The sequence below is a fragment of the Mesorhizobium sp. M0159 genome, from assembly GCF_040322295.1.
Taxonomy (GTDB): domain Bacteria; phylum Pseudomonadota; class Alphaproteobacteria; order Rhizobiales; family Rhizobiaceae; genus Mesorhizobium.
In genome coordinates this window covers 1-55,041 of sequence record NZ_JAMYTF010000018.1, presented here as the reverse complement: position 1 = coordinate 55,041, position 55,041 = coordinate 1, and the positions used below count along the sequence as shown (strand labels likewise).

Below are 55,041 nucleotides of genomic sequence, written 5' to 3'. Positions count from 1 at the left end.
TCATCGGCGGCGTGCTGCTCACAGGCGGTTACGGCACCGTCTATGGCGTGCTGTTCGGCGCGCTGATCTTCGGGCTGGTGCAGATGGGTATCTTCTACACCGGCATCGACACCGACTGGTTCAAGGTCTTCCTCGGCATCGTCATCCTGATGGCCGTGCTGGTCAACAACTACATCAGGCTGAAGGCGCTCGGCCGCGGAGGTGGCAAATGACCGAACCGGCCCAAATGACCGAACCGGCAATGGAACTGCGCGGCGTCAGCGTCAATTTCGGCTCGGTGCGCGCCCTCCAGGACATCGACATCAAGGTCTATCCGGGCGAGGTCCACTGCCTGCTCGGCGATAACGGCGCCGGCAAGTCGACGCTGATCAAGGTTTTGTCCGGCGTCTATCGGCCGAGCAAGGGCGAAATCCTGGTCGACGGCAAGCCGGTCACCTTCCGCAGCCCGCGCGACGCGCAGGAGCTCGGCGTGGCAACGGTGTTCCAGGACCTCGGCATGATCTCGCTGATGTCGATCACCCGTAACTTCTTCCTCGGCCGCGAGCCGACCAAAAGCAGCCTGCCCTTCTCGCGCATCGACAAAGAGCGCGCCAACACCATCGCCAGGCAGGCGATGGCCGATATCGGCATCGACGTGCGCGATCCGACGCAGGCCGTCGGCACGCTGTCGGGCGGCGAGCGCCAGTCGGTGGCGATCGCCCGCGCCGTGCATTTTGGCGCGCGCGTGCTGATCCTCGACGAGCCGACCTCGGCACTCGGCGTCCACCAGGCGGCGATGGTGCTGAAATTCATCATCGAAGCGCGCATGCGGGGCCTGGCCGTCATCTTCATCAGCCACAACATCCACCATGCCTATCCGGTCGGCGACACCTTCACGCTGCTCAACCGCGGCCGCAATCGCGGCACCTACGCCAAGTCCGAGATCTCACGCGACGAGGTCATCTCGATCATGTCGGGCGGCGAGGATCTGAAGGCGGTCGAGGCGGAGATTGCCGGCCTGCTCGCCCAGATCGGCAACCGGCCGCCTGCGGCGCCTTGAGCTGACAATCGGACATTGCGGGGAATGATCCAATGAGCAGGATACGCGTCGGGGTCGTCGGCGCCGGCATGATCTCGCAGGTCGAGCATATCCCCAATCTGCTGCGCCTCGGTGAATTGTTCGAGCTGGTCGGCGTCGCCGATCCCTCCAGGATTTCGCGGCAGTTCGTCACCGACACCCATGGCATTGCCAATTTCGAAACGATCGACCAGCTCTTCGACCAACGCCTCGACGCGGTGGTGATCGGCTCGCCGGACCCGCTACATCACGAACAGGTGCTGGCGACGCTGGCGCGGGGCCTGCATGTCTTTTGCGAAAAGCCGCTCTGCTATTCGCTGGCGGAAATCGCCGAGATCGTCGCCGCGCGCGATGCCGCCAGGAAAATCATGCAAGTCGGCTATATGAAGCGCTTCGATCCGAGCTACCGGCTGGCGCTCGCTTCGCTGCCTGGAACATCAAGCACGCTGCGCGCGGTCTCGGTGGAAGTGAAGGATCCCGACGCCTGGCCGTTCATCGCCCATCAGCCCTACAGGCGCGGTACCGATATCCCAAAAGACATGATCGCCGCTGTCGCGGCCAAGCAGAAGCGCCAGGTCGAAGACGCCATCGGTGTTCCCGGGACCGACCTCGCTTTCCGTGGATTTACCGGTGCTTACAGCTCGGCCTTGATTCACGACGTCAATGCCGTCCACGGCCTGCTCGACGCGCTCGGCGTGCCGGACGGCGAGGTCGTCGGCGCGCAGATCTTTGCCAATGGCGACGGCGGCCAGGGCGCCGTCAAGCTGCTGGATGGGCAGGCGCTGTGGACCATGACCCACCTCACCGTGCCCAAGCTCGCCGACTACAAGGAGCGGATCACGCTGTTCTTCGACGATGCCAGCCTCGAGCTCGAATTCCCCTCGCCCTGGCTCAACCATCATCCGACCCGGCTGACGGTGACGACCTCGGACGGTCACACGCTGTCGAAGAAAGATTTGCGTGCCGGTTACGCCGAAGCCTTCGTCGAAGAGATGCGTGGCTTCTGGGCAGCGATCGTCAATGGCGATGCGGTCGTCAACCCAGCCGAACACGCCGCCCGCGACCAGGCGCTGCTGATCGGGCTGACCCGGCGGCATCTCGCGACCGCACCCTTCGACTGAGCACTCCACCTGTAGCCGAACGGCGCTATCTGGACTTGATGACGCTGTCGGTATTGGCCAGCAGCTTGCGCACCGCATTGCGCGCCGCGTCCGGCCGCTGCAGACGGATGCTCTTCTCGATTGCCTCATGCAGCCTCTGCGCATGCTGCAAATCGTCGAGTTCCCGCGTGGTATAAGCAAATAGATGATCGAATGCTGATTCGATCAGCACGCCGAGCGGCACCAGCAGGTCGTTGCCCGAGGCCCGCAGGATGGCGAGATGAAAACGCGTGTCGGCGCGCGTGCGCTCCTGCAGGTTGGTCGCCTCGCCCATCTCGCGGCAGGCCTGGCTGATCTCGGCCATCTGCTCGTCGGTGCGCCGCATGGCGGCAAAAGCGCTGGCCTCCGGCTCGATGATGTGGCGGAACTCCTGCACCGTCCGGAGGAACACCTCGCGGTCCGGCGAGGTCGCATACCAGGCCAGCACGTCGCGATCGAGCAGGTTCCAGCGTTCCTTCGGCTCGACCCAGCTGCCGATTTTGGGACGTGACGACAGCAAGCTCTTCGCCATCAGCATTTTTATGGCTTCGCGCACCGCCGAGCGGCTGACGTCGAAGGTCTCGGACCATTTGGCTTCGTTGGGCAGGATGGTTCCCGGCGGATAATCGCCGCGCACGATCCTCAGCCCGATTTCGTTGGCGAGCGACGCATGCACGCTCGAGCCCGGCATGCGCGCCGCATCGGCCCGGCGGATACCGCTCGTGCGTTCGGCGAACGCCTCGGCCGCTGTCTTTCCCTTATTCGGCTTCGCGTCCTGCATGGCTCCACAAAGTCCGGATTTGGAGGCGTGTCAAGGAGATGAAATCGCCGGCAATATCTCAGCTTGATTTTCCGCATCCGTCGCCTCGCCGACACCGCGCTTTGCCGAGCCTTCACGCCGGGGAGGCACGAACGGCTTCTCCTTGTCCCGACTGAATTCCTCGATCAGGAAATCAAGGAAGACGCGGATTTTCGGGGCGAGATGCTGGCGTGCCGGATAGACCGCGTAGAGCGTGGTTTCGACCTTGTCCCAGTCATCCAGAGCCGATTGCAGCCGGCCTGCTTTCAGGTCGCTTTCGACATAGAGATAAGGGATCAGGCTGACGCCGAAGCCGGCGCGCAGCGCATCGCGCACGGCAAGGCTTGACGAGACCGAATATCGTCCGTCGATGGCGATCCGCTCGGCTCGGCCGTCCTTGCGGAACTCCCATATGTCCGCATGCCCCGAGAGGCTGAACCGGATGCAATTGGCCGCCTTCAAATCGGCGGGCGTTTTGGGCCGGCCATGCTTCTCGAAATAGGACGGAGCTGCGCAAATCACATGCGGCATGATCGCAAGCTTTCGGGCGACCAGGCTGGAATCCTCGAGATTGTCGCTGCCGCGAATGGCAAGGTCAAATCCCTCCCGCACGATATCGACGCGCCTGTCGTCAAGGTGCAGATCGAGCTTCAAATCGGGATAGCGCGATAGAAACGCGGGCATGGCAGCCGAAAGCCGCGTCAACGTGACAGTCATCGGCGCGCTGACCCGCAACGTGCCGCTCGGCGCCGTCTTGATCGGGCCGAGCACCTGGTCGGCCCTGGCCAGCGCATCGAGCCCCTGCGTGACATGCTCCAGGTAGATCCTGCCCTCTTCAGTCAGCGCCATGCGCCGCGTTGTCCGGTTGATGAGCCGCACCCCCAGATCCGCCTCCAGCTCGGCGATATTCTTGCTGATCGCGGGAGGCGAGAGACCGAGCCGCCGTCCGGCTTCGGCAAAACTGTTCAGTTCCGCCACCTGGCGGAAAACCTGCAGCGCAGTCAGGCGATCCATCTCACCATTCTCTTCTAGTAAATAATGTCTTTCAATTATCGCATATTATCGCTCATTGGTAAATTCTCTATCTGCTATCCGAACGGCTTGCTCAATTTCGGAATGACATGATGACCAACCCCGCAATCTCCCTTATCGAGCGACGCATGTCGGCCAATCGGTTCGATGCCTCGCATGCATTGACGGATGCCGAGGTCGAGGAACTGGCACGCCTCGCAACGCGCGCGCCAAGCGCCTACAACCTTCAGAATTGGCGTTTCATCGCCGTGCGGACGCCGGAAGCAAAGGCGCGGTTGCGCAGCCTGGCCCACGGCCAGGTCAAGGTGCAGGAAGCAGCGGTCACCTTCATCATCTGCGGCGTACTCCCCGACCACGCTGCCCTCAATGCAAGGCTGCGTCCTTTCGTGGAAGCCGGCTTCATGCCGGTGGATATGGCTTCGGGCTGGCAGGAAGGCGCCCGCGCACAATATGCCGATCCTCTAGCGGCCCGCGACGAAGCGGTGCGCTCGGCAACGCTTGGCGCCGCAACGCTGATTTTCGCGGCCGAAGCGCTGGGCCTCGGCTCCGGTCCGATGGCCGGCTTCGACGCCGAAGGCGTGGCCCGCGAGTTTGGCCTTGGGCGCAATGAAGTGCCGGTGATGCTCATCGCGGTCGGCCGCGCCGCGCCCGGAAACTGGCCGCAAAAGCCGCGCCGCCCTCTTGCCGAAGTTCTGGAAATCTTATGAAAACGCACCGTTCCGATCTGCTGCTTACAGCCATCGCACCCGCGATATGGGGCAGCACCTATATCGTCACCACGCAGTTCCTGCCGAACTTCTCGCCGATGACGGTAGCAATGCTGCGAGCCCTGCCCGCCGGATTGCTGCTGCTGGCGATCGTTCGGCAACTGCCAACGGGCATATGGTGGCTGCGCAGTTTCATCCTCGGAGCCCTCAACATCTCGATCTTCCTGAGCATGTTGTTTGTCGCCGCCTACCGGCTTCCGGGCGGGGTCGCGGCGACCGTGCTGTCGGTCCAGCCGTTGATTGTGATTTTCCTCGCTGCTGCCCTGCTTGCCAGCCCTGTCCGCCGGTTGGCGATCGTCGCCGCCCTTGTCGGGATCGCCGGTGTCGCGTTGCTGGTGCTGACCCCGAACGCGACGCTCGATGCGCCCGGCGTTGCCGCCGGCCTCGCCGGGGCGGCCTCAATGGCCTTCGGAAGCGTGTTGAGCCGCAAGTGGCAGCCGCCAGCATCGCTGCTCGCCTTTACGGCATGGCAACTGACTGCCGGTGGTCTCCTTCTCGTTCCGGTGGTCCTGCTTTTCGAACCACCCATCCCGCTCCCGACCGCGGCCAATCTGCTTGGACTGGTGTGGCTCGGCCTGATCGGTGCGGCGCTGACTTATGTCCTCTGGTTCCGGGGCATTGCGCGACTCGAATCCGCAGTGGTGTCATCGCTGCTTTTCCTCAGCCCGGTGACCGCCGTGCTGCTTGGATGGGTATTCCTGGATCAGACACTGACCTTGCCTCAAATCGCCGGCGTCGTTTTCGTCATCGGCAGCATCTGGCTGGCTCAACGGCCCAATGGCAAGGAGTCCTAATGCATGTCGCGCACAAGTGTGCAGCGGTTTTGCGATAACGACATGCATCAAAACAAGAACCGAAAGCGCGTCGCATGAGGCCGGTCGAACGCGCGCGTTTTAGGCCGCCGACTTGTGTCGGCGGATTGTCCGGCACTATGGTCAAGCGGCATAGCCGGAGGATCTGCCGATGCCACAACGCCCCTATGATGAGCGGCTGCTCCGTCAGGCGTTCGAAGTCGCGCGCAGGGCCCGCGATGCCGGCGAACATCCCTTTGGTTCGCTTCTCGCCGACAAGGACGGCAATGTGTTGCGCGAGCAGCCCAACGCTTACAAAGCCGGCGGGGGCGACCGCACCGCTCATGCCGAAAGGCTGCTGGCGTCGTGGGCGGGGATGAATGTCAGTCTCGAAAAGCTGGCTTCCTGCACCCTCTACACTTCGGCCGAACCTTGCGCGATGTGCTCCGGGACAATCTATTGGGCGGGCATCGGACGGGTCGTCTTTGGGCAGAGCGAACATGACCTCAAGGGGTTGACGGGCGCACATGTCGAGAACCCCACACTCGACCTGCCCTGCAGGATCGTCTTCGAAGCTGGGCAGCGTCCGACTGAAGTCGTCGGCCCGCTGCTTGCCGATGAAGCGGCACAACTCCAGGCCGAATTCTGGAACGACAAGTAGCTCAATTGCCGCGCGGCGGGAAACGAGTGAGTGCTAGGCTCAGGACTTATTGATTAAAAGTATTGTCCCCTTCAAACAAGTGAAGCGGGGATCATCGGGGAGCCTTAACCCCTTTGGGCCTAAAGAGCAGCGGGGATGGGGTTGCCGGTTCCATCCCTGCTCAACTGCGAGATGCGCAATCGGCCAGCTGAGATTTCCTCCCCGTCGCGAACGACTACGACCACGAGTTTTGCAGGCTCCTGGAAGACCAAGGTTGACAGTTGAATGTTCATGCTAAGAGCCAATAATTTGACTGCATCCTTCTCAAATTCGAGGGGTCCTCTCTGGGGGATGATGTCGGTCTTCGGCACTGGAGCTTCTATCAAATCAACTACCCCACCGGCCTTGGATTCAAGACGAACTTTTATCGCGAGGGTAGGCAAAGTTTCTGGATACGGCTCAAGGTATTTAATCAGACACCATAGCCCAGTGGGCAACGCCCACGGCAAAGGTCCGTCGAATAAAACGACATCATTATAGACCCCTATGTGCAGTTGCTTTCCGTTGGCCTCCTGTCGAAGGTCATCGCAAAACACGACGCTAGCATGGGGGTTCAAAATCATGCTGCCTCAAGGCGTATTGAGACCGCACTGACGGTATCGGTTCCCGGCAGGATGGGATGCTGCCCGGAACTTGGTGTGGTCCCCGCTCCGAGCGTGAGCGGCTGTATCTCGCCCGCGGGCCCAAACCGACGGTTCATTTTTCTGTCTACGACCACAACCTCTACGTCTACCTCAAGGGCAATCGCGAGGTCCGAGATAGTGTCTATTTCCCAGTTCGGCTTTGTTCCTGAAAACCAGCGAGAGACCGCAGACTTGTTAATTCCGAGGCGATCAGCAAGCTGACTGAGGGTGAGCCCCGTTTCCGCTTTCCTGGCTTGGATGACCGCCCAAAAGGCACTCACAAAAGCCGAACGAAGCATCCCACGTTCGAACTCTTGAACGAACGCTTGGTCGGAAACCTTATTAGATTTTTTCATCCACATCTCGACACATTCCCTTCACGTACTCTAACGCTGTTGCTGCACGAAAAGGTTGCGCATTACCCATGGTGTTGCCCCAAAGATCGGGGATTCCAGCGGCGGTTTCGCTATAGTTCTTTTTGATTCCTAGCCAGTGTCGGCAATGCAGTCCTAAACCTATGAATACACCGGCGTCGAGGAACCTACCGAATAGACGCACTTGGACATGCCTGGGCTTTCGCGCACAAATTACCCAGACCTCGTCAACAGAATGCAGCCGTTCGATGTCTGGCCCCCGCTCGTCTGGGTCTCCTTTGAGGCTTGCCGTCACGAACCAACCGAAACAAAAAATCGCGATCAGTTCTTCCATTTTCGCCATCGGCAAATGGCTTAAGTCGGGATCCTTCCCAGCTAATCCTCTATAAACATTTGGCGTCACATACAGAAACCGCTTGGCCTCCACCTTCTGGTTAAGCGCAGGCCGCGCGACGAGCCGACCGGTTTCGACCGCCCGATACAAAATAGAGTTAGTTGCGTTTAAAGTCAACAATTTCCCCCGCTGGCCGCACCGTTCCTCTCGAATGGGGAAATGTGTTATTACCAGCCAGGAGATAGCCTATGTCAGATTCGAGCTTGAGTCAGGCCCTGCGAGCAAATCGATTGGAAGATTTCATCAAGCAACGGAAGCCAAAGGCGTTGGCCCTGTGGATAAAGCCGTTCTTATTCACGCCCCCCAAGTCATCAAACACAAGACAGGATCAGATCAACATCGCGTTCTGCATCAGGCGATAGTTCGACCGGAAAGTGAATTCGGCAAGGTAGCGATCCATGTATTTGGCCGGCGCGTGAATGTGGTCGAGCGAACCGAGTTCTTGAACAGGCTCCAAAAAATCTCAACATAATTGGTCGAAAGGAATTCGCCGGTGGCGTTGTAGAACGTCGACCAAATGTTTTTGCAGTGCCTCACGGTGCCGAGCTTGTACCCGTCACCCTCTATAACCCATAGGACATGAGTTCGTCGGTCGAGACGACAGAGCCCTTCTCAACTCGCGTCGGGGCTGGCCCAGTGCCGCCATCGCGTCAGCTGCGCCCGTCAGCTCGTCTTGACGTATTTCCGCCAGCTGTGCTCCGGCCGAAAGCCGAGCATATCCCGTGCCTTGCGGTTGGAGAGCAGCGTCTCGTATTCGCCAAGGTCGCCCTTGACCGGCACATCGGGGTAAAACCGCTTCAGCAGTTCGGCCGTCGGCAGGTCGGACGAGGTGTCGTCGTTGGCGGCGTTGAACACTTGGTAGCCGAGCCCGTCCTTCTCGATGGCGCGCAGCGTGATCTGGCCGAGGTCGCGCGCGTCGATATAGCTCCAGGCGATGCGCTTGCGGAAACCCGGATCGGCGAACCATTTCGGAAACAGCGAATATTCGTGCGGCTCGATGACGTTGCCGATGCGCAAGGCATAAATGTCGAAGCCGCTGCGCAGCGCAAAGGCGCGCGCCGTCTTCTCGTTGACGACCTTGGACAGAGCATAGCTGTCCATCGGATCGACGTCGTACGCCTCGTCAAGCGGGAAATGGGTGGGATCGCGCGGTTCGTTGGCGAAGACCAGGCCGTAGGTCGTTTCGCTGGAGGCGATCACCACCTTGCGGATGCCGAGCTTCACCGCAGCCTCGATGACGTTGTAGGTGCCGAGCGCGTTGATGCGGAACACCTCATTGTCGGGCGTGATCATGATGCGCGGGATCGCCGCGAAATGCACCACGGCATCCACCGGCTGCGTGCGCAGCGACGGGTCGAATTCATGCAGGCCCATATAGCTCGACAGCGCATTGAACACCTGCCCGCTGTCGGTGATGTCGGTGATCAGCGTGCGCACCTTGGGATTGTCGAGCGGCTTGGTGTCGATGTTGAGCACCTGGCAGCCCTGCTCGACCAGATACTGCACGACGTGGCGCCCGGCCTTGCCGCTGCCGCCGGTGAACATGATCCGCTTCGTCATTTTGCTCTCCCTAAGATTCATGTGTATTGTCAGACAATACCGAACTCTGCAATCGCCTGCCATGGCATGCGGCAAAAACCCGCTTCAACAATTCACCGGCAATGTGCAGCGCCGTCATCCATCACTGCAAATAGGACGAAACGACATGAACACGACTGCCGCGAGCGAAAAGATCGGCTTCATCGGGCTTGGCCTGATGGGGCACGGGATCGCGAAGAACATCGTCGACAAGGGTTATCCGCTGACGTTTCTCGGCCGCAAGAACCGCAAGCCGGCGGAAGACCTGCTCGGCCGCGGCGCCAGGGAAGCGGCAACCTCGCGCGACGTCGCGGCGGCATCCGATATCGTCTTCATCTGCGTCACCGGCTCGCGCGAGGTCGAAGCCATCATCCGCGGCCCAGGTGGCCTCAAGGAAGGCCTGAAGCAGGGATCGGTCGTCGTCGACTGCTCGACCTCTGATCCCGTTTCGACGGTGGCGCTGGCCGCCGAACTCAAGGCGCTCGGCGTCGATTATGTCGATGCCCCGCTCAGCCGCACGCCGAAGGAGGCTTGGGAAGGCACGCTAGACGCCATGGTCGGCGCGCCCGATGCGGTCTTTGCCCGGCTGAAGCCGGTGCTCGAAACCTGGGCCGGGCGCATCGTCCATATCGGCGATACCGGCGACGGCCATCGCATGAAGCTGCTCAACAATTTCATCTCGCTCGGCTACGCCGCGATCTATTCCGAGGCGCTGGCGCTGGCGCAGAAGGTCGGCATCTCCCCGCCGCGCTTCGACAGCGTCATCCGCAACGGCCGCATGGATTGCGGCTTCTACCAGACCTTCATGCGCTGGACGCTGGAAGGCGACCGCGACGCGCACAAATTCACCATCGCCAATGCCTTCAAGGACCTCACCTATCTCGAGTCGATGGCGGGTGCTGCCGGCATCGCCAACCCGCTCGGCAACGCCACCAAGAACGCCTTCGCCGGCGCCTTTGCCACCGGCCCCGCCGATCAGTACGTGCCGATGCTGGCGACGCATATCGGCAAGGTCAACGGCGTCGACCTCATGCCGACCAGGGATGGCAAGAAGCAGACGATCTGAGGCTTGTGCGATACGCCCGGTACACTGCCTTCAATCGAGGCCGGCGCTGCCCCTCATCACCCTGCCGGGTACTTCTCCCCGTATAGTGACGGGGAGAAGGACGCCTTCGCCAATGATTTCGCCAACTGCCTGCGTTGCAAGCCAACTGCCTGCGTTGCAAGAACAGCCCCTTCTCCCCGTCACTATACGGGGAGAAGGTGGCGGCAGCCGGATGAGGGGCAGCACCAACCTATATGACAAATCAATAGCGCAACCGGGCAGATGACGTCGTCGGTGTTGTCGAAAAGTCGGTGCATTGCAACACGCAACGTCCGATCGAAGAGAAAGCCAGAAACAAAAAACCCGCCTCGGTGGGCGGGTCGTTGGAGCCAATTAGCACCATACCGAAATTAGTAGCATAGCTGCCGGCACAAAGCAAGAACAAAATATGCCCCCCGGTCGCACAAAGCTCAACGGTGTCGACGTCATGCCGGCCAAGGATGCGAAAAATGCAGACGATCTAAGCGCATGGGCAATGCGCACGGCGCGCTATTTTTCAATCAACGCCAGCGCCGCCCCTCATCGCCCTGCCGGGCACTTCTCCCCATATAGTGACGGGGAGAAGGACGCTTTCGCTGATGATTTCGCCAACTATTTCCATTGCAAAAGAGTGTGCCAAGATCGCGGCCAGCCCCTTCTCCCCGTCACTATACGGGGAGAAGGTGGCGGCAGCCGGATGAGGGGCGGCGCCGGACTTTGCGGTATAAATCACCGCCGCGACCGGCCGATAACGTCGTCGGTGTTGGCAAGAAGCCTGTGCACCGCGGCACGGGCTGCAGCCGGTCGCTGCAGGCGGATGTTCTTCTCGATCGCCTCGTGCAGTGCCTGCGCCCGCCGCTGATCGCTGGTCTCGCGGGTGACGAACTGGAACAAATGGTCGAGCGCCGATTCGATCAGCACGCCGAGCGGCACCAGCAGATCGTTGCCCGAGGCCCGCAGGATGGCGAGATGAAACCGCGTGTCGGCGCGCGTGCGCTCCTGCAGGTTGGTCGCCTCGCCCATCTCGCGGCAGGCCTGGCTGATCTCGGCCATCTGCTCGTCGGTGCGTCGCATCGCGGCAAAGGCGCTGGCCTCCGGCTCGATGATGTGGCGGAATTCCTGCACGGTCCTGAGGAACACCTCGCGGTCCGGCGAGGTCGCATACCAGGCCAGCACGTCGCGATCGAGCAGGTTCCAGCGCTCCTTCGGCTCGACCCAGCTGCCGATTTTCGGGCGTGACGCCAATAGGCTCTTCGCCATCAGCATTTTTATGGCTTCGCGCACCGCCGAGCGGCTGACGTCGAAGGTCTCGGACCATTTGGCTTCGTTGGGCAGGATGGTTCCCGGCGGATAGTCGCCGCGCACGATCCTCAGCCCGATTTCGTTGGCGAGCGAGGCGTGCACGCTCGAGCCGGGAAAGTGTGCGGCATCGGCACGCCGAACGACGGCCGGCCGCCCAGGCTCTGCCTTGAATTTGGCGGGTCGCTTTTTTGATGTCGCGTCCGGCATTGGTATTCCCCGGCAACTGCTTGTCGAAAGCCTGAACTCAGGGCACGGCAAAGCAGCGGCCTACGCTCCAAAGCAGCGTCGCCTCGTGCGTTTTGTATGGACAGTGCGAACGGGGCCCCCGTCGACGGGCGCCCCGCAATTGCCGACCTACTTCTGGATGCAGGTGTCGACGGTGTCCTTGGTGCATTCGTCGAGGCCGGTGAACACCGGATCGGCGACCGGCTTGCCGTCGACCAGGTCGATCATCACCGAGGGCGCCTTGTAGCCCATCTCGAACGGCCGCTGGCCAACCAGCGCGGTCACCAGCCCGTCACGGGCAATCGCCACCTCGTCGCCAATCGTGTCGGCGGCGCCGATGACGAAGGCGTTGCTGGCGATCTTGTCGGCCATCGGCTTGAACAGGTCGCGGTAGGGCTGCGGAGCGCCGAACAGCGGCCAGCCGCCCATGATGCCGAAGGCGTCGAGATCGGGATTGGCGGCGAGGATGTCGGTCATCGCCTGCACGCCCTTGGCGCCGTCGTCATTGGTGAACACCGGGCAGCCGGCAACTTCCGTCCAGCCGCCTTCCCCTGCCAGCGCCGCGAGGCCGTCCTTGCCCGACAGCGCGTCACGCATGCCCTGCGCGCGGCGCAGGATGTTGTCGGCGGCCGGATTGCCTTCGATGGTGCAGATCTTGCCGCCATTCGGCTTGGCCTTCTTGATGTATTCGCCGATCTTGTGACCCATCAGGTAGTTGTCGGTGCCGAGATAGGTCTTGCGCAGCGCCGCATCTTCCTTGCTGAGGTCGGCGTCGAGGGTCATGATCGGGATCGACGGATTGGCGCTTTTAATCGTCTGCGCGATCAGCGGCGCGTTCGATGGCGAAATCGCCATTGCCACCGTGTCGGGCTTGCTCAGCATGTCCTGGACGATCTGGGCTTCACCGGCCTCATCCGAGGTCGATGCCGGTCCGGTGTAGAAGCACTCATATTCCGAGCTGGCGTTTTCCTTGTTCCACTTCTCGCAACCCTGGTGGATGGCCTCGAAGAATGGATTGTCCAGACCCTTCACCACGATGACGAGCTGTTTCTTGGCCATAGCCGGCCCGGCACCCAACGCCATGACGGCGGCGGCAGCGAGCAATAGTGATTTCCTCATGTCAGTCCTCCCTTTGAAACAAACGGACACGGCGTGCCCGCCACACACAGATCGACCCGGAGCAAGATGACAGAGGACGTCGCACTCGTGTCGCCAAGCCAGGTCGATAAGCATTTTCATATTCAGTCTCAGACCGGCACCGACAGATATCGCCGGTTGCCAAATCCCTGACCGACAAACCCTCACCGATTCCTTCCGGCAACCCGGTGGCTCGGCGCAAGCTCCTCCGACACTTAGCTAATATCGCCTTGTCACCGACGTCAATGCTATTTGTCCTACAAAACTGATTTTTCGAAAGAAGCCGTGGTTGACGCCAAGGAGGCTTATGCGTAAATGGGCAAAATCGCTGCTTCCGGGAGGAACTGGGGAGAGCGAATGGCCGCGGCAGAACCGCAGGCCGCAAAGCACGGGGAGGCAAGAAGGCTGGTGGCGGTTCTCGAACTCACCAACATCTCGAAGCATTTTGGCGCCATCCAGGCGGTCAACGACGTTTCGTTGTCGATCGAGGCCGGACAGGTTGTCGGCCTGATGGGCGACAACGGCGCCGGCAAGTCGACGCTGGTCAAGATGATCGCCGGCAATTTCCCGCCGAGCCATGGCACGATGCAGATGGACGGCAAGGAGCTGATCCTGCACAAGCCGGTCGAGGCGCGCCAGCACGGCATCGAAATCGTCCATCAGGACCTGGCACTGTGCAACAATCTGACGGCCGCCGCCAACGTCTATCTCGGCCGTGAATTGCGCCGCGGCCTCGGGCCGCTTCGCATCCTCGACTATGCCGCGATGTACAAGCGTGCCGGCCAGATCTTCGCCGAGCTGAAATCCGAAACCCGCCCGCGCGACCTGGTCAAGCAAATGTCGGGCGGCCAGCGGCAGGCGGTGGCGATCGCCCGCACCATGCTTTCGCAGGCCAAGATCGTGCTGATGGACGAGCCGACGGCGGCGATCTCGGTGCGCCAGGTCGCCGAGGTGCTGAACCTGATCCGCCATTTGCGCGACCAGGGCATCGCCGTCGTGCTGATCAGCCACCGCATGCCCGACGTCTTTGACGTCGCCGACCGCGTCATCGTCATGCGGCGCGGCCGCAAGGTCGCCGACAAGACGATCGCATCGAGTTCGCCGGAAGAAGTCACCGGGCTCATCACCGGCGCCATCGAACAGGTATGATTGACGCCTCAACCATGAGTAAAAAAGGTCGATAATGGCAGTCACCCTTGATCAGACGATCGCGCACAAGCAGCACACCTTGCTGAGCAAGGTGTTTGCCAGCCAGACCTTCTGGGTGGTGATCGCGGTCATCCTCGCCTGCCTGTTCCTGTCGGTGGCCACGGATTCCTTTGCCACGACCAAGAACCTCTACAACATCACCCGCAACGTCACCTTCGTCGCCATCGTCGCGCTCGGCATGACCTTCGTCATCATCACCGGCGGTATCGACCTGTCGGTCGGCTCGGTGCTTTGCCTGTGCTCGATGGTGCTGGCCGTGACCATGCATGCCGGCTACGGCATCGAGATCGGCATTGGCGCTGCGATCGCGACAGCGCTGATCATCGGCGCCTTCAACGGGGTTCTGATCGCCTATCTCGGCTTTCCGCCCTTCGTGGTGACGCTCGGCATGCTGTCGATTGCACGCAGCCTTGCCATGGTCGCCTCCAACAACACCGTCGTCTTCCAGTTCGGACCGGACCACGACAAGCTGCTGGCGCTGGGCGGCGGCGCATGGGTGTTCGGCATCGCCAATCCGGTGCTCTACATGATCGTGCTGGCGTTGATCACCGGCTTTGTGCTGCGCTGGACCAAATTCGGCCGGCACATCTTCGCCATCGGCGGCAACGAGCATGCGGCAACGCTGACCGGCGTTCCGGTGCGCCAGATCAAGGTCGTCGTCTACATGATCTCGGCATTGGCGGCTGGCCTTGCCGGCATCATCCAGACCGGCTGGCTGGGCGCGGTCACCACCAATCTCGGCAACGGCATGGAGCTTCAGGTGATCGCCGCCACCGTCATCGGTGGCGCCAACCTGGCCGGCGGCATGGGCACGGCTTTCGGCGCGGTCGTTGGCGCGGCGCTGATCGAAGTCATCCGCAACAGCCTCGGTCTGCTCGGCATCAATGCCTTCTGGCAAGGCGTGTTCATCGGCGGCGCCATCCTACTGGCGGTCCTGTTCGACCGCATCCGCAATTTCAGGCGCAACGACTGACGTTCAAGCGCAGCCCCCCTTCTCCCCTTGTGGGAGAAGGTGTCGCCGAAGGCGACGGATGAGGGGTGCTCCAGCTTGGCATCGCCTCATTTCTTCCAACACCCCTCAACCGTCTCGGCGCTAGCGCGCCGATCCACCTTCTCCCACAGGGGGAGAAGGGGACGCGCTCCTATCGCCGAGTCTGAAAATCCGCGGTGCGGCGCATGGCCGGCGCCCGGACGTGCACATCCGTCTTGACGCAAGCCCAAACTGCGCCGCACAATCGCTCGCAGCAGGCGAAGGGAGGCCAGTCACCTGCGGGAGGATATACCCATGACGGAAGCGATCAGGCTCTACTGGGGCCGGTTCGGACATGTTTCTGTCCTGAACGTCGCCAGCGACTTCGTCACCCATGCCCATGTCGAGGCGCATATCATCATCTGGCTGGAAGGCACCGCCGGCGAGATGACCATCGGCCGCGAGACGGTACGGCTTGGACCGGGCACCGCCGCCGGCATCAATTCCTTCCAGCCGCACAGCCACGCTCTGTCCCGCGACGGCACGCCCGGCCTGTTCCTCGCCTTTTACATCGATCCGGACTGGGCTCGAAGGCGCCGCGAGCTGCCTTCCTCCGCGCCGCTGTTCTCCACCCCGGCAATCACGCTCGAGCCTTGGCTGCACAAGGCAGCGGCCAACCTTCTCGATCATCTCAGCGACAATGAGAGCATCGACGACATCGCCAACTACGAGATCGAGCGCTTCATCGACAGCGTACTCGACGCCGCCGATGCCTCCGCACCGCAGACGGTGCGCGCCCGCGTCAACACCATGCAGGACTTCCGCGTCCGCAAGGCGATCCAGCTGATGAAAGCCAATGTCTGCGAGCGTATCTGCTTCGACGACGTGGCGCGCAGCGTCGGCCTGTCGCGGCCGCATTTTTTCGCGCTGTTCAAGGAACAGACCAATCTGACGCCCAACGTCTATTGGAACACGCTGCGCATGGAGGAAGCGGTGCGGCAGTTACAGTGGTCGCAGGAGCCGCTGATCTCGGTCGCCTGCAATCTCGGCTTCACCACGCAAGGCAATTTCTCGCGCTTCTTCCGCGACCATGTCGGCGTCCCGCCGACGCTTTACCGCGAGGCGGCGCGGGCGATCAGCTGAGCGCCCGTTTTTTCAGACTATTTGATAGGCGTTCAAGACGCATTGATAAGCGCTGCCGAGCCTGCCGCCCTACCCTCCCAAGCAGCTGATTTGCAAGGGAACGATCATATGGCGAAAGTCACCATCTCCAGTGTCATCGACGCACCGGTCGAAAAGGTCTGGGCGCGCATACGCGACTTCAACGGTCTGCCGACTTGGCACCCGCGCATGGTCGAAAGCCATATCGAGGACGGCAAGGATGCCGGCACGATCGGCTGCGTGCGCAATTTCCAGCTCGCCAGCGGCGCCCGCCTCCGCGAAAAGCTGCTCGATTTCTCCGACGAGAACTTCCTCGTCAGCTACGCCATCCTGGAGACGCCGCAGCCGCTCACCAACCACAAGTCGACGCTGCAGTTGCGGCGGGTGACGGACGGCGACCGCACCTATGCCGAATGGACCGCCAGCTTCGACGCCGCTCCCGAGGAAGCCGATAAATTGGCCGAAGGCATGGGCGCCAATGTTTTCCAGGGCGGGTTCAACGCCCTGAAGAACCACTTTGCCGGCCAGAGTTGAATGACGGACTAAGCCCGAAAAAGGGAGCGTTCCATGGCGCTTGCACTGCAGACTTTCGCGACGGTGAAGGACGCCGGCGCGGCGCTGAAAGCCGCCGGCGCCCGCTATCTCGGTGGCGGCACACTGGTCGTGCGCGCCGCCAATGAAGGCGACGTGTCGATCTCCGGTTTCATCCGGTCGACCGAACCGGCGCTGTCAATTATCCGCATTTCCGGCGGCGAGGTCCGCATCGGCGCTTCGGTGACCATGGCGGCGGTCGCCCGTCACTCGGATCTCACCCCGCTTGCCCACGCCGCGCGCGCTGTCGGCGGCCCGGCGATCCGCAACATGGCGAGCGTCGGCGGCAATCTCTTCGCGCCAACGCCTTACGGCGATTTCACCGTTGCGCTGCTGGCTTTGGATGCAACTGTCAGCACCGATGACGGCGAGCTGCCGATTGAGACATTCCTGGCGAAACGCGAGAGCAACCACGCCATCGTCACTGCGGTCGGCTTCACGCTTCCGAAGGAAGGCGGCTTTCGCTTCCTGAAAGTGTCGAGGGTCAAGCCAAAGGGCATTTCGGTGCTGAGCATCGCGACCGTGCTGGAGCACGCACCGGACGGCACTGTGTCGTCCGCGCGGATCGCGCTCGGCTGCATGGCCGACCGGCCGATCCGTGCCAGGGCGGCGGAGAAGGCCCTGATTGGCCGGGAACTCACGAGCGAGGGCATCGCACCGGCACTGGCTGTTGCCCGCGACGGCACTTCGCCGCGAACCGATCCGATCGCCAGTGCCTGGTATCGCAACGAAGTCCTGCCGGTCCATCTCGGCCGGCTGCTGCTCGCCTGAAAGACCGTGGCGCGTATGTCCGCCTGGCTGCGGCGCAAGGAGTAAAAAGATGGCAAAGGTCCCGGTTCAGTTCACGCTCAATGGTGCCGAAAAGGCCGAATTCATCGACAGCGGCACAACGCTGCTTCATGCGCTGCGCGACAAGATCGGCGACACCTCGCCAAAAGGCGGCTGCCACCAGGGCACTTGCGGCGCGTGCTCGGTCATCATCGATGGCGAGCTCAGGCTCTCCTGCCTGACGCTGGCCGAGACCTGCAACGGCGCAACCGTCACCACCACCTCGGGACTGGCGGAAGGCGGCGTGCTGCATCCGCTGCAACGCGCTTTCCTCGACGCCTTCGCGACCCAATGCGGTTTCTGCACGCCGGGCATGATCATGGCCGCCAAGGTGCTGCTCGATCACACGCCGAACCCCAGCCGCGAGGATGTGGTCGAGGCACTGTCCGGCAATATCTGCCGCTGCACCGGCTACGAACCGATCATCCAGGCGGTGCTGAGCGCTGCGCGCTCCAATTCGCAGAGCGCGGCTTGAGGGGAGTTAAGAAAATGGAACTCCGCAAGAGCTACTTCGCCGACCAGCGCAAGGACGATCTGCACGAGATCGGCCAGTCGCGGCCGCGTTCGGATTCGCCCGGCCATGTCACCGGCAAGACCGCCTATTTCGCCGACCGCAATTTTCCCGGCATGCTGCACCTGAAGATGGTGCGCAGCCCGCATCATCACGCCCGCATCCGCAGCATCGATACGTCAGAGGCGGAAAAGCACCCCGGCGTCGTCAAGGTGCTGACCGCCAAGGATGTGCCGCACAATGTCTACACCATCCTGATCCTGATCCAGATCGGGCCGGAGGACGAGACGGTGCTGGCCGACGGCAAGGTGCGCTGGAAGGGCGAGGCGGTAGTGGCGGTGCTGGCCGAGACCGAGCGCGCCGCCCAGGAAGCCGCCGCCAAGGTCAAGGTCGACTACGAAGTGCTGCCGGCTGTCTTCGACATGGACGAAGCGCTGAAGCCCGGCGCGCCGATCGTCAACGAATATCACGGCCGGAATTATTACCTCTACGATAGCGGCGAATGCCGCAAGGTGCGCTTCGGCGATGTCGAGGCAGGCTTCGCCGAGGCCGACCACGTGCTCGAACAGACCTACCAGTCTTCACCGATCGAGCATGCGCCGACCGAAACGACCGGCTGCATCGTCGCGCCGGAGGGCAACGACCGCTTCACCTGCTACACCAACACGCAGGCGATGTTCTTCACTCTCGATAACGCCTCGATCATCCTGCAGATGCCCGGCAACAAGCTGCATTTCGTCGGCGGCACTGTCGGCGGCGGCTTTGGCGGCAAGGTCGACGTCATCGTCGAGCCGATTGCCATCCTTGGCGCCAAAATAACAGGACGACCGGTCTGTTTTATCTACAGCCGCGAGGAAGAGATGCAGATTTCCTCGCCGCGCGCCGCCGAGAAAGTCGTCATCAAGGACGGCGTCATGAACGACGGCCGCATCGTCGCGCGCAAAGTGACCGGCTACACCGACGCCGGCGCCTATTCGCGCCATTCGCCCTACGGCGCGCAGAAGGGCGCCGGGCATTATCCCGGCCCGTATACGATCCCGAATGTCTGGATCGACACCTACTGCGTCTACACCAACCGCACCCCGTCCTCGGCGATGCGTGGCTTCGGCGTGACGATTGGCGATTTCGCGCTAGAGGTACAGATGGACAAGCTCGCCCGGCTGATCGGCATGGACCCGCTCGAATTCCGTTTCATCAACGCCTATCGCGATGGCGACATGAAAGCACATCGGCAGCCGACCGAGGGTGCTGCGCTGATCGAGTGCATGCAGGAAGCCTCGCGCGCCGCCAACTGGCCGGTGGCAGAAAAATTCATGGCGATGTCGTCTTACGCGAAGGGAGTTTGAGATGGCGATCAGGCGCGGACGCGGAGTCGCCGCGATCAATTATCCGACCGGCATGAATCTCGGCGGCGACCCGACGCAGGCGCTGGTGCATTCGACGCCGACCGGCAATTTCATGGTCACGCTGTCGAGCGTCGACCTCGGCCAGGGCATGAAGCAGATCATGGCGCAGATCTGCGCCGAGACGATCGGCGTGCCGACCGACCGTGTCGTCGTCGACACCGCCGACACCGACACCGGCCCGCACTGCATGGGCACCTTCGCCTCGCGCGGCACGCACCGCGCCGGCAACGCCGTCATCCAGGCGGCCAGGGAAGCCCGCCAGGTGATGCTGGAAGTGGCGGCCGAGGAGCTGGAGGTGAATGCCTCGGACCTCGAGACCGATGGCCAGGGCAACATCCTGGTCAAGGGCGCGCCGCAGAAATCGATCTCGATCTTCGATGTCGCGCTGTCGGCGCATTTCAAGCGCGGCCGTTCGATTTCCGGCCGCGGCATGTTTTTGATCCCGCGCTCCTATCCGGAGAAAGAGACCGGCGCGATGAAGCCCTCGACCTGCTATGCGCACGCCTGCACAGTGGCCGAGGTCGAAGTCGACGACGAGACCGGCGAGGTCACCGTGCTGACGGTGAAGAACGTGTTCGAGATCGGCCGCGCGCTGAACCCGAAAATGGTCGAGCAGCAACTCGTCGGCGGCTCGTGGATGGGCATCAGCCATGCGCTCTACGAAACGACCGAGCCCTATTATCCCAACCGCGACCATGGCGGCACCGACTTCAACCAATATCTGATGCCGGGTCCTGGCGATCTCGCGCAAACCGAGATCATCGTGCTGGAACGGCCCTCGGCGGACGGGCCGTATGGCGCCAAGGGGCCGGGCGAAATGTGCGCCAACCCGCAGATCCCGGCGGTCGCCAATGCCGTCTTCGACGCGGTCGGTGTGCGCATCGACACGCTGCCGATCACGCCGGAGCGCATCCTGCGGGCGCTGAAGGCGCAAGCCCCGAACTGAGTGCTGGAAATGCCCAAGAGAAGTGCCGAGACCGTCGCGACCTCGCCGGAGGCGGTGGCGTCCCGCCTCGCCGCGTCGCACTATCTCGCCGATGAGAGCCTGGCCACCGCCATCTTCCTGGCGATCCGGCTGGGCAAGCCGCTGCTGCTCGAAGGCGCGCCCGGCGTCGGCAAGACGGAAGCGGCGAAGGCGATAGCCGAGGTGCTCGGACGCGATCTGGTGCGGCTGCAATGCTATGAGGGCATCGACGCCGCACACGCGCTCTACGAGTGGAACTACCAGCGCCAGCTGCTCGCCATCCGCCATGCCGGCGAGCACGAGGTCGACATCTACGACGACCGTTTTCTCATCGCGCGGCCGCTGCTGCAGGTGCTGAAGGCACCGGAAAAGCGCGTGCTGCTGGTCGACGAGATCGACCGCTCGGACCATGAATTCGAAGCGCTGCTGCTGGAGTTCCTGTCCGATTTCCAGATCAGCATTCCCGAGCGCGGCACCATCCGCGCGACGGCGCAGCCGATCGTCATCCTGACCTCGAACCGCACCCGTGAACTGGCCGAAGCGCTGCGGCGACGCTGCGTTTATCACTGGATCACCTATCCCGACGCCGGGCGCGAAGCCGAGATCATCATGCTGCGCGCCGGCGATGTCGCCGAGGCCACGGCCCGCGCCGTTGCCTCGGCCGTGCGCGACATTCGCGCCCGTCCGCTGGCCAAGCCACCAGGCATCGCCGAGGCGGTCGAATGGGCCAACGCCGCCACCATCCTCGAAAAGGGCGGCAGCCCCTGGCCGGAAGCCTTCCGCCGCGCCATCGGCGTGCTGATCAAGGACGAGGAGGACCTTTCCTGCATCGCGCCCGAGCTCGGCAAGATTGTCGAGGAGGCGCTGGCGTGAGCCGGGAAGTCGGCAATCCCCTCCTCCCGTCCATTCCGCAACGTTGGCGGGACAGCACCCCCCTCTGTCCTGCCGGACATCTCCCCCTCAAGGGGGGAGATCAGATGTCATCCCGGCTTTCGCTAAACTCCAACATTGCAGAAATGAGCGGAGCGTCAAAGCTGCCAATCTCCCCCCTTGAGGGGGAGATGTCCGGTAGGACAGAGGGGGGCGCGAAGGAATGATGCGGGGAGAAAGCTTGCCGCGCGCCGCAACCCCAATGCTCGGCTTCGGCCGGCTGCTCCGCCGCTATGGCTTTGCTGTCGCGCCGGAGCAGGTATTAGACTTCATGCAGGCCGTAACCCTGCTCGGGCCGCGCTCGATGGCCGATATCCGCGAGGCCGCCCTCGCCACGCTGGCGCCGCCGCCCGACCGCCGCGACGAATTCGAGGCGCATTTCCGGAGCCATTTCTATGGCAGCACCGCTGCCGTGGTCGAAGGCGAGGCCGACGAGGAAACGCGCGTCAAGGACGATGGCGGAACGAGCCAAGAGGGAATCGAAGTGATCCGCCAGGAGGAAGGCGGCGAACTGTCTTCGGCGAGCGAACAGTTGAGCGTCCGCGAGTTCCATCGCGATAGCGACGGGCTTGCCGCCTTCCGCCGCAAGCTCGCCACCGCTTTGCCCGCGCGCCGCTCCTTCCGCACCGTGCGCACGAATGCCCGCGGCAAGCTCGACCTGCGCCGCTCGCTGCGCGAAATCGTCAGTGCCGACGGCGATATCCCCTCGCCGCTGCTGCGCCGGCGGCAGACAGTGCCGCGCAAGCTTCTCATGCTGATCGACGTGTCCGGCTCGATGAAGCTCTACACATCAGACTATCTCAAGCTGGCACACGCGGCGGTGCAAGGCGCCGACCGGGCGGAAATCTTCACTTTCGGCACACGGCTGACCCGTATCACCTCGGCGCTGCGCATTCGCGACCGCGACCAGGCGATGGCCCGCGCCGCTGCCCAGGTCGACGACTGGGACGGCGGCACCCGCATGGGACCGACGCTGCTCGCGTTTCTATCGGTGCCGCGCTTCTCCGCGTTTGCGCGCGGGGCGGCAATCGTCATCCTGTCCGATGCGCTGGAGCGCGGCGACCATGCCGAGCTGGAGACGGCGATGCGCCGGCTGAGCGCGCGCGCCTTTCGGCTTTCGCTGGCGACGCCGTTGGCCGGCGACCCGCGCTTCCGGCCGGCCACGGCAGCACTTCGCGCCATCCTGCCGGTGCTCGACGATCTGGTCGACGGCTCCTCGATCGCCGGCCTCACCGATTTCATCCTGTCGCTCGCCCGCCCCGCCCCGGCGGCCGCGGCAATCTGGAAGAGGGTTTTGTGATGCAGAAGGCGATCGACGCGCATTTCCACATCTGGCGCCGAGAGGACCAGCCCTGGCTGCGCGGGCCGATGGTGCCGCGCATCTTTGGTCCCTACGAGCCGATCCGCCGCGATTATCCGATCGAGGAATTCCTCGCCGACCAGCAAGGTTCAGGCGTCGAGAAGGCGGTCTATGTCCAGACCAACTGGGCCAAGGAGGATTTCGAGAACGAGGTCGCATTCCTGCAGAAGACCGCGGAAGAAACCGGCTGGCCGCACGCCATCGTCGGCTATGCCGATATGACGGTGGACGATATCAGGCCCCAGATCGACCGGCTGAAAAAATATCCGCTGCTGCGCGGCGTGCGCATGCAGCTGCACTGGCACGGAACGCCGGCCTTCCGCTTCGCCGCCTCGGCGGATCAGGTCATCGACCCCAAGGTGCGGGCCAATGTCGCGCGGCTGAAGGATTACGGCCTGTCCTTCGACCTGCAGCTTTTCCCCGCCCAGATGAAGGACGGGCTGACGCTCGTCGGCGACAACTCCGAGACGAATTTCATCCTCACCCACGCCGGCATGCTGACCGACATGGAGCCGGAGACCACCGAGGCGTGGAAGTCCGGCCTGCGCACGCTGTCAGCGGCGCCCAACCTCTATGCAAAGCTGTCCGGCCTCGGCACCTTCGTCCACCGCAACGACCCGGCGCTGATCAGCTATATCGTCGACAACGCCATCGACATCCTCGGCAGCAATCATCTGATGTTCGGCTCGAACTTCCCGATCGAGAAGCTGTGGACCAGCCACGCCGAGCTGATCAGGGCGCACCGGGAAGCGGTGGGCAAGCACGGCACGGCGGCAGAGGCGGATATCTTCTGGAACACTGCGGCGAAGGTTTATCGGCCGGTGTAGCGCGCATCCCTTCTCCCCTTGTGGGAGAAGGTGGATCGGCGCGTAGCGCCGAGACGGATGAGGGGTGCTGGAAGAAACTCGGCGGAGAAAATCCCAGCGATTTGAAGCGCTTACGTCTCCAAGGCCGCGATCCGTCCAGCACCCCTCATCCGACCGAGCTTCGCTCGGCCACCTTCTCCCACAAGGGGAGAAGGGAAGGCGCCGCGCCTCACCTCACCGCACCTCGAACTCCGGATCGACCGGGATCTGCAGCGCTGTCACCATCTGGTTGGTTTGCCCGGCCAGCCCGATGATCGACACCAACTCGCCATGCTGCGCGTCGGTCATGCCTTTGGCCCGCGCTGCGGCGGTGTGCGAGTGGACGCAATAGGAGCAGCCATTGGCGGTCGAGACCGCGATGTAGATCATCTCCTTGGTAAGCGGATCGATGGCGCTGTCAGCGACCATCACCGCCTTGAGCTGCTCCCACACCCGCTTCAGCGAGACCGGATCATTGGCCAGCCCGCGCCAGAAATTGTTGACGAAATCGGATTTGCGCGTCGCACGGATGTCGTCGAATACCGCCTTCACGGCGGGAATCGCCTGGACCTCGGCATCGGTCAGAAGTCTTGTGGTGGCCATGGGCAGGCTCCTTTCGTTTGAATCGATGAGAGAGGTCATTGAATTGGCTTGGTAGCGAATGCGGCTAACGTGCTCGGGTGATTCAGTTTTTGCACGCCGGCCCAGAACCCTGGAGATGCAGAGCCCCTCACCTTCGTCATGTATGGATTGGCGACTCGGCCAATTGTCGAAGTACGCATCTGCCAGAAACCTAATGCACGGCCGCGTACATGATCTTCTCCTCCGTGGCCTCCGCAGGCGAAAACTCCTCGACGATGCGGCCTTGCCGGCAGACCAGGATGCGGTCGGAGAGGTTCATGATCTCCGGCAGGTAGGACGAGATGACGACGACGGCGAGGCCTTCATCGGCCAGCCGGTTGATGATCTGGTGGATCTCGGCGATGGCGCCGACATCGACGCCGCGCGTCGGCTCGTCGAAGACGACGATGCGCGGCTTCTGCACCAGCCCCTTGCCGATCACCACCTTCTGCTGGTTGCCTCCGGAAAGCTCGACCACGCGGGCATTGTCGTTGATCGCCTTGACGTTCAGCGTCCTGGTCCATTCGGCAGACATCGCCCGCATCTCCTGCGCGTTGATTACCCAGCCCTTTTCCCGCCCCGCCGCCAAAAAGCCGCCGAACAGGTTCTCGGCGACGTCCATCGTCTCGAAAATCCCCTCGCTTTTGCGGTCTTCGGTGACATAGACGATACCGTCCGCCACCGCCTCGCTCGGCACGAGATAGCGCACCGGCCGGTCGTGCAGTTCGATGCTGCCGCCGCGCAGGAAGTCGCGCTTGTAGATGCCGGAGATGATCTTGAACGTCTCGGTGCGGCCCGAGCCGATCAGCCCGAATACCCCGGTGATCTGGCCCTCGAAGATCGAGAAGGAATTGTTGCGCACGACATTGCTCATCGAGATGTCCTGCACCGACAGCACCTTCTTGCCGGCCTTGCGCAGCCTGGTCTCGTCGCGCTGGCTGTAGAGCTGCCCCGAAAGCGTGCGCCCGACCATCGCCGCGACGATCCTGTCGCGATCGAAAGCGGCGGTATCGTCGGTGATCACCAGCTCGCCGTCGCGCAGGATGGTGATGCGGTCGGCGATATCAAGCGCCTCTTCGAGCGCATGGCTGATGAAGACGATCGACACGCCCCTTGCCTTGAGCCGGCGGATGAGCGCGAAGAAGTGCCGCTTTTCCTCTGGCGTCAGCGTCGCCGTCGGCTCGTCGAAGATGATGATCTCGGCATTGTGGTGGACGGCGCGCGCGATCTCGACCATCTGCCGCTTGGCGGCGCCCAGCGTCGCCACCATGGCATTGGGGTCGACGGGAAAATTCAGCGACTGCAGGAACTGCTGCGCCGAGATGTAGGTGCCGCGCAGCCGGTTGAGAAAGCTCTCGGTGCCGAGATAGAGGTTCTGCGCCACGGTCATCGACGGTACCAGGCTGGTCTCCTGGAACACCATGGCGATGCCGGCTTGAAGCGCCGCATGCGGCGAGGCGTAGGCGATCTCCTGACCATTGTGGAACATCTTTCCCGATGTCGCGTCGACGACGCCGGCGATGATCTTGGTCAGCGTCGATTTTCCGGCACCGTTCTCGCCGAGCAGCGCGTGGATCTCGCCCTTGCGCAGCTCGAAGCTGACATTCTTCACCGCGGGCACACCGCGATAGGTCTTGGTCACGTTCTCCAGTCGGACGATCGGTTCCATCAGCGATGCCCTCCTGAAGCCAGGTCGATGGCCAGCAGGCAATCGCCGCCTTTCGAGGCAATGAACAGGCGACCGTCTGTCTCCGCCACGCTGCAGATGCCGTGGCGCGTGCCGTTGGCGCGGCTGTGCAGGCTGAATTGCGGCCGCATCTCCCGATCGAGCCTGACCACCAGCCCGTAAGAGCGGCTCGGCGACCACGGCTTGTGGATGCCCATGCTGCGGATGCCGCCGCATTGCAGCGGCTCGAGGAAGCTGCGGTTGGAGGCGAGCGCCGGCGCGATCCAGTGTTGCGGCGACACTTGCGCCAGCATGTCGTTCCGATAGTGCGTTTCCTGCAGCACGAATTCGATCAGACGGTTGCGGGGCGCAAACAGCGCCAGCCAGGCACCGCCATCGGCGGCGGGCGATAGCCGCGCGGGATAGCCGGGCAGATGCGCCAGCGTGGTCGAGAGGCTGCCTGTCGCGCCGTCGAAGCGGACGAGTTGGTGCCGCCAGCTCTCGCCGACCAACACGTCCTTGCCGGTTGGATGCAGCCCATAGGGAAAGGCGATGTCACCGGCGAGCTTGCGGATTTCGCTGCCTGCCGGATCGCGCTTCCACAGCGAACCCGACGCCCCCTTCTTCATCAGATCGGCGGCCCATTCCGACGGCCCGTGTTCGGCCGAGCCATTGGCCAGCCAAAGCGTGCCATCTTCCGCATAGGCGAGTGCTGTGATGCAGCGGATCTCGGCCGGCAGGGCGGCCTCCTTGCCTGCAATCAGCAGCCTGCCGCTTTCGAGCCCGACCGTCAGTTCGCCGGCGGGCGAGCGCGCGAGCGCTGTGACCGCGGCCGGAAATGTCTCGACCAGAACAGGCGCGCCACCGGCGGCGAGCGCGTAGACGGCATTGCCGCTGGACGCCAGCAGCTGACCGTCAGCGATCAGCAGATTGTCAGGCTCGGGCAGTTCAGCAAAGGCCGCAGCATCGTCCAGCAGCGTATTCGGCCTGAAGGCACCGTCTAGCGGCGGGATTGTCACCGCCTTGCCGCGAAAGATGTCGAGGATCGGGTCCAGCATCATGGCTTGGCACCCCAATAGGAAGCGGGGCTGGTCCAGTTCGGGTCGGCGCCGGCAATCCGGTAGCGGCCGATCCGGTTGTTGAGGATGCCGCCCACGAACAGAAAACCCTTGTGCTCGCGCATCGAGGTGACCATCGGATGCGCGGTGCCCGACAGGTCGCCCATCGCTTCCACGATGCCGCCTTTCTCGTCAAATTTCACCACACCGCCGGTGTTGATGTTGGGAAAAAGCCATTCGTCCTGCGGCAACCGGCGCGTCATGCGCTTGCGCATGTCGGGGTGCCGCAGCGACAGGTCGAAGCTTGGCGTGCGCATGCCAAGCCAGGCCATCCAGTAATTGCCGTCTGACGCTCGGTTGATGTTGTCGGGGTAGCCCGGCATGTCGCGGATCACGCATTCGGCGGTGCCTGCTTTCGGCCCCACCAGCCAATAGCGATGCACGCGGCAGGCCCAGCTTTCGGCAAAAAACAGCGACTTGCCGTCATGCGCCATGCAGACGCCGTTGGTGTAACGGTAGCCGTCGAGCAATGTCTTGGTCGAACCGTCCTTCGGATCATAGACGAGCAGCCGCCCGGTGGCGCGGTTCTCGATCGAGTCCAGCGCCCAGTCGTGCGCGTCATAGCGCTTGGTGGAATCGGTGAAGTAGATGCGGCCGTCCGGCGCGATGTCGCAATCATTGGGGTCGCGCAGCCGCGCATCGTCGACGATCGAGGTCCAGGAGCGCGACGTTTCCGCCGAAAGCCGCTTCACCTCGCGCTGCGGCGAGACCGAATAGAGGCCCATCGCGCCAACGCAGCTGATCAGATCGCCTGTCTTGTCGAAGGCCAGGCCGAGCGGAAAGCCGCCAATATGGGCAAAGACCTCCGAGCGTTTGTAGTCCGGCGCGAAGAAGCGGACGATCTCGCCATGCCTGGTGCCGCAATAGAGATGGTCGTCGCGGTCGAGGATGACGTCTTCCGGCCCTTCCAGCTCGCCGAGCCCGATATGGTCGGCCTCCGACAATCGGTTGTCGAGTTCGTAAGGCGTGCCCGAGCCCGGTGCAGCCGACTGCGTTGCCCCCATCTTCAGATAGACCGGTGCGACATAGACCTCGTCCAGCACCTTGTGGCGGTTCTTCAGCCAGCGAATGTCGATGGTGACGGCGACGGCCAGCATGATGCCCAGCACCATCTGGTTGGTGCCGGTGCCATAGCCCAGCCGGATCAGCCCGTTGGTCATGGTCAGCACGATGATCGCGCCCATCAGCCCCTTGATCACCGAACCGCGGCCGCCGCCCAGGCTGACGCCGCCGACGACCGCCGCCGTCAACGCCATGACCTCAAGGTTGAGGCCGGTTCCCGGCCCTGCCCCGCTCAGCCGGCAGGCGATGAGAAAGCCGCCGAGCGAGGCGCAGAAGCCGGAGAACACATAAGTCATGAACACGGTGCGGCGCACGCGGATGCCGGCATTGTGGGCCGAGCGCCGCGACCCGCCTACCGCCTGCACATGCCAGCCGGGCCGCGAGCGCGTCAGCGCGACGTGGGTAATGATGGCCAGGATAATCGCCGCCCACACCGCAACCGAGAGGCCCCAGAAGGTGTCATCGCCGATGAAGTCCAGCACATCCGATGTGGCATCGGAAAGCTGGACGTCGGCGGCATAAGTGGTGACTAAAATGTCGAACAGCGCCCGCCCGAAAATGAAGGTGACCAGTGTCGTCAGGAACGCGCGCAGCCTGAAATAGCCGATCAGGTAACCGTTGATCGCGCCGAACAGCAGGCCGGTGACGATCGAGGCGGCCAGCGCCAGCCACACCGACTGTTCGAGGATGAAGAAGACGAACACGGCGGAAAAACAGGACAGCGCGAAGATCGAGCCGACCGAAAGGTCGATGCCGCCGCCCAGCATGACCACCGTCATGCCGATGACGACCAGCGAGAACTCGCCGAGCTGGCGGGTCGATTCCTGCAGCGACATCGGCTTGAAGAAGCCGGGAATGATTGAACCGAACACGCCGAGCGTCGCCACCAGCGCCAGGAACGGAATGGCGTTGTCGGTCCAGCGTTTGCTCAATATCTCGCCGACGAGATGGTCGGGCACGAGATTGTAGCGCCAGGACTGGAGGCGTTCGCGAAAGGACATCGGTTGCTGCTATTCGAGAGAAAAGGGAAAAAGAGGCCGGGCTATCCGCAGAACAATCGCCTCAGGTTTGCGCTGCCCCTCACCCTTACCCTCTCCCCGTATAGAGACGGGGAGAGGGGGTCGCCAGCGTTGGAGCGTATCCCTTCTCCCCGTCACTATACGGGGAGAAGGTGCCGGCAGGCGGATGAGGGGCAGCGCCAAGCTCAGGAAAGCCGGCCTACTTGGCCGCAGCTTGGGCTTGCAGTGCTTTCAAGTCCCAGCAGCTGTCCGGCTTGAGGTCGGCCTTGGTCGTCGCCTTCTCCAGCGTGTAGATGTAGGTGTGCGAGGTGCCGGCCGGCTGGCCACTCTGCAACAGGAACTTGATGACGGCGTTCATGTCGCCCGACTGGCGGGCAAGGTCGGTCATCACCACCGCGCCATAGGTGCCGTCCTGCAGCTTGTCGCAGTCGGCGGTCTTTTCGCCACCGCCGGTGGTGACCAGAAAGACTTTGCCCTCGAGCTTGGCATCGCGGATCGCGGCCGATGCGCCGGTCGCGTCGCCGTCCCAGAAATCGATGATGGCGCAGATGTCGGGGTTCTGCTGCAGCATCGTCGTCGTCACGTTGCGCGAGGTCGTCGCATCCCAGTTGGAGTCCGGCTTGGCCACGACCTTGAAGTCGGGGTTCTTGTCCAGCACCTTCATGATGCCGGCATACTGGTAGAGGCTCGATGAGTTGGCCTGGTCGCCCTGCACCAGCCCGATCTTCTTGGAGGAGTTCGGCCCACAACCCTTGATCGCTGCTTCGGCTTCCAGCTGGCCGAGGCGATCCCAGTCGCTGCCGACAAAGGCATCGGCCGGGAAGTTCGCCGGATTGTCGACCAAAAGCACATAGGTGCCGGCCGCCTGCGCCTTCTTCATCAGCTTGGCATAGGAGTTGAGGTCGGGCGAGTGGATGATCAGCACGTCCGGCCTGGCGTCCGACGAGATCGCGTCGGTTATCGCCTGCGCGCCGGCATCGACCACCCAGTTCGGGTCACGCGTCTCGAACACGCCGCCCCAGGCCTCGACCTCCGTCTTCAGGTAATGCGCCCAGCCCTGTGCCAGGTCGAAGCCCATCGCCATCGGGACCAGCATCACGCGCTTGCCCTTGAGTGCTTGCGAATAGGCGCCCGGACCCGGATCTTCGGCCGCGAAGCCTGGCGCCACGAATGCGGAGGCGGCAAGCGCTGCCGCGGCAGCCATAAACGTCCTGATGATTTTCATGTCACATCCTCTGGTTTGGTATGTCGTTCGCGGCCGGCCCCAACCGTTCGCGTCAGTCTAAATGTCGCCTTGCTGCGCGGTCTGCTCGTCGCGCGGATTGATGAACCCATCGACGATGATCGCCGCCAGCAGGATCGCGGCCTTGATCAGGTTCTGATAGAGCAGCGGAATGTCGATGATGGTCATCGCGTTGAGCAGGATGCCGATCAGCGCGGCACCCACCAGCACGTTGCGCACCCCGCCCCGCCCGCCAGACAGACCGATGCCGCCGATCACCGCCACCAGCACGATGTCGTAGAGCAGCGTGGAATTGACGATGCGGGTGTTGATCGAATGCAGGCTGGCGGCGGTGAGCAGGCCGGCCACCAGCGAGACCAGGGCCGACAGCACGTAGCGCAGCACCAGCATCGGGCGCACTGGAATGCCGATGTTGCGCGCGGCGACCGGGTTGTCACCGGCGAAATAGACGTAGCGGCCCCATTTGGTGTAGCGCAGGAACAGGAAAAAGGCGAAAGCCAGCCCGGCGAAGACAAACACCTCGACCGGGATGTCGAGGAAACGCAGCCCGCCCAGAAGCTCGACCCAATGGCCGGGCGGCACCGGCACGGCGTCCTGTGTGATCAGTTGTGAACGCACATAGCCGAAGACGAAGGATGCGGTCGCCAGCGTCACGAAGATCGCCGGAACCTCGGCGTAGGCGACCAGGATTCCGTTCAACAGCCCGATGGCGAGAACGCCAGCGAGCACATAGGCGAAGGCCAGCCCGTCGGATGTTCCCGAATTCAGCAGTTGCAGATACCAGGCGACCGACATCGCCATGATCGCCACCGCCGACAGGTCGATGCCCCTGCCGATAATGACGACCGCCATGCCGAGCGCCAATATGCCCAGCACCGAGACCGAGCGCACGATCGCAACGAGATTGTTCGAGTTGATAAACCCGGGCAGTCCGATCGCGGCGGCAATGAACAGCACAACCGCGATGGCAAAGACAATGCCCTCCTGGTTCAGGCTTCTCCAGTTTAGCCAGCCGGTCGCGTTCATTGCCCGCTTTCACCCGCGATGGCTACGCCCTGCTCCCTCTGCGGCCATCGGAACGAAAGCTAATCGGCTCAAGACCAATTCGTCAAATGAATCCGCGCATTGCAGGCCGGCTTGCGAGGAAATTCTGCGGTTGGACGCGCCGATTGGCGAGGCTGGCGCAATGCCAGGAACTCAAGCACTTTTGCAATTAACCGTGCCAATCGAACCGCTCGCAAAAGTTTGTTCCACAACGAGCAAAGCAGGCAGAATTTATGTCCGCGCTCGCCGCGCAGTTTCTGCGTCAAATCCGCAAAACATGGCCCGAGACCTCGGCGCCGGCAGCCTTCGCCAACGCCAGAAAGCGGAACGAGGCGACGAGACCGATTGCCCCGATCACCAGGAAGGCAAGGCGGAAGTCGACGAGATCGAGCGCTGCCGCGCCCCTGGCGATCTGTGACAGGTTGAGCAGTGCCGCCGCCACCGCCACGCCGAACAGCATCGCCACCTGCTGCAGCATGCTGGACAATGTCGCCGCCGAACTACGCTGCTGTGAGGCCACATCGGCGAAGGCCAGCGTGTTGAGCGCGGTGAACTGCATCGAGCGCGAAAGGCCGGCGATCAGCATCAGCACCACCACCAACGCTTGCGGCGTCTGCGGCGAAAGCGCCGCGCAGGCCATGATCGACAAGGAAGCGATCACCCCGTTGACGATCAGCACCGAACGGAAGCCGAAGCGCCTCAGCGTCGGCGTCGTCACCGCCTTCATACCGAGATTGCCGAGGAAATAGGCCAGGATCATCATGCCAGCATCGATCGGGCTCAGGCCGAAGCCGACCTGGAACAAAAGCGGCAGCAGGAACGGCGTGGCGTTGATGGCGATGCGGAAGATCGTGCCGGCCGACAGCGTCGAGATGGCGAAGGTCTGCACCTTGAAAGCTGTGAGATCGAGCAGCGGATGGTTGGCGCGTCGCAGATGCCGCATCGCCAGCCAGCCGACCAAAATGCCCGTGCCGAGCAGTGCCACGGTCGGCAACACACCCTCCTGCGGATGCGCGATGCGCTCGAGGCCATAGAGCATCGCGGCGAGCCCCACCGAGGTCAGCAGGAAGCCCGGCCAGTCGAGCGGCTTGGCTCCGGCTTCGCGGTCGCTGGGAATGAAGCGGGCAACCAGCGCCAAACCGGCAACCCCAAGCGGAATGTTGATGAAGAAATTCCAGTGCCAGGAGAGATAAGTGGTGATGAAGCCGCCAAGCACCGGCCCGACCACCGGCGCAAACAGCGCCGGCCAGGTGATCAGCGCCGTGGCGTTGAGAAGCTCGGATTTCGGCGCGTTGCGCAGCACCAGGATGCGGCCGACCGGCGTCATCAGCGCGCTGCCCAGGCCCTGAACCGCGCGTGCGGCGACGAACTCGGCCAGGTTCTGTGAGATGCCGCAAACGAGCGAGGCCAGCGTGAACAGGGCGATCGCCACGAGGAAGATGTTGCGCGCGCCAAAACGGTCGGCAAGCCAGCCGGACAGCGGCACGAACACCGCCATGGTCAGCATATAAACGGTGATGCCGATGCTCATCGCCACCGCCGGCACGCCGAAGGATTCTCCCATCTGCGGCAGCGAGGTCGAGATGATGGTCGAATCCAGAAGCTGCATGAAAAAGGCGACGGCGACGATCAGCGCCACCCGCCGGGCTTGCCGCGCCGCCGGCGCGGTTTCGGGCAAGGCTTTGTTTTCGGGAATGGCGGTCATGCGCAGAACTGTCCGACGGGGAATCTTCTCCCGCTCCATCGGCAACCGCCCAATTGTCCGGCAAACCGATGACGCACCGGTTTCAACAGCATCTGGCCGGTGCCGTCCAGACCTAGTCCAACAAACTTTCGTGTGGCATCGCAGCCGGTTATGCGATGACCTGGCCCTGGCGCCGAACCGGCCTTTTACGATCCGCGATGACGCTTTGTGCCGCTGCCGGGGCGTCTTATGCGGCTTCGATCTTCTCCAGGAACAGGCTGAGCTGGTCCGGGTCCATGTGCACGACGTGCCTGTCTTCGGGATAGGCCAGGCTGTTCACATCGGCGACATATTCGGAAAAGGCGGCGATGCGTTCGGCCTGCAGGCGATCGTATTCGGCGGCGAAATTGCGATAGACCTTGGAATGGCGCGGCATGTGGCCACGGTTCTGGCCGAGGATGTCGTCGGCGAACAGATATTGCGCGTCACAGCCGGTGCCCGCTCCCATCGACAGCATGATCAGCGACGTCCGTTCCGAGATCGCCTTGGCCACTTCCACCGGCACCACTTCGATCTCGGCGCCGATCGCGCCGGCGGCCTCCAGTTGCTTCACCGCTTCGAACACCTGCATGGCGGTGTCGGCGGTCTTGCCGACAGCCTTGAAGCCGCCGGTCCAGGTGGCGCGTGACGGGATGAGGCCGACATGGCCGATTACCGGAATGGCGTCGTCGGCCATCCGCTTGATGGTGGCATAGCCGGCGCTGCAATAGACCGCATCGGCGCTGGCCTTGTAGAGCCGGAACGCCCAGCGGACGAAATCATCGGCGGTGCCGATCTCGAAGAAATTCTCGCCCGGCATGGTGAACAGGCTGGGTGCCGCATCGCGGTATTGCGGATTGAGCACCAGCTCCGGTGGCACCGAGACGATGTCGACGCCGGCGCGTTCGGCGGCCTCGGCCTCGTCCATCGTCAGCACGCGCAGCATCGTCAGCTGCCGCTTGCCCTTCATGGCCCGCAGGTCTGCGACGGTCGGTCTTTTCCGGCTCATGGATTTTGGTCCCCTTTGCTACGTGACAGAAGGCCGGTCAGGCGATCTGGATCATCACCTTGCCAGCTTCCACCTTGACCGCATAGGTCTGCAGATTGACACAGACGGGAGCCCCTTTGGCCTGGCCGGTCTTGTAATTGAAGCGGCCATTGTGCTTTGGGCATTCGATGATGTCGTCCATGACAAGCCCATCGGCCAGATGCGCCTTCTCATGCGTACAAAACCCGTCGGTGGCGAAGAATTCATCGTCCGGCGAACGGTAAATCGCGAAGGTGCGGCCGCCATGGTCGAAGCGAATGACGTCTTCCTCGTCGACATCGTCCACGGCGCACGCTTCGACCCAATCGGCCATTCTATATCTCTCCTGAAATTTTCTGCATGGCGCCGGTGCGGTGCCTATTCAGCCGCCGCCGACATGTTCACTTCGTGGAACTCGCCACGATAGGGCCTGGCCGTTGGCGGCAGTTCGCGCTTGAGGAAATAATCCTCGTATTTGAGCTGCCTGAGCAGGACCGGCCAGACCTCGCGATAGGCATGCCATATCGACGGGTTCGGCTCCGGCAGATCGTGCTTGATCAATTCATGCAGCCTGGGCAGCGCGTGATAGGGCACCATCGGAAACATGTGGTGCTCGACGTGGTAGTTCATGTTCCAGTAGATGAACCGGCTGATCGGGTTCATGTACACGGTACGGGTGTTGAGCCGGTGATCGACGACGTTGTCGGCCAGACCGATGTGTTGCAGCAGGCCGGTCATCACCATGTGCCAGGTGCCGTAGAGGCGCGGCACGCCGATGAGCACCACCGGCACCCACGACTGCATGTAGAGGGCGAGTGTTATCGTGGCGATGTAGATGGCAATATGCCAGCGCGCCGCGATGACGGCCTTGTGCTGTTCCATCTCGGGAACGTAGCTTTTCTCGTCGGGCGTCAGCTTGCCGAACGCCTGGCGTACCAGTGCCGGAAGCGAATAGCGAAAATCGAGGATGCCGGTGAAAGCCAGCGCCGCACGCAAAAGGTCCGGCGGGCGCATCACGGCGATCTCGGCGTCGCGGCCGACGATGATGGTGTCGGTGTGGTGGCGGGCATGGCTCCAGCGCCAGGTCACCGGGTTGCGCATCAGCATGAAGCTGGCGATCTGGTAGACGACATCGTTCATCCAGCGCGTGCGGAAGGCAGTGCCATGGCCGCATTCGTGCCAGCGCGAGTCGCTGGAGGAGCCGTAGAGCACGCCGTAGACGAAGAAGAACGGCACGCACCACCAGGTGCCCCAGAAATAGATGGCGCCGGCGGCGGAGCCGAGGATGGCGACGATCCAGATGATCGTGTCGCGGATCGCCGGGCTGTCTGAGCGCTGCATCAGCTCCTTGATCGCCTTGCGAGGGACATCCGTGTGGTACCACTCCGCCGAGGCCAGTCCCGTCTCGATCGCCCTGCGCGTGCTTTCGCCGACCAGGCTGTAATCGCGCTTTACCGTGCCAGCCATTGTGACCTCCGATTCCCGATCTGCCGCGAGCCCTCCCCGCTCCGGCCGGAGCCAGCCTCCCAACTGGTGTCCCGTATCGTCTTCGCCATTATCACGACCTGCCTCCAAGAACAGGAAAATGGCCCGACGGCTGGGGATAATCCTGCTGCGGCTGCCTGGCGATTGCCGCGATCCGGCTCTCGGCGACGGCGATCTCGCCGGCGCCGTCGAGAACCCGGAAAACGGCATTGTAGGAGCGGCTCTCGCCATGCTCCAGCCAGATCATCTCGCCGCGTTCGCGCGCCGCCAGATTTCCCAGCACATGATGCGTCGAGGGCTCGATCCCAAGCGCGTACTGCCCGGCCTGGAAATTCTGCCATTGATAGGCGCAGGGCAATTGGTCCTTGCGCGTGACCACCTCGAAGCCGAGGCCGAGCCTATCGTTGACCACCGCCACCGGGACTTCGCCGGCGCTGTCGGCGCCGAGTTCGTGCTGCCAGACCTGTTCCTTGAATCCCGGTTGCGGCGCCGGCACCGTGCGGTAGCCGACCTTCTGCGCTTCATAGCGCTCGCCGGCATGGCCTGCCCAGACGACGTCGCGGATCGGCGCCAGGTAGCGCGCGCCCTCGTCGAGCACCGGATGGCTGACATTGATGTGGTAGAAATACATATGCGGCGTACGGTTGAAACCGTGATTGACGACACGGTCCGAAAGCCGGATCTCGTTGCCGCCGACATTGGCCTCGATCCGCCGCAGCAGGTGCAGATCTTCGCCGAATACAGTCGATTGCTGGACGATGCCTTCGGCCCACAACACGCAGCGGTCGCCGTCCCAGGTCTCGCCATAGCCGGTCAGCCGCGCCGGAATGGTGCTGACGCGGCCGTGCAGCGAATGGCGCACCGTCTTCTTCGGCGGGTAGTTGTAGGTATCGGCCGGTACTTCGTTCATGAACAATATATGGTCGAGGCCGCAGGTCAGCAGAAGGCCGGAAAACGACCGCGCCCACGCCAATCCCTCCTCGCCTTCATACTCGTGCAGGCCGGGATGGCGAAAACCGCTCGGCGAGTGCCAGCCGATCGCCTGGCCTTTGAAGTCGCAGTCGGCGATATCGAGCGCCCGGTCGACCAGCGCGGTGAAGCGCAGGCCGGAGCCGGTGCGGAATTCGAGCATGCGGATGCCGCGCTCGACGCCGTCGCCAAGCGTCATCAGCCGCACGCCGGCGAACTGCGACAGCATGCCCGAGCGTTCCGAGACCTGCCGGCGCGACAGCGTCTTGCCGTAAAGCTCTACCATGTGACGGCCAGTTCTTTCACTTTGCTCCCCTCCTTCACTTCGCTCTCGTCTCCTTGAGCAGGGCCGACATGTCGGCGCCGGTGATGATGCTTTCCACGGTCAGCAGGTCGGTATCGGCGACCGTCTGCTCGGCGACGATCTCGCCACGGCGCATAACAATGATGCGATCGGCGACCTGGAAGACGTGATGGATGTTGTGGGTGATTAAAAGCACCGAGTGACCGGCATCGCGCACTTCCTTGACGAAGCGCAGCACGCCGTGCGTTTCCTCGACGCCGAGATTGTTGGTCGGCTCGTCGAGGATGATGACCTTGGCGGCAAATTGCATGGCACGCGAAATGGCGATCGATTGGCGCTCGCCGCCCGACAATGTGCTGACCAGCGCATCGGCGTCGAGTTTCTTCGAGATGCCGACGCGCTTCAATAGAGCCGACGCAGCATCGCGCAATCGAGCGAGATCGAGCGGCGCGAACACGCCAAGCCATTTGAGATTGACCGGCTCGCGGCCGAGGAAAAGATTGCGCGCGATGCTGAGATCGGGAGCCAGCGAGGTGTCCTGGTGGATGGTCTCGATGCCGAGATCCATCGCGTCGCGCGTCGAGCGGATGGAGACCTTCTGGCCGCGCACATAGATGTCGCCGCGATCGACGGGAAAGACCCCAGAGATCGCCTTGATTAATGTCGATTTGCCGGCGCCGTTGTCGCCGAGCAAGGCCACCACTTCGCCCTCGTTGAGCGTGAAGGAGGCGCTCTTCAGGGCACGGACGCTGCCGAAGGATTTTTGCAAATTCTGCAGCCGAAGCACTTCCATGATCAGCTCCTGGCGGCGTTCTTCTGCAGCAAAGCGTGCAGGATGAGCATGGCAAGGATGATGACGCCGACGAAGATGTTATAGGCGAGCCCGGGCACGCCGATCAGCACGATGCCGTTGCGGATGCTGCGCAGCATCAGCGCGCCGACGATGGTGCCTAGGATGGTGCCGCGCCCACCGGTCAGCGCAGTGCCGCCGACCACCACCATGGCGATCACTTCGAGCTCGTACCCGGTGCCGGCCACCGGCGAGGCGGCAGAGATGCGGAAGGCGCTGATCATGCCGGCGAGACCGGCCAGCACCGAGGTCAGGATGAACAGCCAGATCTTGACCGCATCGGCCGGCACGCCGCGCGCCACGGCAGCGTTACGGTTCGAGCCGATAGCACTGATCCAGTTGCCGAGCTTGGCGTAGCGCAGCACATAGATCGCCAGTAGCGACAGGCCAATGAACCACCACAGCGAGGTATAGAAACGGAACGTTCCGATATTGAAGCTGCCGGCCAGCAGCGTCACGAAGAAGCCTGGCTGGTTCCAGGATTTCAGCGGAAAGCCCTGGGTGATGTAAAGCGCTGCCCCACGCACGACGAGCAGCATCGACAGTGTCACCAGGAAGGACGAGATGCCGATCTTGGTGACGATCAGCCCGTTGATCGCACCGATCGCTATGCAGAGCAGCAGGCCGGCCAGCAGCGCGACGCCAATATCAAACCCGCCGTTCTGCACCAGCAGCATGACGACGACCGGCGCCAGCCCGAATACGGCACCGACCGAAAGGTCGAACTCGCCCGCCGTCAGAAGCAGCGTCATGCCGAGCGCGATGATGCCGAGCTCGGGCAGGAACGCCATCATGTTGGAGATGTTGAGCGGCGACAAGAAATTCGCGTCGGCGATCGCGAACACCGCCAGCAGGACAATCAGGATGACGAGCGAAGAGAACTGCGGCGAGCGCATCAGGCTCGACCTGCGTTTGGCACGCGGCATTTCCTCTTCTGCGGCAATTGTCATGACTGTTTCGACCATATTTCAAGGTGACGCCCGCCGCCTGCGCGGCGAGCGTCAATTTCAATCACTTGTTGTAGAGTTTCAGGATCGGTTCGACGCTCGACGCGTCGTAGAGGCTGAAGGTGTGAATGTCGTAGCCGATCGGTTCGCCAGCGGCGGCGAGCCCGAGCAGCGCCACCGGCATGAAGCCCTGCGCCGAGGGAAACTGCCAGGCAGCCGCGTTGATGAACCCAGACTTCACTGACTCGGCCGTTTCCTTCGAATTGCCCCAGCCGACGACCGGGATCTTGCCGGCCGGCACGCCGGCGCCGTCGAACACCCGCTTGACGCTGGCCGCAACGGAATCGCCGAGCGCGATGATCGCCGGCGGGTTGTTGGCCACCATGTAGTCGGTCATCTTGGCGATGATGCCGGCCGGATCGGTGCCGCAATCGACCACATCATATTTGATGCCGAGCGGATCGAAGACGCTGGCAATGCCTTCGGTCTCGAGCTGCTGGTAGCTGGCGCCCGGCACTTCGACCGGCAGGAACACCTTGTCGCCCTGCTTCACCATATTGTGGTCGACCAGATATTTCGCCCAGATTACACCGGCTTCCTTAAGGTCGGCGCCGACATAGGCCTGCCGGCCGGTCGCCGGATCGTCGGTGTTGAAGAACACGATCGGGATACCGGCCGCCTTCGCCGCCTTGACCTCCTCGGTCCACAGGCCGGGCTGCGCCGAGGTCGTGGCGATGCCGTCCGGTTTGGCGGCGAGTGCGGAGTTGAAGGCCTCCTTCTGCGCCGCCATGTCGCCACCGCTGAACGAGATCTTGCAGGTCACCTTGAGCTGGTCGCAGGCCTTGGTGGCGCCGGCATTCCAGTCGATCCAGAAGGCATCCGACGGGCCGCCATGCGACAGCAGGTAGAACGTCTTCTGGGCGTCCTGTGCCAGCGCCGAGGCCATGGTCACGCCGGCGAGCACGGTCGCCGCAGCCGCGATTTTCAACGCGAATTTCAACATTTCTCTTCCTCCCTTGTTTCGTAGCCGAACCGCGCCATCACAGACCGTTGGTGCGGAATTTCCCGTCGAGGAATTTCTTGGCGCGCGGCACGTCGTCTTCCGAAAGATGTTCGATGATGACCGGGATGTTCGGGTGCTTTTCGGCCAGCCGCTTGAGATAGAGGTCGTAGTTCAGCGAACCGAGACCGGGCGCCGGCAGCTCGATCTCGCCGACGCCGCGGAAAGTGTGGCTCTCCAGCGCGTCCTCGTCGCCGATGTCTGCGTGCTTTTCCGACTTGTCGCCGCCGGAACGCTTGACGTCCTTGGCGTGGGCAATCTTGATCTTGTCGGTCAACGTGTCGAACACCTGGTTCAGGATCTGGTCCATCCTGTCGATGTTGTGCGTTTCGAAATAGTTGGTCGGGTCCATCAGCAGGCCGAGGCCTGGGTGGTCGACCTGCGCGACCATCCTCACCGTCTCCTCGACCGAACCGACGACATTGTTGACATAGGTTTCGAGCAGGAAGACCGCGCCGTGGTCATAGGCGGTCTGGGCAAGGTCGGCGATGACCTTGCGGCATTCCTCAAAACCTTCCTCGGTCTTGTTCTTCGGGTGATGCACCCAGTCGGACTCGGTGTTGTAGGTACCGGTTTCCGAGATCACGTAAGGGGTGCCGAAATGGCGTGCGTTGCGGATGATCTCCTTCAAATAGCCGACGCGCCGCTCGCGCTCGCCCAGGTCCGGATGGATGATGTTGGTATAGCCCGATACGCAGCAGATCGGCAGATTGTGATCGCGAAACGTATCGCGGACGGTCTTGGCCTTGTCCCTGGTGATCTGCCCGGCCGACAGATCTATGTCCTTGAAATGCAGGTCGAGCTGCACGGTGTTGAAATCGAGCGCACGGATCTTCTGCGCGGTTTCCTTGAGGCCATACGGGAAATAACCCGTGAAAATACCTGCCTGCATCATGGTGTGAAGTCCTCCCTGTAAGTAATTCAGTCAGTTGATATTTCGGAAAGCTTGACCGTCCGGCCCATGTCGATCGAGCGGTAGCCGGCTTCGACCAGAGCCATGGTCTTGACGTTGTCCGCGACCGATAGCGCCGGCGGCTCGCCCGTCTTAACCGCGTGCTGGAGCTGCTCCATGACGCCGATGAAGGCATGCGGGAACCACATCGTGTCCCAACTGGGCGTCACCCATTCACCACCGGTGGTCTCGGTCGAGGCATAGGTCAGCGTCGAGGCAGAACCTGTCGGCCAGCCGATGGTGCCCTTGGCGACGCCCTTGGTGCCGTCGACGCGCCAATTGATGTGCTGGTCGTCCTTGTAGCCCTCCTGGCGCGGACCGGACCAGACATCCTCAAGCGATACGGCGAGCACGCCCGACGGGAACTTTATCGTCGACACGGTGATGCCGTCCGAATGATCGAAGCGGGTGCGCGGATCCTTGCGGGTCAGGCTGGTGATCTCCAAGGGATCGCCGAACAGGAAGCGCAATACGTCGAGATGGTGGACGCTCATATTGGCGAGCGTCAGCCGGTCATAGTCCTCGAGGAAGCTCTGCCAGTGCGGGATCGCATGCATGTCGATCTGGGCGAAAACGATGTCGCCGAGCGCGCCGCTGTCGATGATCTGCTTCAAGACGCGCATCGACTGGTCGTAACGCATGTTCTGGTTGACCGAGAGGATCTTGCCTGCCTTGGCCGCCTCGTCGCGAAGTTTGACTGCCTCTTCAAGGGACAGCGCCAATGGCTTCTGCGCCAGGATCGCCTTGATATGTGCCTGCTTCAGAGCATGGCGGATCAGCGCCGGCTGCTTGTCCGGCGGAAAGGCAAGGTCGATGATCTCGACGTTCTTGTCCTCGATGAGCTGTTCCGGCGTGTCGTGGACGGTTGGGATATCCCAGCGTTTGGCGACCTTCTCGGCGCTGGCCTTGGTCCGCGAGGCAATCGCCACCACGGGGAAACCGGCTTCCTTGTAGGCGGCAAGGTGACATTCGGCCATGATCATGCCGGCGCCGACGCAGCCGATCCTGTATTCTCTGGTGCGGACTTTAACGTCCGGCTCGAAGCCGTTGCCCACCATTTCTTGGCTTGCCATATATTCCTCCCGAAGCTCGTTCCTTGCAGCCACCGTCATCTTGCCAGCGCTCCGCCGCCTTGCCCGAAATAATGCACCCTGCCCGGCTCGCAGGATATCGCCACCATCGCGTCCGGCCTGATGTCCGGCTGGCCGCGCAACAGCGCCCGCAGACGCGCCTGCCCGGCGGCGAGCGTCACAACCGTGTAGCCGCCGAGCGGCTCGACCTCGAACACTCGCGCCGCGCGGCCCGCGCCCCCCTCCGACCAGGCCTTAACCTTGATGTCTTCCGGCCTGAGTCCAATTTCCACGGCATCGGCCGGGGCGCCGGTATCCGCGATGCGGATCGTGCCTTCCGCCGCCTCCACGCCTTCAGCGCCGTGCACCGACTTCAATATATTCATCATCGGCGAGCCGAGCAGCCGCGCCACATAGGTGCTGGTCGGCCGGTCATAGATCTCGGCCGGCGCGCCGATCTGCCTGATCTTGCCGTTCTCCAGTATGGCCATGCGGTCGGCGACCGACATCGCCTCTTCCTGGTCGTGCGTGACATAGATCAGCGTCTTGCCAAGCTCGCGCTGGATGCGCTTGAGCTCGACGCGCGTCTCCTCGCGCAGCCGGGCGTCGAGCGCCGAAATCGGGTCATCCATCAGATAGGCGGCCGGGTCGCGCACCAGCGCGCGGGCAATCGCCACGCGCTGCCGCTCACCTCCGGAAAGCTGTGCCGGCGGCTTGTGCAGGATATGGCCTATATGCAGCTTGGCTGCGACGTCGGCGACGCGCTCTTCGATCTCGGCTTCGGCGACCCGGCGTTCGACCAGCGGAAAGCGGATGTTGTCGCGCGCGCTCATATGCGGAAACAGCGCCAAATTCTGGAACACCATGGCGACGTTGCGGTCGGCCGGCGACACTGTGTTGACCGGCTTTCCGCCGATCAGGATCTCGCCCGCGTCCGGGGTTTCCAGCCCGAGCACCAGACGGAGTATCGTCGACTTGCCCGACAGCGGCGGCCCGAAGAAGCAGAAGAACTCGTTGTCGTTCACCGCGAACGACGCATCGTCGACGGCAAGCGTGCCGCCATAGCGTTTTGTCACATTACGGAAAACGATATCGGCCATCTCAACCTGCTCTCAATGCAAGACCGGAGGCGGCGTCGAAGACGCGCACCGCCTCCGCCGCAGGCGCGACGACAGCTGTCTGCCCGATCGCCAGCCCGACATCATTGTCGAACACCGCCTTCACCGCAGTCTCGCCGTCGCCAAGGTGGATGATGGTGCGCGCGCCGATCCGCTCGACGAAACTCACCGGCATGGACAGGCCACGGCCACCTTCAGCCAGCGTCACCTGCTCCGGTCGAAAGCCATAAAACACCTCGCCGCGCATCCTGGGTACGGCATCGGCGATCTCGACCGGCAGCGGCGGTGTCACGCCGAGCGGGCCGAGATCGATGACCAGACCACGGTCGCTTTCCGCCGGCCTGCCCTTGAGCAGGTTCATGCCCGGCGCGCCGATAAAGCGGGCGACGAAGACATTGGCCGGATTGTTATAGACCTCGAGCGGCGTGCCGACCTGCTGCAGCACGCCGTGGTCCATCACCGCGATGCGGTCGGCCATGGTCATTGCTTCAAGCTGATCGTGGGTGACGTAGACCATGGTCTGCCGGAACTGCCGCTGCAACTGCTTCAGTTCGGTCCGCATCACTGCCCGGAAGGCGGCGTCGACATTGGAAAGCGGCTCGTCGAGCAGGAAAATCGCCGGCTCCATGATCGCCGAACGGCCGATCGCCACCCGCTGCAATATGTTGACCGACAGTCTGTCCGCCTTGCGGTCGAGCAGCGGCGTCAGTTGCAGCATCTCGGCAATGGCGTCGACACGGCGGCCGATCTCGGCCTTTGGTGCGCCGCGCATTTTTGGCCCGTAGGCGAGGTTCTGCCGCACGCTCATATGAGTGAAGATCGCATAGTTCTGGAAGACGAAGCCGACGCCGCGCCGCCCCATCGGCACGCCGGCCATGTCGCGCTCGCCAAACAGGATCTTGCCGCTGGTCGGCCCTTCCATGCCGGCGATCATGTTCATCGTCGTCGACTTGCCGCAGCCAGACGGCCCGAGCAGCGCCATGAACTCGCCGTCGGCAATGGCCAGGTCCATCGTCTTCAGCGCGGTGAAGTCGCCGAATTTCTTGACCAGGTTCTGCAGGTGGATGGTGCTCATGCCGCCACCTCGCGTACCCGGGCCATGCGTTTCATGGCAAACACCGCAGCGACGGACAGCACGATCAGTATGGCCAGCGCGATTGCCGCCACATAGCCCCAGATCAGGTCCTGGGTGGTGAGTTTGTAGATGTAGACGGAGATGGTTTCGGTAGCGACGCCGGGACCGCCGCCGGTCATGATGTAAAGCATGTCGAATATCTTGAAGTTCTCGATCACCCTGATCGCCAGCGCGATGATGATGATCGTCTTCATCTTCGGCAGCACGATGGTGACGAATCGCTGCCACGGGTTGGCGCCGAGCAGCGTCGCCGCCTTGATCTGGTCGTCGGGCACGCCGACCAGGCCGGCAAGCAGGATCAGGAACATCAGCGGCGTCCACTGCCAGATGTCGGCGACCATAACGGCGATGAGCGCCAGCGTCGGGTCCGACAGCCAGGCGATGGTGACGGGAAAGCCTGAGATCGCCGACAGGATGTCGTTGACCGGGCCGCCCGACTGAAACAGCATGAAGAACATGTAGCCGGCCACCGCCGGCACCACCATCATCGGCATCAAGAGGATCGAGTAGAAGATCCGCTTGCCGGGGAACTCGTCGGCAAACAGTGTCGCGAGCGCCAAGCCGAGCAGGAACTCCGCCGGCACGCAGACGATCATGACGATGGCCGTGCGCTTCAGCGCGCTCCAGAAGCGCGCATCGGCGGCAAGGTCGGTGTAGTTGGCGAAACTGTTCCACATCGACCAGGCGTTCCACCAGCCGGTGCCCGACAGCGGCGACCAGTCGGTCAGGCTGATGTAGAGCTGCATCAGGAGCGGGAAGACGGCGATGAACAGCACCAGGATCTGCGCCGGCAGCGTCAGCCGGAAGCCGAGCTTTGCGCCCTCGTCCGGCAGCACCGACGCCGCTTTGGAGGCTTGCATGTCGCCCTCCGAAATCGTCGCAGTCACCGCGCTCATTGCTTGAGCGCCCCGAAGGTCAGCCCGCGCACCAGATGGCGCTGGATGGCGATGCCCATGATGACAGGCGGCACTGCGGCTATCAGGCCGAGGGCTGCCTTGGCGCCGTAGAGTTGGCCGGTCATCGAGGAGGACAGCGAGGCCATGTAGACAGGGACCGTCACCCATTCGCGCGTCGTCAGAAGCAGCGCAATCAGATAGTCCGACCAGTTGAGGATGAAGACGAACAGCGCGGCACTGGCCAGCGGCGCGCGCATCATCGGCAGCGTGATGCGCGTGAAGACGCGCCACCGCGAACAACCCTCGACCAGTGCCGCCTCCTCGATCTCGCGCGGCATGTCGTCGAAGAAGGTCTTCATCAGCCAGAAGGCGAAAGGCAGCGTGACGATGCCGTAGATCAACGACAGCCCCCACCAGCTGTCGGTGAAGTTGAGGAAGGCCCACATGATCATCACCGGGGTCATGACCGCCATCGGCGGAAACAGGCGAAGCTGGATCAGCGCCAGCGGCAGGTTCTGGCCCGAGCCGAAGCGCGACAGGCCGTAGGCCGCCGCGGTGCCCGCCGACATGGCGATTGCCGTACCGAATGTGGCCGACAGCAGCGACGACAGGATCGGCTTCAAAGCTGTGCGGTCGAGCGCGACGATCAGATTGTTGGTCGATTCACCGAAGACGAAGCGGAAATTGCTGAGTGTCGGGTTCTTCGGCCACCAGGTCAGGTCGGCGCCGGTCGCCGACCATTCGGCGATCGGCTTGAACGCCATCGACACCATCCACAGGATCGGCACCAGCGTCACCGCCATCGCCGCAAGGATCGCGGCATAGCGGAATATCTCGAAAGGAACTGAACGCTTCATCTTGCGGCTTTGCTGGGTCCTTCGTTGCCGAGGGGAAGAGCGACCGCTCCTCCCCTTCTTGGTAGGATCCTGGAAGGATCAGGCGATTGGATCGAGGACGGTCGGCCAGGCCTCCTTGTTGGTCTTGATGGCTTCGAGAAGCTTCTCCTCGCCGGTGCGGCGGGCAATCTTCTTCCACTCGGCCTCGGTGTCGGCCATCGCCTGCTCGGCTGTCTTGGCCTTGGTCAGCGCGGCGACGAGGTTCTCGTCCAGCGCGTTGTGGAAGGCGGTGGCGCCGGGATAGTTGATGGTGGGCACGGTGCGGGCGACCGTCTCGCGCACCACGTCCATGTGGTAGGCGTGATAGGTCTGGCGAACCAGCGGATCCGAGAAATCCGATAGTCGGAACGGATCGAAGTAGCCGCCCGGATTGGCAGTCATCCAGGCGTAGATGCGGCTTGAGCCCAGCCACTGCAGGAACAGGTAGCAGGCCTCCGGATTCTTGGCTTGCGAGGACACCGACGCCGACAGATTGAGCCACAGCACCGACCGGCTGACCAGCTTGCCGTCGATTTCGCGGCCGGGCGGCAGCATCGAGCCGATCTTGCCGGTGACAGCTGAATCCTTGTTGCCGGCATTGTCGAGGAATTTCGGCAGATTGGAGAAGGCACAGGTCATGGCCGCGCCGCCCTTGGCGAAATTGCCGTACTGCTCCGGCCAGCCCCAGGAGATCGCATCCGGCGAATGATGCGACAGCGACGCAATGTACTCGCTGGTCGCCGCGATACCTTGCTCCGAATTGATCAGCGGCTTGCCGGCATCGTCGAACAAGAACTGATTGGGCGAAGCCATTGAGACATAACGCTGATACCAGTTGGTGTAGCCCCAGCCCTGGTTGCGCAGATCGGTCGAGCCGAACAGGCCCTTGTCCGGGCGCTGGAAGAAGGCCGCGATCTCGTCATGCTGCTTCCACGTCTTCGGCGCCGCCAGTTCATAGCCGTTTTTGTCGGAGAAGGCCTTCTTCTCGTTTGCGTCGCCGAACAGATCGGTGCGGTAGACCCAGGTCTGGAAGTCGCCATCCAGCGACACGCCATAGGTCGAGCCGCGGTACTGGTTGAGTAGCGACACGCCCTTGGCGCCATTGACGTAGCCACGCTCGGGATCGTCCCATTCCGGCTTGTACTGCGCGACGAAGTCATCGAGCTTGAGGATGCCCCCGGTTTCGGCGAGGTCGCCAAGGCGGTTCCATTCGACCGCGTAGATGTCATACGCCCCACCCTTGGTGGAGATGTCCTGCATCGTCTTGGTGAATTCCTGGCCGTTCGGCACACCGACGATTTCCAACGGAATGCCGGTTTCCTTCTCCCAGAGATCCTTGATCGACGGCGCGCCGGCCGGAAACGGTTGGGTTAGCTGGCCGATCGAGCCGTCGGACAGGCCAAGCACGATCTTGGCCGGCGCCTTGCCGGCGCCCTTCATCGCCTTGGCCGCCTCGATGGCGCGGCCCTCGGGCGTGTCGGCGCCATACTGGTAGCGCTCCGAACCGTCGAAGCCCGTCGGGCCACCGATCATGCCGGGCGCCAGGGCATCGGCCGCATAGGCACGGCTTGGGCGAATGAATTTCGGTGCAATACCTGCGGCGGCAACAAGGACTGCCGCCTTTCCACCGGACGCCAGCAAACGGCGCCGCGACACGCGGATCAAATTCGACATTGGAACTCCTCCCTCAGGGCCTTGTTCCTCCACGGCCCTTATGATGGATATTGACGGCACTATACGAAGGCTGTCAACATCATAAATAATCAAAATACATCATAACATCTCATGGGAGGGGAAGAATGGCGTTTGTAAAGGCTCTCATACTGAAGCCGGTGCTTGAATTTGAGGGAGCCCGGCTGCCCACCTCCCCGCTTTGGTCTGCTTGGGCATTTTGGTGTAGCGCAGCGGCTTGCGCATCGGCCAAGGCCAGTTACATCATTTCCCATCAGAATCGCGGACGGCGATGAAGCCGCTCTCCGACGGTGGACCCATGAAATGCGTGATCTCGATGCGCCCCTGGCGCGTTTTGGAATGAGGTGATCGACAGTGCGGTCCACCCTGACAGACATAGCCCGGGAGGCCGGCGTTTCGGCCGCCACGGTCGACCGTGTGCTCAACAACCGCGCCGGGGTCAGGGCGCGCACCCGCGAGGTCGTGCTCGAAACGGCACAGCGGCTTGGCTATATCGCTGAAAATTCGAACAATCCGAACCAGCGCAACGCGGTTACTGGCGAGGTCATACGGCTGGATTTCGCCCTGCCCGCCGGCACCAATTCCTTCATCAAGATGCTACACCGCCAGATCGAGGCGCAGGCGCAGGCGCGGCCCGACCTCGACGTCCGCGTCGCTACTATCGAAGGCTTCAATCCGGACCGGCTTGCCCGTCTGCTGCAGGAACTGCACGGGCAGACGCAGGGCGTTGGTGTGATCGCGCTCGACCATCCAACTGTGCGTGAGGCGATCCGCTCGCTTTCGGCCAGCGGCGTCAGGGTCGTCACCATCGCTTCCGACATCCTGCATGTGCCGAGGGTTGCCTATATCGGCATCGACAACCGCGCCGCCGGCCGGCTCGCCGGCTACCTTCTCAACCGCTTCATGGGCGCAGGGCGTCCGGGCAAGGTCGCGCTGTTCGCCGGTTCGCTCTCCTACCGCGGCCACGAGGAGCGCGAGATGGGCTTCCGCCACATACTGGCGGAAGAATCGCCCAATCTGCAGATCGTTGAGATGCGCGAGATGCTCGACGACCGGGAGAAGGCCTATTCGGAGGCCTCCGCCCTGCTCGACCGGCACCCGGACCTGGCCGCCATCTACAATGTCGGCGCCGGCAACACCGGCATCGCCCGCGCACTCAAGGAGCGCGGGCGCGCGCTGTCGACGGTCTTTCTCGGCCATGAGGTGACGGAAGGCACGAAGGAACTTCTGCTCGACGGCACGCTCGACGCGGTCATCGACCAGAACCCGCGTGTCGAAGCCCGCGAGGCGCTCAACACCTTGAGCCATGCGGTCAGGGGCTTGCCTTACGAATTGCACCAGCCAAGACTGCAGGTGATTTTCAGGGAAAGCATCCCGGAGATCTGAAAGAAGGACCGAAGCCGATCATAGATGCGCCGCCCAATACGAACAGCGCCTTCGTCTCCGCCGCCGGCGACGACCGTCTCGGCGGCCAGTGCCTTGAACCCGCAAGACGGCGCAAGGACAGACACGCCATCGGCAGCATAACCGTCATGCTGCCCGATCGAAACCAGCGCATGTGCCCGCGCCCGCTATCACTGCCGACCATGCCATTTCGCTCCTGTGGGTAAGGTTGCTCGCATGGCCGACCGGTTCGGCATTCGGCTGGTTCGCGGCCGAAGCGGCAGCCGCCACGACGGTGCGCGAACACTGGCGCGGCACGCTGGCGCTCGGCCGCAACGAAACACTGGCGGCAGCCTACTGGCGGCGGGGCGCGGCGGGACTGATGGCCGGCTAGAGCTTGCTCACCATCGCTTGCGCATCTTCGCCCAGACCGATTGCGATCCGGTCGCCGGAGACAATGCCTGACATGTCGCAGACAACCAGCGGCATGCTGATTTCGTAGAGGAATTCGGCAACGATGGCGCCGACGGCAAGGATCGGGTCCGGCCGCTCCAGGATAATGCCGGCCGGCGCCGTGCCTCTGCGGATCGCTTCGGCCAGAACCGAAGACGAGGACGACGACCCTCGCCCGCTCGGCATCACCAGGATCTTGCCGGCGATATTGCCGCCCAGGTCCGGATGCGAATGGTCGATGATGTCGCCCGTTTCGACGTCGATCCCGCCCCAGAAGCTGAGCGCCTGCGAAAGCACCAGCGCTGGGCCTTGTGCCGAGCCGGAAAGGTGGAATGTACCGGTTCTGGCCGGCGTCTTCATGGCGCGCCTCGCACGACGCGGCCGGCCGCAGCCGAGCGGACGCAGTCTTCCATGTCACCGAAGGCCACCGAGACACCGATATTGCCAGGTGCGTAATGCGCCCATTTGCCCGAATTGGTCATCACCACGCCATCGAGACGCTCGAGGATCGACGTGACATAGGTGCAGGTGTCGGTGACCGGAACGAGGCCGAAGGCTTCCATGCCGGCCAGTGCGCCTTCGTCCTGCAGCCGCGTCAGCGTCGCGCGCCCTGTGTTGACATAGATTGGGACACCCTTGCCTGGACCGACTTCGCGCAGCAGCGGCAACAGGCGCATCCACTCTTCATGGGAGAAATGCGGCGTGCCTAACGACACGGCTGCAAGCTGCACGCCGTCGGGGACGCTCGACAGCCTGGCCAGCGCATGGTGGATGTCAGCGCGAGAGATCCGGATTTTTTCCTCCGGCGCCAGGCCGTGCAACGCCTCATCCGGCGTCTTCGCCTCCGGCGTGATGCCGACGGCATGAAACAGCGCCACGGCACCCGTCGTTGCCGCCGCCGCCCCCAGCGCCTTCAATTGGTCCTCGTCGCGCGGCTGCGGCAGGCCCGATATGACAGGGATGCGGTCGCGAGCCCTTTGCCCGATGATCAGCCCGACGCCGACAAACAGAGCGTCGCTTGGCTCGAAAGCAGCGTCAGTCAGCTCGAACAGGACCTGGCCTCGTCGATTTTCACTCAGATGCAGCCCCCATGCCGGCGCGCGCCCGGTCATTGCGCAGCACAAATCGATAAAATCGCCATAGCGGTTGGTCCGCGCCCCGATCACCGAATTGGCAAAGACGATGGCGTTGGACTCACCCCAGGCGATCTGCTCGCCGAACCTTGGCCGGAACCGGGTCTGATAGGGTGCGCAGGTGAAGGTCGCCTGGCAGCCGAGTTCCAGATGCGCCTTCATCAGGCGTCGCGCCGGCGTTTCTTGCGACACCGGCATCTTCACCAATCCGGGATGGATGAGGTCGAACGAACCGACGTTCAGCGTCGTCGGCACCCGAACGCGGCCGCCGCCCTCGATCAGCATTTCGACGAAATCGAGGCTGGCCTGGCCGTGATAAAGGCAGCCGTCGATATGGGCACCGGCAATGTCCAGCAATTTGCGCGCGCCGACCGCCTTCGCGAAAGCGACCAGGATCTTCATGGCGGCAGCCGCTGCCGAGCCTTGCTCGCCATGCAGCATCGACTGGTCGCCGGCCGTCAATTCCAGCGTCATCGGCAAATTCCCGAGCCCACACTATGCCGATCGAGCACTCCCTGATTGCGGAGCGTCTGGCAAGACAGAGCTTTGGATCTCTTCTACTTCGCGGCGATCAGCGGACCAGACGTTCACAGCTCATCGCGAAGCAAGAGAGTCGCGAAGCACGGTCGCAGAGCGGGCGATTGCCGCGGAAACGACGCTATTCCTTCTGGGGCACCCCGTCGACTGCCCCGTCGCCATCTGCAGAATGCGGCAGGATGCCGAAGTCGCGCGACTTGGTCCCATGCGCCGCCGTCAGGAAACCATCGGCTGTGAGGCCTCGCCTCAAAAGTTCCCGTACCGCGGCCGACCGGCTCGGCATGCGCTTGTCGAAGCGCCAGTTCTCCAACGCCGCCAGTTCATCGGCGGTCAGCATGATCTGCAATCGTTCCGGGCGTTCCAGTTCGGACATCTCGGCCTCCAGTCATACCAGGCTAAAACTAGCTGAGTTAGCATGTTCCTAATTCTTCGTAGAGTTAGGTATGTTGGCAGAGTACGTCAAGATCTCCAGATGCGTGATCCGTGCAGAAATCCAATGAAGCGGATCAAGCATCAACCGCACAATCGACAAAATACACTAACTATTTGATACTAAATGATTTTTCAAGATTTTCGCTTGTCAATCGCCGACTCTGGGCGCATGGTGAAAGCGAGGGATAAACCGCTCCTGAAGGGAAGGTTTTCCATGCGCTACGGATTTTCGGTTCGCCTGCACGAAGACGTCAGTTCCCGAGTTCGGGCTACATTGCGGTCCGGGATTGCCATCAATCTGACTGCTGTCGCCGAAGCCGCGCGACTGCAGAACCTCGCCGAGAATGTTGCGCGCGAAGACATCGAATGGCTCGTCATGCAAGCAGCCCAGCTCTACGGGGCGGCTATCGAGTTCGACGGCTTCGCGGAAACCGATCTGGCGGAGTTTGCGTGCCCTCAGCTGATGCAAAGAAGCCCCGCCGTGGGCTGGGACGCCTTGGAAGACGGAGCGTCCGCTTCGCCGGATCCTGGCCGTCAAACACACTGAGGCGCGTGCTCGTGTGAGCCCCGCCCTGCTGCCGTCACGTGCAAGGCGGTAAGTAGCCCGCCATTGGGATGGCGGGCTTGGCGCCGACGAATCTCGCGCCTGAATATGAGCTCTGCACTGGCAGGCACGAGGAATGGCTGTTGCCATTGCCTGGGCAGGGCAGTTCCGCCGTGACCGGACCGATCCGGACAAGGCGGCCGGGCCTATACCATGAACGTAGCCTATAATGGATCTGAATTCTGCCGTTTGGACGCGTTCAATCCAAGTCTGCCTAAATCCGCTCGTTCACGCTTTGCGTGGTCGCGCCTTGGGTTTGCTTCCGTCCTTGGTGACGGGCGCCGGCTTAGGCTGGCGTGCTTTCGGCTTCGGCCGGCTGGCGGTCTTCTCTTTCGCGGCGATTTCCGTGTCGATTTCTGTGGTAGCCTGATCCCAATGCTGCTGATGCGCCCCATCGGGCCTGCCTGCCTGTTCCCAGATCGCGTGTGCCCGCTGGCGAATCCGTTCCTCCCTGTCCGTCACTGATACCTCCGTCGGCTCGGTTCATGCGTAAGCAACGCTGTTCTAGCTGAAATTTCGACCCGCGTCTTGAGGCGCAGGCAACACCGTCATTGAGCCTCTCTGTCACACAGGACAGCGACGCCAAGGAGCGCCGCCTTCTTGATGATCAGCCCTTCAAGGTCGGCGTCCGAGCGCTCGGTTCCGGTGCGTTCGCGCAACAGTGCTATCGCCGCCTTCATCGACAGCAGGCCATCGCCTCGTTCAGCAAGCAGTTTGTCGACGGCGGCGGCCACGTTGACCGGCTCGACATGCGGCAGCATGGGAATGGCTCCTTTCCTTGTTTCGAGACGACAGCGGCTCCATCCCGATCGCGCGGGATGGAGCTCTGATTTGGTTATTAGACCGTGACCTTTCCAAACCCGGTTCGCGGTTTGGCAACGCCGATCACTCGATGACCTGCACTATCTTGCGGGTGCCTGGGTCGACGAGCACGGTGCGATTGCCGACGACGACGTATCTGTACCGCACGTCTGGAACATCGATCGGTTGCAGCTCGACCGTATCGGGCAACGTGGAACCGATATTGAGCTCCACCCCCAGAAGACTGATCGACGCAAGCGGGTGCTTGTGGACGTATTCGCGGATGACCGTCTGCTGTTCGGGCGTGACAATCACCTGGTCCGCGGTGGCCACGCCGACGCCGGCAAGCAACGCCAATCCCGCCGCAGCAGGAACAAGGTGGATTTTCATCGTCTACTCCTGTTGTTACGGGCCTCGCCCTTACAATTGCGACGCGGCATTCCGGTCGAAGCGGCGAACCCTCTAGGCAAACGCCCACGCCACCTTGTTGTTCCGTAAGTGGCGGCTAATCGAACACCGGTGAAGTGCCCGCGCGATGCGGCGAATGGACTGCGAATGAACTGCGGTGGCCCGCGTCGCAAGACGCGGGCCGATCGGTTTCCCGATCAGCAGCGATACCGGAGGGGGGTGATATCTACTGCGTCTGAAATAACATTTAGGACAAGCTAATGTTCCTAAGCGAGTGCAACAAACCTGCCGGCGCAAGCGGCGCGAAGTTGCCGCTCGTCGCTGCTACTGCTTTGGCGGCTGTGGCGGCACCTCGCCGGGCTTGATCACCGGGGTCTTGCCCTCATCCGGCGGTGGCGCCGCCATGCCCTGATCGCCCGTTGGCGGGGGCTTCAGCACCCCACCGCATGGCTCGAGCGTATCGGACAAATTGTTGCCGGCCGGCTTCTGCTGCTCGCTGTTCTTGTCGGGCAGCTCGACTTTGCAGCGGTCGGATTGCGCCTGTTCGCCCGGCTGCGCGGCCGCCGGCACCGCCAGCAGCAGCGCACCTAGCATATACGGCAAGAAAATGAGCGGTCTCATGTCGAGCTCCTTTCGCGCCAGTATCTTCTGAATGTGAAGGCGGGCAGGCGCGATTGGTTCCGTCGTGCGGCAATGCGCCCGGACCGCAGCGGCCCGGAACCGGCCGCCAGACTTATGAGTTCAACCACTGAGCCAATTCAGGGCCCCTGACATTATGGAGAACCGCGATGAAACCGCGCAGGAAAGAACGAACCGACGACGAGACGGAGAGCCCGACGATCCAGCAGCAGGACTGGGACGCCATCCGGAGCGGGAGAATCCTCCCTGACGGCGTGCCGCAAAACGGCGATATTCGCTACGACGTCGAGAAAAGCGGCGAACTGCCGGAGGAGGACGACGATAACGCTTACCAGGAAAGCGACGAGGCCTTGCCGGACGACACCGATGAACGCGTCATTTCGCGCGATCTCCAACGGGAAGGTGGTCCTTTCGACGAGGAATGAGCCACCGCCTTCCGCATTCTGCATCGGCGGTCGGATGAAAAACCCTTGCTTTCAGTCCGGGAGGTCGAAGACCGGATCCTGGCAGCGATAGACCGGACATTGACCGTCACGCGTCTTGATATAAGCGGCGCGCGGCACCTGCGGCCAGTCGCATTCATTGCCGAATTGGCGGACGTATCGATCGTAGGTGTTCTGGCCGGTGGTCAGCACCACCGAGCGATGCCTCTGGATCAGAAGCTGTGTCTGTTCGCACGTCATCGCGCGGCTGTCCGGCCGGGCGTGGGCCGTCGCGGCAAACAGAAGCGCCCCGGCTGTCAGGACTGCCGCTTGTGTCAGGACCTTGGCAAGCATGACACCATCTCCCATGCCTAACGCGCATCTTGGTCGGGCAGCGCCGGATCGAGCCGCCCTGTCGCGAAAGAAAGATCGTACAGAATGCGAGGGAAAATGCAAAAAGCCCGCCCCCCCGCATTGGGGGGGGGGGGGGCGAATAAATCAAAAAATAAATAGGGGGGTGTCCGGGGTAGAAAGGAGAAACCAGCCGCAACGCCGCCGCCAGCAAATTAGAAAACT

At 62.8% G+C, this 55,041-nt stretch carries 60 protein-coding genes (1 of these 60 only partly in view); 22 read left to right on the top strand and 38 right to left on the bottom strand.

The window, feature by feature from the left end:
* The 3 genes in view from NKJ32_RS18605 to NKJ32_RS18595 are tightly spaced (at most 32 nt apart) and all read left to right on the top strand, a layout consistent with a single transcriptional unit that may run on beyond the window.
* Positions 1-212 carry the 3' portion of an ABC transporter permease gene (locus NKJ32_RS18605; RefSeq protein WP_023675816.1) on the top strand. Its footprint begins 904 nt before the window's first position, so 212 of the gene's 1,116 nt are visible here — the last part of the coding sequence; the start codon falls outside the window, past its left edge; the stop codon is at positions 210-212.
* A 14-nt stretch (positions 213-226) separates the two neighbouring features.
* Positions 227-1,039, top strand: a complete 813-nt coding sequence (locus tag NKJ32_RS18600; protein ID WP_023675815.1) for an ATP-binding cassette domain-containing protein — start codon at positions 227-229, stop codon at positions 1,037-1,039.
* A gap of 32 nt (positions 1,040-1,071) precedes the next feature.
* Entirely contained in the window at positions 1,072-2,178 is a 1,107-nt protein-coding gene (locus tag NKJ32_RS18595; RefSeq protein ID WP_352726074.1) for a Gfo/Idh/MocA family protein, read from the top strand.
* Positions 2,179-2,203: 25 nt separating this feature from the next.
* Here NKJ32_RS18595 and NKJ32_RS18590 read toward each other — a convergent pair whose 3' ends face one another.
* Both NKJ32_RS18590 and NKJ32_RS18585 read right to left on the bottom strand, forming a co-directional pair.
* The gene (locus NKJ32_RS18590) at positions 2,204-2,977 is read right to left on the bottom strand and encodes a FadR/GntR family transcriptional regulator (protein ID WP_352453268.1); all 774 of its coding nucleotides are present in this window, start codon (positions 2,975-2,977) and stop codon (positions 2,204-2,206) included.
* Between the two features lie 30 nt (positions 2,978-3,007).
* Complete coding sequence (locus tag NKJ32_RS18585) at positions 3,008-4,009, bottom strand: LysR family transcriptional regulator (RefSeq protein ID WP_023675813.1); 1,002 nt, start codon at positions 4,007-4,009, stop codon at positions 3,008-3,010.
* A gap of 110 nt (positions 4,010-4,119) precedes the next feature.
* On the opposite strand from NKJ32_RS18585, the gene NKJ32_RS18580 reads away from it, so the two are divergent.
* The 3 genes from NKJ32_RS18580 to NKJ32_RS18570 all read left to right on the top strand — a co-directional run bounded on the left by NKJ32_RS18580 (position 4,120) and on the right by NKJ32_RS18570 (position 6,246).
* Positions 4,120-4,734, top strand: coding sequence for a nitroreductase family protein (locus NKJ32_RS18580; protein ID WP_352595392.1), 615 nt, complete (start codon positions 4,120-4,122; stop codon positions 4,732-4,734).
* A complete protein-coding gene (locus tag NKJ32_RS18575; RefSeq protein WP_352757258.1) occupies positions 4,731-5,588 on the top strand; it encodes an EamA family transporter in 858 nt (285 codons plus the stop codon). Before NKJ32_RS18580 ends, NKJ32_RS18575 begins: the two co-directional genes overlap by 4 nt.
* 169 nt (positions 5,589-5,757) lie before the next feature.
* Entirely contained in the window at positions 5,758-6,246 is a 489-nt protein-coding gene (locus NKJ32_RS18570; RefSeq protein ID WP_352757260.1) for a nucleoside deaminase, read from the top strand.
* Positions 6,247-6,365: 119 nt separating this feature from the next.
* Here the strand turns inward: NKJ32_RS18570 and NKJ32_RS18565 are convergent, their stop codons facing one another.
* The 5 genes from NKJ32_RS18565 to NKJ32_RS18545 form a co-directional block, all read right to left on the bottom strand.
* A complete protein-coding gene (locus NKJ32_RS18565; RefSeq protein ID WP_352757262.1) occupies positions 6,366-6,848 on the bottom strand; it encodes a hypothetical protein in 483 nt (160 codons plus the stop codon).
* Complete coding sequence (locus tag NKJ32_RS18560; protein WP_352595398.1) at positions 6,845-7,264, bottom strand: helix-turn-helix domain-containing protein; 420 nt, start codon at positions 7,262-7,264, stop codon at positions 6,845-6,847. Before NKJ32_RS18560 ends, NKJ32_RS18565 begins: the two co-directional genes overlap by 4 nt.
* A complete protein-coding gene (locus tag NKJ32_RS18555) occupies positions 7,251-7,793 on the bottom strand; it encodes a hypothetical protein (protein WP_352757264.1) in 543 nt (180 codons plus the stop codon). The genes NKJ32_RS18560 and NKJ32_RS18555 overlap by 14 nt, the downstream gene beginning before the upstream one ends.
* A gap of 211 nt (positions 7,794-8,004) precedes the next feature.
* The gene (locus tag NKJ32_RS18550) at positions 8,005-8,133 is read right to left on the bottom strand and encodes a hypothetical protein (protein WP_352757265.1); all 129 of its coding nucleotides are present in this window, start codon (positions 8,131-8,133) and stop codon (positions 8,005-8,007) included.
* A gap of 206 nt (positions 8,134-8,339) precedes the next feature.
* Positions 8,340-9,236, bottom strand: coding sequence for an NAD-dependent epimerase/dehydratase family protein (locus NKJ32_RS18545; RefSeq protein ID WP_352828414.1), 897 nt, complete (start codon positions 9,234-9,236; stop codon positions 8,340-8,342).
* Between the two features lie 145 nt (positions 9,237-9,381).
* Between NKJ32_RS18545 and NKJ32_RS18540 the strand changes: the two genes are divergently transcribed.
* On the top strand, positions 9,382-10,320 hold the full coding sequence (locus NKJ32_RS18540) for an NAD(P)-dependent oxidoreductase (protein ID WP_352828411.1): 939 nt from the start codon (positions 9,382-9,384) through the stop codon (positions 10,318-10,320).
* Positions 10,321-11,067: 747 nt separating this feature from the next.
* Here NKJ32_RS18540 and NKJ32_RS18535 read toward each other — a convergent pair.
* Both NKJ32_RS18535 and NKJ32_RS18530 read right to left on the bottom strand, forming a co-directional pair.
* The gene (locus tag NKJ32_RS18535) at positions 11,068-11,847 is read right to left on the bottom strand and encodes a FadR/GntR family transcriptional regulator (protein WP_023675806.1); all 780 of its coding nucleotides are present in this window, start codon (positions 11,845-11,847) and stop codon (positions 11,068-11,070) included.
* Positions 11,848-11,994: 147 nt separating this feature from the next.
* Positions 11,995-12,984, bottom strand: a complete 990-nt coding sequence (locus NKJ32_RS18530; protein WP_023675805.1) for a sugar-binding protein — start codon at positions 12,982-12,984, stop codon at positions 11,995-11,997.
* Between the two features lie 426 nt (positions 12,985-13,410).
* On the opposite strand from NKJ32_RS18530, the gene NKJ32_RS18525 reads away from it, so the two are divergent.
* The 11 genes from NKJ32_RS18525 to NKJ32_RS18475 all read left to right on the top strand — a co-directional run bounded on the left by NKJ32_RS18525 (position 13,411) and on the right by NKJ32_RS18475 (position 23,759).
* The gene (locus tag NKJ32_RS18525; protein ID WP_023675804.1) at positions 13,411-14,151 is read left to right on the top strand and encodes an ATP-binding cassette domain-containing protein; all 741 of its coding nucleotides are present in this window, start codon (positions 13,411-13,413) and stop codon (positions 14,149-14,151) included.
* Between the two features lie 34 nt (positions 14,152-14,185).
* Complete coding sequence (locus tag NKJ32_RS18520) at positions 14,186-15,184, top strand: ABC transporter permease (RefSeq protein ID WP_254820532.1); 999 nt, start codon at positions 14,186-14,188, stop codon at positions 15,182-15,184.
* Positions 15,185-15,496: 312 nt separating this feature from the next.
* A complete protein-coding gene (locus NKJ32_RS18515) occupies positions 15,497-16,324 on the top strand; it encodes an AraC family transcriptional regulator (protein WP_352828409.1) in 828 nt (275 codons plus the stop codon).
* Between the two features lie 108 nt (positions 16,325-16,432).
* Entirely contained in the window at positions 16,433-16,876 is a 444-nt protein-coding gene (locus tag NKJ32_RS18510; RefSeq protein ID WP_023675802.1) for an SRPBCC family protein, read from the top strand.
* A 33-nt stretch (positions 16,877-16,909) separates the two neighbouring features.
* Positions 16,910-17,704, top strand: a complete 795-nt coding sequence (locus NKJ32_RS18505; RefSeq protein ID WP_352594154.1) for an FAD binding domain-containing protein — start codon at positions 16,910-16,912, stop codon at positions 17,702-17,704.
* 49 nt (positions 17,705-17,753) lie between these two features.
* Positions 17,754-18,236, top strand: a complete 483-nt coding sequence (locus NKJ32_RS18500) for a (2Fe-2S)-binding protein (protein ID WP_352594155.1) — start codon at positions 17,754-17,756, stop codon at positions 18,234-18,236.
* 14 nt (positions 18,237-18,250) lie between these two features.
* Positions 18,251-19,618: a xanthine dehydrogenase family protein molybdopterin-binding subunit gene (locus tag NKJ32_RS18495; protein ID WP_352828405.1), complete on the top strand. Its 1,368-nt coding sequence runs from the start codon at positions 18,251-18,253 to the stop codon at positions 19,616-19,618.
* 1 nt (position 19,619) lies between these two features.
* Positions 19,620-20,624: a xanthine dehydrogenase family protein molybdopterin-binding subunit gene (locus tag NKJ32_RS18490; RefSeq protein ID WP_352571738.1), complete on the top strand. Its 1,005-nt coding sequence runs from the start codon at positions 19,620-19,622 to the stop codon at positions 20,622-20,624.
* A gap of 9 nt (positions 20,625-20,633) precedes the next feature.
* On the top strand, positions 20,634-21,515 hold the full coding sequence (locus NKJ32_RS18485) for an AAA family ATPase (protein ID WP_352828403.1): 882 nt from the start codon (positions 20,634-20,636) through the stop codon (positions 21,513-21,515).
* Between the two features lie 220 nt (positions 21,516-21,735).
* Positions 21,736-22,872: a vWA domain-containing protein gene (locus NKJ32_RS18480; protein WP_352828400.1), complete on the top strand. Its 1,137-nt coding sequence runs from the start codon at positions 21,736-21,738 to the stop codon at positions 22,870-22,872.
* A complete protein-coding gene (locus tag NKJ32_RS18475; RefSeq protein WP_352828397.1) occupies positions 22,872-23,759 on the top strand; it encodes an amidohydrolase family protein in 888 nt (295 codons plus the stop codon). The genes NKJ32_RS18480 and NKJ32_RS18475 overlap by 1 nt, the downstream gene beginning before the upstream one ends.
* Before the next feature lie 213 nt (positions 23,760-23,972).
* Here NKJ32_RS18475 and NKJ32_RS18470 read toward each other — a convergent pair whose 3' ends face one another.
* The 21 genes from NKJ32_RS18470 to NKJ32_RS18370 form a co-directional block, all read right to left on the bottom strand.
* The gene (locus NKJ32_RS18470) at positions 23,973-24,380 is read right to left on the bottom strand and encodes a carboxymuconolactone decarboxylase family protein (RefSeq protein ID WP_352623397.1); all 408 of its coding nucleotides are present in this window, start codon (positions 24,378-24,380) and stop codon (positions 23,973-23,975) included.
* A gap of 190 nt (positions 24,381-24,570) precedes the next feature.
* On the bottom strand, positions 24,571-26,067 hold the full coding sequence (locus NKJ32_RS18465) for a sugar ABC transporter ATP-binding protein (RefSeq protein WP_352828394.1): 1,497 nt from the start codon (positions 26,065-26,067) through the stop codon (positions 24,571-24,573).
* A complete protein-coding gene (locus NKJ32_RS18460; protein ID WP_352828391.1) occupies positions 26,067-27,125 on the bottom strand; it encodes an SMP-30/gluconolactonase/LRE family protein in 1,059 nt (352 codons plus the stop codon). Before NKJ32_RS18460 ends, NKJ32_RS18465 begins: the two co-directional genes overlap by 1 nt.
* Positions 27,122-29,245: an ABC transporter permease gene (locus NKJ32_RS18455; protein WP_352828389.1), complete on the bottom strand. Its 2,124-nt coding sequence runs from the start codon at positions 29,243-29,245 to the stop codon at positions 27,122-27,124. Before NKJ32_RS18455 ends, NKJ32_RS18460 begins: the two co-directional genes overlap by 4 nt.
* Positions 29,246-29,462: 217 nt before the next feature.
* Positions 29,463-30,488 carry a sugar ABC transporter substrate-binding protein gene (locus tag NKJ32_RS18450; protein ID WP_352458300.1) on the bottom strand — a complete coding sequence of 342 codons (1,026 nt, stop codon included), beginning with the start codon at positions 30,486-30,488 and terminating at the stop codon, positions 29,463-29,465.
* A gap of 57 nt (positions 30,489-30,545) precedes the next feature.
* A complete protein-coding gene (locus NKJ32_RS18445; protein ID WP_023675789.1) occupies positions 30,546-31,532 on the bottom strand; it encodes an ABC transporter permease in 987 nt (328 codons plus the stop codon).
* Positions 31,533-31,812: 280 nt separating this feature from the next.
* Entirely contained in the window at positions 31,813-33,255 is a 1,443-nt protein-coding gene (locus NKJ32_RS18440; RefSeq protein WP_352828386.1) for a DHA2 family efflux MFS transporter permease subunit, read from the bottom strand.
* Between the two features lie 226 nt (positions 33,256-33,481).
* Complete coding sequence (locus tag NKJ32_RS18435) at positions 33,482-34,282, bottom strand: 3-methyl-2-oxobutanoate hydroxymethyltransferase (RefSeq protein ID WP_023675787.1); 801 nt, start codon at positions 34,280-34,282, stop codon at positions 33,482-33,484.
* A 37-nt stretch (positions 34,283-34,319) separates the two neighbouring features.
* Complete coding sequence (locus NKJ32_RS18430) at positions 34,320-34,634, bottom strand: MocE family 2Fe-2S type ferredoxin (protein WP_352594166.1); 315 nt, start codon at positions 34,632-34,634, stop codon at positions 34,320-34,322.
* A gap of 44 nt (positions 34,635-34,678) precedes the next feature.
* Positions 34,679-35,767, bottom strand: coding sequence for a fatty acid desaturase family protein (locus tag NKJ32_RS18425; RefSeq protein ID WP_352828383.1), 1,089 nt, complete (start codon positions 35,765-35,767; stop codon positions 34,679-34,681).
* A 91-nt stretch (positions 35,768-35,858) separates the two neighbouring features.
* On the bottom strand, positions 35,859-37,040 hold the full coding sequence (locus tag NKJ32_RS18420; protein ID WP_352465285.1) for an aldose 1-epimerase family protein: 1,182 nt from the start codon (positions 37,038-37,040) through the stop codon (positions 35,859-35,861).
* Between the two features lie 34 nt (positions 37,041-37,074).
* Positions 37,075-37,857 (bottom strand): ATP-binding cassette domain-containing protein, encoded by a 783-nt coding sequence (locus NKJ32_RS18415; RefSeq protein ID WP_352458321.1) that lies wholly within the window; start codon positions 37,855-37,857, stop codon positions 37,075-37,077.
* The gene (locus tag NKJ32_RS18410; protein ID WP_352465286.1) at positions 37,854-38,858 is read right to left on the bottom strand and encodes an ABC transporter permease; all 1,005 of its coding nucleotides are present in this window, start codon (positions 38,856-38,858) and stop codon (positions 37,854-37,856) included. The genes NKJ32_RS18415 and NKJ32_RS18410 overlap by 4 nt, the downstream gene beginning before the upstream one ends.
* A gap of 61 nt (positions 38,859-38,919) precedes the next feature.
* The gene (locus NKJ32_RS18405) at positions 38,920-39,858 is read right to left on the bottom strand and encodes a sugar ABC transporter substrate-binding protein (RefSeq protein ID WP_352465287.1); all 939 of its coding nucleotides are present in this window, start codon (positions 39,856-39,858) and stop codon (positions 38,920-38,922) included.
* A 37-nt stretch (positions 39,859-39,895) separates the two neighbouring features.
* On the bottom strand, positions 39,896-40,810 hold the full coding sequence (locus tag NKJ32_RS18400; protein ID WP_352828380.1) for a sugar phosphate isomerase/epimerase family protein: 915 nt from the start codon (positions 40,808-40,810) through the stop codon (positions 39,896-39,898).
* A 26-nt stretch (positions 40,811-40,836) separates the two neighbouring features.
* Positions 40,837-41,925, bottom strand: coding sequence for a Gfo/Idh/MocA family protein (locus NKJ32_RS18395; protein WP_352828436.1), 1,089 nt, complete (start codon positions 41,923-41,925; stop codon positions 40,837-40,839).
* A 50-nt stretch (positions 41,926-41,975) separates the two neighbouring features.
* Positions 41,976-43,037: an ABC transporter ATP-binding protein gene (locus NKJ32_RS18390; protein ID WP_352465289.1), complete on the bottom strand. Its 1,062-nt coding sequence runs from the start codon at positions 43,035-43,037 to the stop codon at positions 41,976-41,978.
* Between the two features lies 1 nt (position 43,038).
* Positions 43,039-44,130 carry an ABC transporter ATP-binding protein gene (locus NKJ32_RS18385; protein WP_352465290.1) on the bottom strand — a complete coding sequence of 364 codons (1,092 nt, stop codon included), beginning with the start codon at positions 44,128-44,130 and terminating at the stop codon, positions 43,039-43,041.
* Positions 44,127-45,086, bottom strand: a complete 960-nt coding sequence (locus NKJ32_RS18380) for a carbohydrate ABC transporter permease (protein WP_352828377.1) — start codon at positions 45,084-45,086, stop codon at positions 44,127-44,129. Before NKJ32_RS18380 ends, NKJ32_RS18385 begins: the two co-directional genes overlap by 4 nt.
* Positions 45,083-45,943 carry a carbohydrate ABC transporter permease gene (locus NKJ32_RS18375; protein ID WP_254820511.1) on the bottom strand — a complete coding sequence of 287 codons (861 nt, stop codon included), beginning with the start codon at positions 45,941-45,943 and terminating at the stop codon, positions 45,083-45,085. Before NKJ32_RS18375 ends, NKJ32_RS18380 begins: the two co-directional genes overlap by 4 nt.
* Positions 45,944-46,021: 78 nt before the next feature.
* Complete coding sequence (locus NKJ32_RS18370) at positions 46,022-47,635, bottom strand: extracellular solute-binding protein (protein WP_352571253.1); 1,614 nt, start codon at positions 47,633-47,635, stop codon at positions 46,022-46,024.
* 372 nt (positions 47,636-48,007) lie between these two features.
* Here NKJ32_RS18370 and NKJ32_RS18365 point away from each other — a divergent pair, with 372 nt between their 5' ends.
* Both NKJ32_RS18365 and NKJ32_RS18360 read left to right on the top strand, forming a co-directional pair.
* Complete coding sequence (locus NKJ32_RS18365; RefSeq protein ID WP_023675775.1) at positions 48,008-49,039, top strand: LacI family DNA-binding transcriptional regulator; 1,032 nt, start codon at positions 48,008-48,010, stop codon at positions 49,037-49,039.
* A 172-nt stretch (positions 49,040-49,211) separates the two neighbouring features.
* Positions 49,212-49,430, top strand: a complete 219-nt coding sequence (locus NKJ32_RS18360; protein WP_352458312.1) for an SIP domain-containing protein — start codon at positions 49,212-49,214, stop codon at positions 49,428-49,430.
* Here the strand turns inward: NKJ32_RS18360 and NKJ32_RS18355 are convergent.
* The 3 genes from NKJ32_RS18355 to NKJ32_RS18345 form a co-directional block, all read right to left on the bottom strand.
* Entirely contained in the window at positions 49,427-49,849 is a 423-nt protein-coding gene (locus NKJ32_RS18355) for an aconitase X swivel domain-containing protein (RefSeq protein ID WP_023675772.1), read from the bottom strand. The genes NKJ32_RS18360 and NKJ32_RS18355 overlap by 4 nt on opposite strands.
* Positions 49,846-51,096, bottom strand: a complete 1,251-nt coding sequence (locus tag NKJ32_RS18350; protein WP_352571255.1) for an aconitase X — start codon at positions 51,094-51,096, stop codon at positions 49,846-49,848. The genes NKJ32_RS18355 and NKJ32_RS18350 overlap by 4 nt, the downstream gene beginning before the upstream one ends.
* A gap of 184 nt (positions 51,097-51,280) precedes the next feature.
* On the bottom strand, positions 51,281-51,532 hold the full coding sequence (locus NKJ32_RS18345) for a hypothetical protein (RefSeq protein ID WP_023675770.1): 252 nt from the start codon (positions 51,530-51,532) through the stop codon (positions 51,281-51,283).
* Positions 51,533-51,805: 273 nt separating this feature from the next.
* Between NKJ32_RS18345 and NKJ32_RS18340 the strand changes: the two genes are divergently transcribed.
* The gene (locus tag NKJ32_RS18340) at positions 51,806-52,138 is read left to right on the top strand and encodes a hypothetical protein (RefSeq protein WP_023675769.1); all 333 of its coding nucleotides are present in this window, start codon (positions 51,806-51,808) and stop codon (positions 52,136-52,138) included.
* A 285-nt stretch (positions 52,139-52,423) separates the two neighbouring features.
* Here the strand turns inward: NKJ32_RS18340 and NKJ32_RS18335 are convergent, their stop codons facing one another.
* The 4 genes from NKJ32_RS18335 to NKJ32_RS18320 all read right to left on the bottom strand — a co-directional run bounded on the left by NKJ32_RS18335 (position 52,424) and on the right by NKJ32_RS18320 (position 54,025).
* On the bottom strand, positions 52,424-52,657 hold the full coding sequence (locus NKJ32_RS18335) for a DUF2934 domain-containing protein (RefSeq protein WP_352828375.1): 234 nt from the start codon (positions 52,655-52,657) through the stop codon (positions 52,424-52,426).
* Between the two features lie 86 nt (positions 52,658-52,743).
* Positions 52,744-52,956 (bottom strand): hypothetical protein, encoded by a 213-nt coding sequence (locus NKJ32_RS18330; RefSeq protein WP_352594171.1) that lies wholly within the window; start codon positions 52,954-52,956, stop codon positions 52,744-52,746.
* 124 nt (positions 52,957-53,080) lie between these two features.
* Positions 53,081-53,386 carry a DUF1236 domain-containing protein gene (locus tag NKJ32_RS18325; protein ID WP_023675766.1) on the bottom strand — a complete coding sequence of 102 codons (306 nt, stop codon included), beginning with the start codon at positions 53,384-53,386 and terminating at the stop codon, positions 53,081-53,083.
* Between the two features lie 342 nt (positions 53,387-53,728).
* A complete protein-coding gene (locus NKJ32_RS18320) occupies positions 53,729-54,025 on the bottom strand; it encodes a hypothetical protein (protein WP_023675765.1) in 297 nt (98 codons plus the stop codon).
* 167 nt (positions 54,026-54,192) lie between these two features.
* On the opposite strand from NKJ32_RS18320, the gene NKJ32_RS18315 reads away from it, so the two are divergent.
* Positions 54,193-54,468 carry a hypothetical protein gene (locus tag NKJ32_RS18315; RefSeq protein WP_023675764.1) on the top strand — a complete coding sequence of 92 codons (276 nt, stop codon included), beginning with the start codon at positions 54,193-54,195 and terminating at the stop codon, positions 54,466-54,468.
* A gap of 51 nt (positions 54,469-54,519) precedes the next feature.
* Here the strand turns inward: NKJ32_RS18315 and NKJ32_RS18310 are convergent, their stop codons facing one another.
* The gene (locus tag NKJ32_RS18310) at positions 54,520-54,819 is read right to left on the bottom strand and encodes a hypothetical protein (protein WP_023675763.1); all 300 of its coding nucleotides are present in this window, start codon (positions 54,817-54,819) and stop codon (positions 54,520-54,522) included.
* Positions 54,820-55,041 lie beyond the last annotated feature (222 nt).

Excerpts from the sequence above, each read along its gene's own strand:
- NKJ32_RS18325 (WP_023675766.1), bottom strand. The coding sequence starts at position 53,386 with ATGAAAATCCACCTTGTTCCTGCTGCGGCGGGATTGGCGTTGCTTGCC.
- NKJ32_RS18475 (WP_352828397.1), top strand. The coding sequence starts at position 22,872 with ATGCAGAAGGCGATCGACGCGCATTTCCACATCTGGCGCCGAGAGGAC.
- NKJ32_RS18355 (WP_023675772.1), bottom strand. The coding sequence starts at position 49,849 with ATGAAGACGCCGGCCAGAACCGGTACATTCCACCTTTCCGGCTCGGCA.
- NKJ32_RS18440 (WP_352828386.1), bottom strand. The coding sequence starts at position 33,255 with ATGACCGCCATTCCCGAAAACAAAGCCTTGCCCGAAACCGCGCCGGCG.
- NKJ32_RS18340 (WP_023675769.1), top strand. The coding sequence starts at position 51,806 with ATGCGCTACGGATTTTCGGTTCGCCTGCACGAAGACGTCAGTTCCCGA.
- NKJ32_RS18545 (WP_352828414.1), bottom strand. The coding sequence starts at position 9,236 with ATGACGAAGCGGATCATGTTCACCGGCGGCAGCGGCAAGGCCGGGCGC.
- NKJ32_RS18380 (WP_352828377.1), bottom strand. The coding sequence starts at position 45,086 with ATGAGCGCGGTGACTGCGACGATTTCGGAGGGCGACATGCAAGCCTCC.
- NKJ32_RS18430 (WP_352594166.1), bottom strand. The coding sequence starts at position 34,634 with ATGGCCGATTGGGTCGAAGCGTGCGCCGTGGACGATGTCGACGAGGAA.
- NKJ32_RS18465 (WP_352828394.1), bottom strand. The coding sequence starts at position 26,067 with ATGGAACCGATCGTCCGACTGGAGAACGTGACCAAGACCTATCGCGGT.
- NKJ32_RS18420 (WP_352465285.1), bottom strand. The coding sequence starts at position 37,040 with ATGGTAGAGCTTTACGGCAAGACGCTGTCGCGCCGGCAGGTCTCGGAA.
- NKJ32_RS18370 (WP_352571253.1), bottom strand. The coding sequence starts at position 47,635 with ATGTCGAATTTGATCCGCGTGTCGCGGCGCCGTTTGCTGGCGTCCGGT.
- NKJ32_RS18590 (WP_352453268.1), bottom strand. The coding sequence starts at position 2,977 with ATGCAGGACGCGAAGCCGAATAAGGGAAAGACAGCGGCCGAGGCGTTC.
- NKJ32_RS18385 (WP_352465290.1), bottom strand. The coding sequence starts at position 44,130 with ATGAGCACCATCCACCTGCAGAACCTGGTCAAGAAATTCGGCGACTTC.
- NKJ32_RS18390 (WP_352465289.1), bottom strand. The coding sequence starts at position 43,037 with ATGGCCGATATCGTTTTCCGTAATGTGACAAAACGCTATGGCGGCACG.
- NKJ32_RS18595 (WP_352726074.1), top strand. The coding sequence starts at position 1,072 with ATGAGCAGGATACGCGTCGGGGTCGTCGGCGCCGGCATGATCTCGCAG.
- NKJ32_RS18510 (WP_023675802.1), top strand. The coding sequence starts at position 16,433 with ATGGCGAAAGTCACCATCTCCAGTGTCATCGACGCACCGGTCGAAAAG.
- NKJ32_RS18460 (WP_352828391.1), bottom strand. The coding sequence starts at position 27,125 with ATGATGCTGGACCCGATCCTCGACATCTTTCGCGGCAAGGCGGTGACA.
- NKJ32_RS18515 (WP_352828409.1), top strand. The coding sequence starts at position 15,497 with ATGACGGAAGCGATCAGGCTCTACTGGGGCCGGTTCGGACATGTTTCT.
- NKJ32_RS18480 (WP_352828400.1), top strand. The coding sequence starts at position 21,736 with ATGATGCGGGGAGAAAGCTTGCCGCGCGCCGCAACCCCAATGCTCGGC.
- NKJ32_RS18540 (WP_352828411.1), top strand. The coding sequence starts at position 9,382 with ATGAACACGACTGCCGCGAGCGAAAAGATCGGCTTCATCGGGCTTGGC.
- NKJ32_RS18395 (WP_352828436.1), bottom strand. The coding sequence starts at position 41,925 with ATGGTGGGCAACGGCTTCGAGCCGGACGTTAAAGTCCGCACCAGAGAA.
- NKJ32_RS18485 (WP_352828403.1), top strand. The coding sequence starts at position 20,634 with ATGCCCAAGAGAAGTGCCGAGACCGTCGCGACCTCGCCGGAGGCGGTG.
- NKJ32_RS18345 (WP_023675770.1), bottom strand. The coding sequence starts at position 51,532 with ATGTCCGAACTGGAACGCCCGGAACGATTGCAGATCATGCTGACCGCC.
- NKJ32_RS18470 (WP_352623397.1), bottom strand. The coding sequence starts at position 24,380 with ATGGCCACCACAAGACTTCTGACCGATGCCGAGGTCCAGGCGATTCCC.
- NKJ32_RS18505 (WP_352594154.1), top strand. The coding sequence starts at position 16,910 with ATGGCGCTTGCACTGCAGACTTTCGCGACGGTGAAGGACGCCGGCGCG.
- NKJ32_RS18410 (WP_352465286.1), bottom strand. The coding sequence starts at position 38,858 with ATGACAATTGCCGCAGAAGAGGAAATGCCGCGTGCCAAACGCAGGTCG.
- NKJ32_RS18585 (WP_023675813.1), bottom strand. The coding sequence starts at position 4,009 with ATGGATCGCCTGACTGCGCTGCAGGTTTTCCGCCAGGTGGCGGAACTG.
- NKJ32_RS18535 (WP_023675806.1), bottom strand. The coding sequence starts at position 11,847 with ATGCCGGACGCGACATCAAAAAAGCGACCCGCCAAATTCAAGGCAGAG.
- NKJ32_RS18530 (WP_023675805.1), bottom strand. The coding sequence starts at position 12,984 with ATGAGGAAATCACTATTGCTCGCTGCCGCCGCCGTCATGGCGTTGGGT.
- NKJ32_RS18405 (WP_352465287.1), bottom strand. The coding sequence starts at position 39,858 with ATGTTGAAATTCGCGTTGAAAATCGCGGCTGCGGCGACCGTGCTCGCC.
- NKJ32_RS18425 (WP_352828383.1), bottom strand. The coding sequence starts at position 35,767 with ATGGCTGGCACGGTAAAGCGCGATTACAGCCTGGTCGGCGAAAGCACG.
- NKJ32_RS18320 (WP_023675765.1), bottom strand. The coding sequence starts at position 54,025 with ATGAGACCGCTCATTTTCTTGCCGTATATGCTAGGTGCGCTGCTGCTG.
- NKJ32_RS18315 (WP_023675764.1), top strand. The coding sequence starts at position 54,193 with ATGAAACCGCGCAGGAAAGAACGAACCGACGACGAGACGGAGAGCCCG.
- NKJ32_RS18310 (WP_023675763.1), bottom strand. The coding sequence starts at position 54,819 with ATGCTTGCCAAGGTCCTGACACAAGCGGCAGTCCTGACAGCCGGGGCG.
- NKJ32_RS18495 (WP_352828405.1), top strand. The coding sequence starts at position 18,251 with ATGGAACTCCGCAAGAGCTACTTCGCCGACCAGCGCAAGGACGATCTG.
- NKJ32_RS18400 (WP_352828380.1), bottom strand. The coding sequence starts at position 40,810 with ATGATGCAGGCAGGTATTTTCACGGGTTATTTCCCGTATGGCCTCAAG.
- NKJ32_RS18500 (WP_352594155.1), top strand. The coding sequence starts at position 17,754 with ATGGCAAAGGTCCCGGTTCAGTTCACGCTCAATGGTGCCGAAAAGGCC.
- NKJ32_RS18600 (WP_023675815.1), top strand. The coding sequence starts at position 227 with ATGACCGAACCGGCAATGGAACTGCGCGGCGTCAGCGTCAATTTCGGC.
- NKJ32_RS18520 (WP_254820532.1), top strand. The coding sequence starts at position 14,186 with ATGGCAGTCACCCTTGATCAGACGATCGCGCACAAGCAGCACACCTTG.
- NKJ32_RS18490 (WP_352571738.1), top strand. The coding sequence starts at position 19,620 with ATGGCGATCAGGCGCGGACGCGGAGTCGCCGCGATCAATTATCCGACC.
- NKJ32_RS18580 (WP_352595392.1), top strand. The coding sequence starts at position 4,120 with ATGACCAACCCCGCAATCTCCCTTATCGAGCGACGCATGTCGGCCAAT.
- NKJ32_RS18455 (WP_352828389.1), bottom strand. The coding sequence starts at position 29,245 with ATGTCCTTTCGCGAACGCCTCCAGTCCTGGCGCTACAATCTCGTGCCC.
- NKJ32_RS18445 (WP_023675789.1), bottom strand. The coding sequence starts at position 31,532 with ATGAACGCGACCGGCTGGCTAAACTGGAGAAGCCTGAACCAGGAGGGC.
- NKJ32_RS18375 (WP_254820511.1), bottom strand. The coding sequence starts at position 45,943 with ATGAAGCGTTCAGTTCCTTTCGAGATATTCCGCTATGCCGCGATCCTT.
- NKJ32_RS18435 (WP_023675787.1), bottom strand. The coding sequence starts at position 34,282 with ATGAGCCGGAAAAGACCGACCGTCGCAGACCTGCGGGCCATGAAGGGC.
- NKJ32_RS18350 (WP_352571255.1), bottom strand. The coding sequence starts at position 51,096 with ATGACGCTGGAATTGACGGCCGGCGACCAGTCGATGCTGCATGGCGAG.
- NKJ32_RS18560 (WP_352595398.1), bottom strand. The coding sequence starts at position 7,264 with ATGAAAAAATCTAATAAGGTTTCCGACCAAGCGTTCGTTCAAGAGTTC.
- NKJ32_RS18570 (WP_352757260.1), top strand. The coding sequence starts at position 5,758 with ATGCCACAACGCCCCTATGATGAGCGGCTGCTCCGTCAGGCGTTCGAA.
- NKJ32_RS18575 (WP_352757258.1), top strand. The coding sequence starts at position 4,731 with ATGAAAACGCACCGTTCCGATCTGCTGCTTACAGCCATCGCACCCGCG.
- NKJ32_RS18330 (WP_352594171.1), bottom strand. The coding sequence starts at position 52,956 with ATGCTGCCGCATGTCGAGCCGGTCAACGTGGCCGCCGCCGTCGACAAA.
- NKJ32_RS18450 (WP_352458300.1), bottom strand. The coding sequence starts at position 30,488 with ATGAAAATCATCAGGACGTTTATGGCTGCCGCGGCAGCGCTTGCCGCC.
- NKJ32_RS18565 (WP_352757262.1), bottom strand. The coding sequence starts at position 6,848 with ATGATTTTGAACCCCCATGCTAGCGTCGTGTTTTGCGATGACCTTCGA.